Raw genomic sequence first — 57,671 nt, forward strand, 5'->3', positions numbered from 1 at the left:
TTTGCGGCAAGGTGAACAAGGATCTCGTTTCCCTGCTCGAAGGCAAGGGAATCGGTCTTGGCGGCATGGACGGCAATCTGTTTCAGGCCGTTCCGCTCGACCGGGATGAATACGGCTATGTCGGGGAAATCAAAGCCGTCAACAGTCAGATCGTCCGTGATCTCATTCACGGCGGCTACATCCCCGTCATTTCCTCGGTGGCTGCCGGTCTGAACGATCTCAACAGCTACAACATCAACGCGGACACCGCCGCCAGCTGTCTGGCCGGCGCACTCCATGCCAAAAAGCTGATTTTACTGACCGACATTTCCGGTCTGCTGGCGGATCCCAGCGATCCGGACAGCCTCATTCCGGCCCTGAAAGTTTCGCAGGTGCCGGCAATGCTGGCAACCGGCGCGGTTTCGGGCGGCATGATTCCGAAAGTGGACTGCTGCGTGGAAGCCGTACGGCAGGGGGTTCAGCGCGCCAGCATTATCGACGGCCGCATTCCCCATTCCATTTTGATTGAACTGCTGACCAACGAAGGCATCGGAACGATGTTCTCCCAGGAAGAGGTGTAAAGATGAGCGATACCCAGACCATCATCGAAACAGAATCGACCCATTTCATGAATACGTACGGCCGCTTTCCCATCGTGCTCGACCACGGCGAAGGCTGCCTTCTCTACGATCTTGACCAGAACGAGTACCTCGATCTGAATTCCGGCATCGGCGTCAACTGCCTCGGCCACAATCATCCCGCACTCGTAAAAGCCATTGCCAATCAGGCGGGAACCCTGATGCAGGCCAGCAACCTGTACTATACAAAGCCGCTCGTCGACGCCGGACAGAAGCTCGTTAAGCTTTCCGGCCTGAAGAAAGTCTTCTTCGCCAACAGCGGTGCGGAAGCCAATGAAGGCGTCATCAAGACCGCCCGCAAGTACAGCATCGATACATACGGCGATCCAAAGCGTGTACAGATCATTACGCTGAACAATTCCTTTCACGGACGCACGATCGCCACGCTCGAAGCGACCGGTCAGGATAAATTTCACCAGAACTTCTACCCGTTTACCGCCGGCTTCAAATACGTCGACGCCAACGATCTGGCGGCGATGGAAGACGCCATGGACGACACGGTATGCGCCGTGCTGATGGAACTCGTTCAGGGCGAAAGCGGCGTTCGCCCGCTCGATGCCGGCTACGTCAAAGCTGTCGAAGCGTTATGCAAGGAAAAAGATATCCTGCTGATCATTGATGAAATCCAGACCGGCGTCGGCCGTACGGGAACCTTCTTCTCGTATGAGCAGTATGGCATTCAGCCTGATCTTGTCTCGTGCGCCAAAGGCCTTGGCGGCGGCGTGCCGACCGGCGCGTTTCTTGCCGGCGAAAAAGCCGCCGATATTTTGCAGCCCGGCGATCATGGAACGACCTTTGGCGGAAACGCACTGGCCATGGCTGCAGCCAACGTGGTCCTCGACCAGGTCGGCGATTCCGCATTTTTAGCCGATGTGAAACGCAAGGGCGATAAATTCATGCAGGCCATTTCAGCGATCGATTCCGATCACATTCAGGACGTGCGCGGCATGGGACTGATGATCGGCATTGAAGTCGGACCCGAAGCCATTGCCGACGATCTTGCGAAACTTCGTGAAAAAGGCCTTCTCGCTTTAAAAGCCGGCGCAGGAACCATCCGCCTGCTGCCGCCGCTCATTATTTCGGATGAACAGATTGACCAAGCCGTCAACGTGATGAAAGAGGTACTCGCATGAACCATCTGTTAAAACTCCAGGACTTATCCGCTGAAGAAATCGTTCGGATCCTCGATCTGGCCGACCAGCTCAAATACGAAAAGAAACACGGCATTGAACATCCTTACTTAAAAGGAAAAGCCGTCGGACTCATTTTCCAGAAATCGTCCACAAGAACCCGCGTTTCCTTTGAAACCGGCGTCCATCAGCTCGGCGGACAGGCGCTGTTCCTGTCTTCCAACGACTTGCAGATCGGACGCGGCGAACCGGTACAGGATACAGCCCGCGTGCTTTCCCGCTATCTCGACGGTATCATGATTCGTACGTACGAGCAGAAAGAAGTCGAAGATCTGGCTGAATATGGATCCATCCCCATTATTAACGGTCTGACCGACTACTGCCATCCTTGCCAGGTGCTCGCCGATCTGATGACGATCCGCGAAAAGTTCGGCAAGTTTGAAGGCCTGAAAATGGCGTACATCGGCGACGGCAACAACATGGCCAACTCGCTGATCGTCGGCGGTCTGAAGATGGGCATGGACGTCGCGTGCGCTTCGCCTAAAGGCCATCAGCCCGATCCAGCCGTTCTGGAATTCGCGAAGGAATTCCCGGGCAAGTTTACGCTGACTGAAGATCCAAAAGAAGCCGTCAAGGACGCGGATGTCGTCTTTACCGACACCTGGGCGTCGATGGGCATGGAAGCCGAAAAGGAAGAGCGCATGAAGCTGTTCCAGGGCTATCAGGTCAACGACGAACTGCTCGAACTCGCCAAGAGTCCGGTTATGATCCAGCACTGCCTGCCGGCGTACCGCGGTCAGGAAATTACCGAAAAAGTTTTCGAAGAACACGCGGACGAAATCTTTGAAGAAGCCGAAAACCGTCTCCATGCGCAGAAAGCCGTCATGGTTCTGCTCATGAAAGACGAATAGGCTGCCGGCTTTCGAATCGGTACAAACCGCAGATTTCCTTTACAAACCGCGAAACGATACGCGATTTCAGCAGAACACCCATACTTGTACTGCCGCTGCGCGATCCATATCCACAGGCTTTCGCTTTTGCCGGATGAATCGACTCCATACTCCTTTCCAGACGCCTTTCTGGCCGCTTTGGTTTTAAAACGGATTTCCCGGCAAAACACAAAGTCAGGTACCCCAAAAGGTTTTCCGCATGTCTTTACCCTGGACATGCAGAAAACCTTTTTTCGCTGGATCCGTTTTCCCGAAGAACGAGGCAAAAACAGGGGAGGGACGCGAAAAAAAGGGACAGAATGCCCGCTTCAGGACTACGCTGAACGCGGGAGAATTTCGTGAAGACGTGAAACGCGAAACGCGCAAAGAAGAAAAATGAAGAAAAAAAGAGGAGGCGCAAAAAATGATGAAGGCAGAAAAGCATACAGACGAGATCCGAATGATTTTCTTTGATATTGACGGCACGCTGATCGACATGAATACGAAGGTGATCAGCCCCCGCACCGTTGAAGCGCTTTGCCTGCTCCAAAAGGAAGGCGTTCGTATCGCCATCTGTAGGGGCCGCTCGCCCATGCAGATTCCAAAGTTTGAAGGCGTAGAGTTTGATGCCCTGCTTTCTTTTAACGGCTCTTACGCGACCGATCGGGACGGTCAGGTCATCTGTTCCTCGCCGCTCGATCCCGATGATGTGGAAACAATTCTGGCCAATACGCAGGCTATTGGACGCCCCGCTGCGCTGGCGACAACCGAAGAAATTATGGCCAACGGCACCGACCAGGATCTGAGCGATTACTACGCCATCAGCAAAGCCCGTCTGATTCCCGATCCGGACTTTGACAAACACCGTAAAGGCAAGTGTGTCTATCAGATCATGACGGGCGGACGCAAGGACGAATACGACTCCATTATGAAAAACACGAAAAACGCCAGAGTGATGGCGTGGTGGGACCGGGCGATCGACATCATTCCGGCAAGCGGCGGAAAAGGCGTCGGCGTCCAGAAGGCGCTCGATCATTACGGTCTGACCAGAGAACAGGCGGCTGCCTTTGGCGACGGGGACAATGACCGGCTGATGCTGGAAGCCGTAGGACTTGGCGTCGCCATGGCTAACGGCTCTCCCTCGCTTAAAGTGATTGCGGAGGATATCTGTCCGAGCGTGGAAGAAGACGGCATTTACCAGTACTGCGTCGCACAGGGCTGGATCCATCCGGAAACCGGGGATGCCAAAGTCTGATCCGACCGGCTCTGTTTTCACTCTGCGTTATTAAGAACAGACGAAGAAAAACCAAAACGCATCCGGATTGTAAAAATCTGGATGCGTCGTTCTTTTCCGTGGTGAAGAAGAAACAGATCCCCTGAAGTAAGAAAAAAGTCAGATTTGGATCCGTCCTATACGTCGATTTCGCGATCCTGCAGGCTCTGGAGGGCGGCTTTCTCCTGGTCAAAACGAAGAACGCCTTCCAGGATGTATTCCATCAGATGCTGCTGGTCTTCGTCGAGCCGGCTGATCAGCAGCAGAAGCGTCTGACTGCGTCCGGATTTACCCGCGCCGGTCAGCAGAAAATCACAGGAGACGCCAAAAGCCTCGCTGAGTTTAATCAGCGTTTTCAGCGAAGGGGAAGAGAGCCCCCGCTCCAGATTGGAAATATACTGGGTATTGACGCCGATAATATCCCCCAGAGCTTCCTGGGTATAGCCTTTTTTCTTTCGACACTCGTAGATCCTTTTGCCAATTTCAATGCTGAGTTCATCTTTTTCTTTTTTCATAAAATCAACCCGTATAAACCGCGCCGAGCCGAACAGATGAAGGATCGCATAGCCGTCTCGATTAACTGGAAGCGCATGATGATTCCATTGTAATTAGCATAAGATGAATAAAACACAACCCAGAAGTGGATAAAAACTAGAACTATAAGAATTAGATTCTCCTTTAATGCGTTGCGTTTTCAACCTTTTTGGATGGTTCTGTGTCCGCTGGCAGGTTCCCGGACGGAACAGCAGTCCGGCTGCTGAAAAGCGTGAATTCAGAATTCAGAAAAAAGCCGGATTCTCTTCATTGAAAAACAAAGAGGATCCGGCTTTGTAATGCGGGGGATTTTCCTGGAAAAGGGGGCAAAAGCGATGGGGGAGAGAAGGTCGGTGTTTGAAATCGAAGCTTCGCTTCAGTCTTTGGCCGCAAAAATCGCCTTGCGAATTTCCAGAAGAAGGAGAACCAGGCTGACGCCCAGAACAATGTGGCCGATACCGGCAATGCCGGAAATGGCGGCGCTTGCGCCGTGTGAGAGCGGCGTGCTGAACACCTGGAGTGTGCCGCGCACCAGCATCATAATTTCGGTCAGAATCAGACCGAGGTTGTAGGCAAGAATGATGTGATCGGTCTTCTTTGTCGTAAAGGCGAAGTTCTTTTCCAGCAGGACGAGAAACAGGAACATCGCCATCCCTAACATAAAGAAATGGGGATGGACGACGGAAAGCATCGTCTTGCCGGTATAGCCGACAAACTTGGGCAGTTCGCGGAAATAGACACCGCCGACCATGGCCAGAAGCGCATAGACCAGAGCGGTATTCATGTACTTTTTCATGGATTGTTTCATACTCGCGTTTTCCTTTCTTCGCTTTACGCGTTTAAGCCGAGGCTTTCTGGGATTTCTTCATCGCGCTATAGCCGATCAGAACGGTCCAGACATACGCGCATGTCTTCGGGATCATTAACATGCCGATCGCTGGAACTTTCGAGGCGAACAGTACAACGGGAATGTAGAAGGCAAAACTCAGAACGATCGTCAGCCACATCCATTTAAACGCCTTGTCCTTGGCGGCTTTGGCACTGCGATAAAACAGAACGATCATGAGCAGACCGAGCAGCGCGAACGGGATGTTGCGGTAAATGCCCCAGGAGAGCGGCTCATGCGTGGATGTCCACGCGTTTTGGGGGAAGAGGCAGAGCGCAATCCGAATGATGGCCAGACACCAGACGATAATCGTCAGGTTCTGCGTATGTTTTGGGTGATAGCGCTCCTTCCAGACGGAATAAAGCAATACGTAAAAAATGGTCATCGTAATGGATGTGATGAGCTTTCCGATGCCCAGCGCGGCGGTGTAGTGATCCAGACCGGTGGTACAGAGAGCGACCATACGCGGAACGAGATGGAACGCGTCGCCGCATCCCAGAATAACGGCCATCCATCCAAAGAGACGGTATTGTTTCACACCCTTGCAATCGCGAATCATTAAAATGCCGAGGGTGATGACGGTAAACAGATAAACCACATCAAACAGGGTTTCCAGAATAGCCTGCATAGTAAGACTCCTTTCACGATCAGACTTTCCAGAACTAAATGTACGCTATGTAAGCGGCAGAGAAGATCGATGCGCCCAGATAATGTGAACAATGTTCACTTTTGACAAAAAAATTGTTCTGAGGCAGGAAGGCCTCAGAACAGAAGCCGGTCGGCGGCGGTCAGAATCAGGGAAGGATCGTAGTTTTCCTCAACAATGGAAGCCAGAAGCAGGGAAAACAGAATCTGCGCTGCCTGTTCCGACGAGAACGCAGGGTCGAATCGGTTTGCGGAAATAGAGGGGTCCTTTTCGATCGTCTGCGTGATCGTACGGACGATCTGCTTCCAGGTCCTTCGCATGAAGACGGAGCTTTCCTGCCGTTCGTTGCTGGCGATCAGGCGGGCGTGCATGGTCGCAAAGCCTGGATACGTATGAAAGACGTCTTCCATCTGCGCATACCATTGCTTCAGCAGGGCCTTCAAGTCGTTCTGTTTCAGAAAGCCTTCAGGTAAATGGAAAATTTCCTTCCATATGCTGATGACGGTGGCGCTGACCAGATCGCTTTTCGAAGGAAAGTAATGGTAAAGACAGCCGACCGAAACCTGGCAGGCGCTCGAAACGTTCCGAATGTTTAAATCGTTCCAGCCCTGTGTCGAAGCCATACGACGACACGTTTTCAGAATTTCTTCCTTGGACGTTGCAGCGGGTTTCATTGCACTCTCTCCTTTCCTTTTGCTTTTCGGATCTCGTTTCTGGTCTCTCTCGGATCTCATTCGCGGTCGTATCCCTGGCGTAAGCCAGTCAGGCGGGAGATCTCCAGTTACTGTGATTATAAAACAGGAAAAAAGCGAAACGCATCTCGATCGAGACACGCTTCGCTCTGGCTTTTTTCAATACACGAAAAGATACAGAAGCAGATCGAGCAGAACGGCCGCCAGTACGCTGACGATAACGGGCTTTTTACGATAGGCGCAGAGCACGGCGATCGCGCCGCCGCCCACCCCGATCAGAATGTGCTTTGGATCTGTCTCCAAAATTCCGGGAAAGATCAGCGAAGCCATGACCGTATACGGCAGCAGCTGCAAAAAGATTTTGCCTTTGGAAGAAAAATGAATTTTCGAGACGAGCAGAGCCGGCACGAGACGCGGAATCATCGTGGAGAGCGAAAGCAGAACGGTCAGCAGGAAGAAATTCATACGTCTTCCTCCTTTACAAAGAGCAGACCGATCAGCGCGCCGGCCAGCGAACCGATGACAATATTCCATCTGCCCTCAATATAGACGCTCGCCAGCCAGGAAAAGAGCGCCGCCGCAAGAACCGGAATCCAGAGACGGGCATGCTTTTGCAAGGAAGGCGTCAGCAGCGCCAGAAACATCGCCGGCATGGCGATGGCGAACGCCGCGGTTAAGACGGGCGGGAAAAAGGCGCAGAGTACGGCGCCCAGCGCGGTTCCGACCCACCAGGAAAACCAGGCGCCAAAGGCCAGACCGCCAAAAAAGGCCGGCGTGATTTTCGAATGATCCTGCGTTGTAAACATGGCGAACACTTCGTCGGTCACACCGAGCGAAAGCACACAGCGCAGCCACAGCGGCGCTGTTTTCAGATCTTCCATGACGACCATGCTCATGATGATATGGCGCAGATTCATGACGAAAACGGAAATGACAATCGTCCAGAGCCCCGCGTTCTGTGCCAGCATCGACGCCGTCGTCATCTGTCCCGCGCCCGTATAGACGAACAGGGACAGTGACAGCGTCTGCCAGAAATTCATGCCTGCCGTCTGCGCCATGCCCGCGTAGGCGATGGCAACTGGAATATACCCCAGCATAATCGGCACGCTGGCCAGAAAGCCCGCTCGAAACGCGCCTTTGGACTTCGCGGCCGATGCCGGCTGGTTCTGGCATGCAGATGTCCTCTGGAGCTGTTCAGCCTCTTTGGATTCCTTCATGAAACTATCCTTTCTTTCCAATCGATCGCCTTTTATCGAGCGCCGTCTGGGCTTGTCTTGATCTGGCGATCCGGTTTTCTTTCTTATTCATTTCGCTTATTCTTTCCGATGTCACGCCAGCTTGAAAACCGTATGAAAGCGCGGAAAAAAATGAAAAATTTGTGGAATAGAAAAAAGATATGACATGTTTCCCGACCTGCTCAATTGGGAGGCGTCATATCTTTTCCTTTGGAAGAATTTTGATTTGAGATTGTCTGGTTCTAAAGCCTTTTTAATTCAATCGGGCACTCTGACGCGCGTCTTCTTTGGCTTCTTCTACCCATTTGGCCAGCTCTTCATCGGTCGCCAGAACGTAATGCGTTCCGTCGATGTGCTGCTTCTTGCCTTTGGTGTAGTCGACGCCCATCGCGTCGGCATCGTAGGTGAGCGCCACGCGTTTCTTTTCGATGACCGGGTTTGGTTCCGGGTTGGCGGAAAGAAGGGAGCGGGTGTACGGATGAACTGGATGCGTGAAGATTTCATCCGTTGTACCGGTTTCGACCAGATGGCCCTTATGCATAACGCCGATGCGGTCGGAAATGTATTTGACCATGCTCAGGTCGTGGGCGATGAACAGGAACGCCGTGTTGGTTTCCTTCTGAATTTTTTTCATCAGGTTGACGACCTGCGCCTGAATGGATACATCGAGCGCGGAAATCGCTTCGTCGGCGATGATCAGCTTCGGGTCCATGATCAGCGCGCGGGCAATCCCGATACGCTGACGCTGTCCGCCGGAGAACTGGTGCGGATAGCGGTTAGCGTGTTCCTTGGACAGGCCGACGAGCTCGAGAATGTCGTAGACTTTCTGGTCGCGCTCTTCCTTCGTGTTGTACAGATGATGGATATCGAGGCCTTCCGCGATGATATCGAGAACTTTTTCACGCGGGTTGAGGCAGGCCATTGGGTCCTGGAAAATCATCTGCATGTTCGTATGGAGAAATTTCTCATCTTCATGCGACATCTTGCCGGATACGTCGCGGCCGCAGAACGTGATTTTTCCGGACGTCGGACGATACAGGCGAATGATCGAACGGCCGGTTGTGGATTTTCCGGAACCGGATTCGCCCACCAGACCGTACGTTTCGCCCTCATCGATCCAGAAGTCGATGCCGTCTACCGCCTTGACGGTAAAGGAACGGCTGACTTTGAAGTGCTGCTTGAGGTTTTCTACTTCAAGAATTCGATTGGCCATTATGCAGAAACCTCCTCTTCTTTACGTTCTGTTTCTTTGTTTTCAGCTACAGGTTCCTCTTTCGTTCCGAACGGTTTTTTCGGCGCGGTTACGGTATAGCCAGCAGCTTTGCGCATGCGCTCAAGACGTTCCCTGAGTTCAGGCGGCATCTGTACGTCCGGCGCCTTCGGGGCCAGAAGCCAGGTGGCGGCGGAGTGGGTATTGGTAATGCGGAACATCGGCGGATCGATTTCTTCGTCGATTTTGAGTGCGAAGCGGTTGCGCGGGGCGAATGCGTCGCCCTTGATTTCGTACAGCAGGTTGGGCGGCGTACCCGGAATGGTGTACAGCTCGTCGCCGGATGTATCCATATCCGGCATGGACGCCAGAAGGCCCCATGTGTACGGATGACGCGGATCGTAGAAGATCTCGTTGATCGTACCTTTTTCGACGATCTTGCCGGCGTACATGACGTTGACGTAGTCGGCAACTTTGGCGACAACGCCGAGGTCGTGGGTGATGTAAATAACGGACAGATCCTTCTTTTTCTGGATGTCCTTGATCAGCTCCAGAATCTTGGCCTGAATCGTAACGTCCAGCGCGGTCGTCGGTTCATCGCAGATCAGAACTTCCGGGTCACAGGAGAGCGCGATAGCGATAACCACACGCTGACGCATGCCGCCGGACAGCTGGTGCGGATAGTTTTTCATGCGCTTTTCCGGATCGTTGATGCCGACCAGACGCAGCAGTTCGACCGCACGGTCCCACGCCTGTTTTTTCGGCATATTGTAATGGTAGCGCATGGCTTCCATGACCTGCTTGCCGATGGTCATCGTCGGGTCGAGCGAAGTCAGCGGATCCTGGAACACCATCGCAATGCGGCGGCCGCGGATCTGCGACTGAATGAATTTCGGGGAAGACTGAACGATATCGACCGTTTTCTTTTCTTCCGGTCTGGGGTAGCCGTCCGGAATGCGGCCATTGTATTTGGTCTGAATTTCCGCGATTCTCTCAGGCGGGAATTCGTAGTACGTGTATTCAATCGATCCGTTCTGGATTTTTCCGTTGCCGGCCAGAATGCCCATGACGGCTTTGGTCGTAACACTCTTTCCGGAACCGGATTCGCCGACGATGGCGATCGTTTCGCCGCGGTGCAGATCGAGATTTACGCCGCGTACCGCGTTGACGGTACCGTTGTCGGTAGTAAAGGCGATATCGAGATCGCGGATTTTAAGAATGCGTTCTTTCTCTTTCATCTCTACATCTCCTTCATTTTCGGGTCGAAGGCATCGCGCAGACCGTCAGCCAGCAGGTTGAAGGAAAGCATCAGAATACCGAGGATAACAACAGGAATAATGACCATGTACGGCGTAACCAGAATGGATTTGAAGCCGTCGTTGATCAGCGAACCCAGCGAAGCCTGCGGGGCAGGAACGCCAAGACCGACCATGGCGAGGAACGCTTCGTAGAAGATCGCGTTAGGAATGGAGAACATCGCCATGATGATGATCTGGCCAAAGATGTTCGGCAGAATTTTTTTGAAAATAATGAAGAATCCGCTCGCGCCCAGCGTCTTGGAAGCCAGAATGAATTCTTCTTCCTTGATCTTAAGCACCTGCGCACGGGTGACACGGGCCATGCCGATCCACTCGGTCAGAATCAGGGCGACGATGATCGTATACAGACCCGGCTTCATGATGAGCAGAAGCAGCGTCAGAATAACGAGCGTCGGAATGGAGTTCACGATTTCCTGGAAGCGCTGCATGATCGAATCGACCAGACCGCCAAAGTAGCCGGAAATCATACCGTAAATAATGCCGATGAAGACGTTGACGAGAACCGCGGTTCCGGCAACGAACAGGGAAATGCGGCAGCCTTCCCAGCAGCGAACCCACAGGTCGCGGCCGAGAACGTCGGTACCAAAATAGTGGTAGACGTTGGCGTATTCGCCGACGTACTGTCGAATGCCGCCCTGGCCGTTGAACCAGCCGATCCATTCCAGACCCGGAATGCGCGGGGCCATGGACTGTTCCGCGGTATTTACGGCGTCAAAGCTGTAATGCGAAAGCATCGGGCAGGCAAACGAAAGAATAAGGAAAACAACAATGATGGCACCGCCGATGAGCGCGCCCTTGTTGGATTTAAAACGAACCCATACGTCGTGCATGAAGGAGGAACTTGGCGTGACCTCGTCATGATCCAGACGCGTCGGGATGTCGATCAGCTCGTAGTCCTGATCGAGAACGCGATAGCCCTCGAGAAATTCATCGAGCTGTTTCTGACTGGAAATTTCAGCACGCATCTTAAGCGTCCCCCTTTCCAAGGCGAATACGCGGGTCGATGATGCCGTACAGCACATCGATCAGCAGCATGACAAAGATGTATAAAGCGGAGTACAGGAAACTGATCGCCAGAATGACGTTATAGTCGCGCACTTCAATCGCCTTGACGAGAAGCGAGCCAAGACCTGGAATCGCGCAGATTTTTTCGATAACCATACTTCCGGTCATCAGGCCAACGATAATCGGACCGAGAACGGTGATTACCGGAATCAGACAGTTGCGGATTGCGTGCATCCAGATCAGACGGCGCTGCGAAATGCCTTTGGCCTGCGCGAGCAGAATGTATTCGCTGCCCAGCACTTCAATCATTTCCGAACGGGTAAAACGCGCGACGTTGGCGACAACGCCAAAGGACATGGCGACCATCGGAATGATCGAAGAAGCGACCGGCCGGGCGTTGTTGTAAATGACAGGCAGAACGGGCATCTGTACGCCGAAGAGGATCAGCAGCAGAAGACAGATGACAAAGGACGGGATGGAAACGCCGATAACAGACAGGATCGTCGCAAAGGTGTCCCAGAAATGGTTGCGGTTGAGCGCAGCCACGATCCCGAGAATCAGACCGAAAATCGTACCGATGACGCAGGCGCCGATACCCAGACCGAACGAAACGCCGATACGGGGTCCGACGAGTGCGGAAACCGGCATGTTGCGCTGAATCGCGTAGGAAATGCCAAAGTCGCCTTTAATCATGTTGGCAACGTAAATAAAGAACTGCTGCAGCACGGGCTTGTCGAGTCCGTAGGCTGCGTAAATCTGTGCTCTCTGCGCCTCGGTCAGTTTCTCATCGTTGAACGGCGTACCCGGCATCAGCTTAAGCATCAAGAAGAGTACGAAAACAATCACAAATAACGTAACGATGGAAATCAGAACCCGACGCAGGATATATCGGATTGTTGATTTGTCCATAATGAATCCTTCCTAAAAAACGGGCCCCTGGCCGGGACCCGTTCAAAACATGTCTTTGGCAGGAAAGCGGTTATTCCGTTTTGGCAAGGTTCTTATAAATATAAGGAACGCCGAAGGAATGGGCTTCAATGCCGGTAACTTTCTGGTTTACAAGGCTTGCACCACCGACCTGGAAGATACCAACAACTGGGGAATCTTCCATCAGCAGTTCTTCTGCCTTGTGGAGAAGTTCCCAGCGTTCTTCAGGAGTTGCTGCGTTGGCTGCATCCTGAATCATCGCATCGTATTCCGGGCTCGAGTAATCGCCGTAGTTGTAGGAATTGCCTGTAACCATCAGGTTAAGATACGTGGTCGGGTCGGCATAGTCCGGACCCCAGCGAGTCAGAACGATGTCAAAGTCGCGGGCTTTCTGGAGTTCAATGCGGTTTTCTTTTTCCTGGCTGACCATTTCGATCGTCAGACCCGGGAGTTTCTGAATTTCGGACTGAATGAATTCAGCAGCCGGTTTGGCGGGATCGGATGGCTCGTAGAGCAGACGCAGGCTGATGGAATCAACGCCGAGTTCTTCCTTGGCTTTGTTCCAGTATTCTTCTGCGGCTTTCAGACCGTCATCGCCGACTTCTTCGTAGAACTTCTTGGCACCATCGGTGTAGTCCTTGCCGTCAGGTCCAGCGGCGAAGGCTTCCGGAACGAAGCCGCCGATCGCAATGGAACCGTCCTTGAGGACGTTGTCGCAAAGGTCGGTACGGTCGATGACGGTAGCGATGGCTTTGCGCAGGTTTTCGTTTTTCAGGTATTCATTGTTGAGGTTGTACTGGAGGTACCAGAGGTAGCCTTCGAGGTACGTGGTGTAGCTTGGGGAATCCTTGTATTTGTCAACGAGCGTGGAGTTGAGCTTGGTGAAGTCGGTCTGTCCGTTTTCAAAGCTCAGTGCGGAAGTAGACGCTTCCGGAACGATGTTGACGTCGATTCCGGCAACTTTGACGTTTTCGGCATCCCAGTAGGATTCGTTCTTGTCAAAGGAGAGGGAAGAACCCTTGGTCCACTGCGTCAGCTTGTATGGACCGTTGGCCAGCAGGTTGTCCGCGGTCAGACCGTAATTGTCGCCCTGCGCTTCAAAGAATTCCTGGTTGATCGGGTAGAATACCGGGAATGTCATCAGCGAAAGGAAGTACGGGCACTTCGTGGAAAGCTTGACTTCAAAGGTCTTGTCGTCAACGGCCTTAATGCCGAGCTTCTTGTCGGTTTCGCCGTCATAGACAATGGCTTCTGCATTTTCTACGCAGGCACCGTCTGCAGTAAACAGGTAAGCGTATTCGGCTTTCGGGTTTGCTGCGGTGTAATTCCATGCAAATACAAAATCGTTGGCCGTAACCGGTGTTCCGTTATCCCAGTTTGCGTCGCGCAGATGGAACGTGTAGGTCAGACCGTCATCGGAAAGCTCATAAGATTCCGCAATGCCAGGAACGGCATTTCCGTCTTTGTCCATCGTTTCGAGGCCTTCAACGGAAGCAGCGATCATCTCAAAAGACATGCCGTCTGTTGCGTAGCTGCTGTCCAGGGAGATCGCATCATTTTCCTTGGCCAGAGTCACCCGCTCACCGGTAGCGGAAGTCTTTGTACCCGACGTCTCAGAAGCGGAAGTCTTTGTGCCCGACGTCTCAGAAGCGGATGGCGCTGGCTGAGAGGAGCAGGCAGCAAGGGAAAGACCCATTGCACCGGCGGTAAGAACTGTGAGAAATTTTTTCATTGTTCTCCTCCATAAAAATTTATTTCAATTATAGATAGATGAAAATAATTTCCAATCTCACGGAAACAACTTTCACAAATTTCCGCAAAAAATAGGCTGAAACCGCTTGCATCTGCTGAACTTTTTCTTTGTTTATATAGTCGGTGCGGTGCTTACAGCCTGTGAACAGACCGCCTGTAAAAAAAGCAGACCCATTCGTAAGGCAAGCTGTCTGCGTGAAAATAAAAGATCAGGACTTTAGAAAGTCCTATGCTGATCAAAGATGAAAAAACTATTCGGATCCGATACGCCTCCAAACGTGCCCGACAGGCGGATGGACGCATCCGCCTGCTGCCCGCAAGCCAAAAGATATATCCGGCGCAGAGTGTGGTGAAATGCTATTCTGAAACCGGAACGTACAGAAGATTGCCGGTGATAAAAATGCACCGCAGCTTGTGTACGAAAGGCAGATCGAAGCCGGAAAAGAGGCAAAGGCCCGGTTTCCCGCTTCGTTTCGCCGATCCGGATCAAAATCCGGATCGTAACTATACCGCCCATAATATATTGAAAGGAAAAACGTATATGTACATCGCGAATCCAGACCGTTATAAACAAATGGAATACCGCCGCTGCGGCAATTCCGGTCTTCTGCTTCCCACCCTCTCGCTGGGCCTATGGCAGAACTTTTCCGACCATTCTTCGTATGAAAACATGAAGAAGATGATCCTTACCGCCTTTGATCACGGCATTACCCATTTCGATCTGGCCAACAACTACGGACCCGAACCTGGTGCCGCTGAAAAGTATTTTGGCCGCATTCTCAAGGAAGAACTCATGCCCTATCGCGATGAGCTGATCATTTCGACAAAAGCCGGCTACGAAATGTGGGACGGCCCGTACGGAAACTGGGGTTCCCGCAAATACCTGCTGGCCAGTCTCGATCAGTCGCTGGCCCGCATGGGTCTCAACTACGTCGACATTTTCTACCATCACCGCATGGACCCGAATACCCCGCTTGAAGAAACGATGGGGGCCCTCGCCCAGGCTGTTCGCGCCGGCAAGGCGCTGTACGCTGGCTTGTCCAACTACGATGGCGAAACGCTCAAAAAGGCATGCGCCATTCTCGATGAGCTGAAAGTGCCCTACGTCATCAACCAGAACCGCTACTCGATTCTTGACCGCACCGTGGAAACCAACGGCGCGCTCGCAGCCAGCAACGAACTGAACAAAGGCATGATTACGTTCTCCCCGCTGGCGAAAGGTCAGCTGACCGACCGCTATCTCAACGGCATTCCCGCTGACAGCCGCATTCGTACCGACGGCCGCTTTCTGCATGAGTCCGATCTGCCCGAAGCCAAAGTCGAAAAGCTTCGCGAGCTCAACGAACTGGCGAAGAAAAAAGGCTGTGAGCTTTCCGCGCTCGCGCTGCGCTGGCTGCTCGACAAGGAAGGCGTTACGTCCGTTCTGATCGGCGCCAGCAAGCCCGAACAGATTCTCAAAAATCTCAAGGCGCTGGAAACGCCCTCGCTTACTCCAGAGGAAATGGAGCAGGTCGACAAAATTGCCGCCGAAATCCACGCGATTGAAAAACAGAATCAATCCAAATAAAGCCAGTTCCAGAGGATATCGCTCAGAATCCGAAAAAAAGTCAAAGTCTAAAAGCCGCCTGTATTTAGCAAGTTCCCAGAGAATTTCGAAAGCCCAGGCGGCTTTTGCGGGATGAGAAAACTTCGACTGGAGCGGAACGAATGCGTGCTTCATTCTTTTTAAAGCAGCTGTTTTTTACGCGGGTATACTTGCGAAATGAAAGGGGTCGAAGGAAAAAGAAATCGAGGCAGATGGACTGGATCCAGACGGTGAACAAAGTGGTAATTCCCGCTTCAAAACGTGGAGAAAGGAGCAGAAATTCCGTCCGTTTCTGCTGCGGATCCGCGGCGATCTTATGGATGCCCTTGAAATGCGAACTATCATGAGCGAGTTTTCGTCTGTTTTTTTTAAGAGGACTAAGGCGGATGCCGCCGGTGGGGTGTCTGGCCTTCTCCCGCCGCTTACCCCCTGCCAGGTTAAGGAGCAGAATGCGTTCGCCAGAAGTGCCGTCAGCGGGTTTAGAAAATCGGTAATTTTTGCCAAATCGCTAAGACGGCCGATGACGCAGACGTGAAGAACGGAAAAGTGCGAACAAACGATCGCTGCCTGACGTATTCGAAAATCGAGAATCGAGAATTGAAACGAAATTGTGCAGCAGATTAAGAACAGCGCGAAGGAATACCCGATCCGGCGGCGACTTTGAAATCGCACCGTGCCCGCATGAAACCGGCTCGCGTTGAGACAGGATCCCTTTGAGAAAGGATACAAAGGAGCGAAAGGACAGTCCAGGTTGCCTTGAAACGAAAATGAGGGTTTAATCCCTGCAAGCTTTTTGGAAAACTCGCCGAGATTAAACCCTTAAAAAATTTAGAACGTCTGAAAAAGAGCGGATCTGCTGGATTTTTCCAGTACAGATCCGCTCTTTGCACAGCTTCAGTTCAGCTGAAGGGTGCTGTATCCTCTGTCTGTTTCCTGAAGCTTTTACCTGGACTTATCCCTGCATTTTTTACGGGAATCTGCCATTTTCAGATTTGAAACGGAACAGAACATACGCATTTTCAGATGGAAGACGATTTCAGTTTTTCAGCTTCAGGGTTCAGACGCATTTCAAGCCAGAGCGTGTGGAGGTTTTTCACCGCATTATCAATGACGGTCTGCGAGTTCGAGGTGAGCGCATTTTTTGCGGTTTGCAGGGCCGTATTAAAGCGGGTGTGGATCTCGTTCGGATTGCGGTACTCGCTCAGATCAATCTCTCCAATATCCGAAAGCAGCATACGCAAAGCGGTTGTATCCACTGTCGGTTGAGCCGGTTTTTCTTCAAGAGCTGCTTTTGCTTCGGTATAGCTCGTGAGCAGGCTGTCGATCTGCGCCTTTGAGGCATAGTCCGGTCCCTGACCAGTAATGGAGGCAGCCATGCAGTCTTCCAGAGCTTTTCTGGCGGCCGTATAGGCGGAAGCTGTTTCATCGGTATAGCCGGAGAGGTCAAGAGCTTTGTTCGCATCCAGTGTTTTATAGGCATTCGATGCGCTTGTCGCCAAGGATACCGCATACGCAAGACGCTCGGCAGAATCATCTACTTCCGCCTGCGAACTGAAGGTATCTGCGGGATTGTCGAGTGCTGCTTTGCCTGCACTGGCTTTCTGCGTGAGATACGTCTTCCACTGCTGCGGCAGGAGGGTATCCTGTTTGGCAGCCAGTGCGAGTGCATCATCGTAAGCTTTTTGGAGGGCTTTCAGATCGAACGTTACGACAGGTTCTTCACTCAGAGTCAGCGTTTGTTTTGCGACAGTCTGGTCGGTATAGGTGCTTCCGTTCCAGGAATCCGTGGTCCGAATCGTAACAGAAGCCTGTACATTTCCGGAAAGATCCTGCAGATCAACAGAAATCGTGCCTAAAGACGATGCGTCTTTGCGGATCAGCTTCTTCGAGATTGTTGTTGAGCCTTTTGTAATGGTCAGTTCCGCTTCACCTACAGTCTTGCCAAGTTCTGTTTCGAGTGCGCTGAGGTTATAGCTGACGGTCTTGTGTTCGGTATCCAGAACCAGTTTCGTGTTCTTGATCGATTCAGAGGATGTAATAGGTTCGACCATATCCTGACGGGCAATCCGGGAATTGCTGTCGAAGATACCCATTTCCTGAATCACCTGTTTAGCCATGGCAATCTGACCAGGACCTACGGGGTGAATGCCGTCTTTTCCGCCGGAATGGTTGAACCAGAAGCCGGTGGAGGTAATCGATTTTTCATCGGATTTCTGTTTTTCATCAAACAGATCGAAGTGGTCGACCAGAATGCATCCCTGTTCTTCGGCAACTTCTTTTACCCACCTGTGGATATCGTCATTGCGTCCGATATGTCCGGCATGCGCCTGGTTGACAATTTTCGGCGGAACGCGCAGAACGACAACTTTACCGTCTGCTTTCCACTCTTTTACGGCATCCGAGAGATGTTGTTTGTAGTCCGTGTAGAGCCAGTGGTTTCCTTCTGATGGACCATAGGCTCCATCGTTGGTACCGAGCATGCAGATGACAACGTCCGCTTCCTCTTTCCAGCGATCGTAGCGCTCATCTTTGTGCGTAAAGTAAGAACCAAAATCAGCATTCGAAATAGCTCCGTTGATGACAACGTCATTTGGACGATTCAGATCGTCATGGACGTAGCGTTCGAAGACATCCGGAACGCCGGTAAAGCCGTCTGTATAAACACCATGAGTGATCGAGTCGCCAACAAACAGCCAGGTCGTCTGCTGCTCCCGGGTCGTATACTGCTTGACCAGTTTCTGCAGGTCGGTCAGCTGATCGTAATCTTTTGCATCCGTAACTGCAGATGTTCCGGTCGTACCGGTTTTCTTCTTGTAAACAACAGCGCCATCCGCATTGACGATCGTGAAATCAAATGCGGTCTCTGGGTTCAGACCATTGAAGACAACTGCCTTATTCGCAAACGCCTTTTTCGTTTTCTGACCATTCACTTCCAGAACGCCATAGTAGGTTCCGTCTGCCTGAATGGAAGCCTGCACGGAATTGGAAGTGACGGTGAAGACCGGCGTTTCTTCTTTAAGCGGAGCCAGCGGTGTGAAGGAATACTTGCTGAGCGTATTCAGATTGGCTGTTCCCATATCGCCGACACCGACAGCTGCACCAAGCTGGTTGCAGATCAGCAGATGACCTCTGGCGTTCAGGTTACCGTTTGCATCGAAGGATTTTTCATCCTCGCCGGCAGCCTTGAACAGGGCTTCGTGATCCACTACGACGATGGAATCGCCGTATGTTGAGAAGTCTGCTGCAATCACTGCATCGACAAGAGCTTTCAGATCTCTGGAAGCGTCCCCTTTTACAGGCGGAATCTGAAGCAGGGTGAAGCGTTTGGCTTCAATATTCTTTGTCAGGATCGATTTCAGACTGTCTTTGATCTGCTGGTCGCTCAGAGATTCGTTGCCATCGAGCATGAGCAGGACAGAACGCGGGCCATATTTATTGATCAGAGAATCGTACTGTTCATCGATAGTTTTGATCGTGTTGCCTGGAATGGAACGGTTGATGACATAGCGCTGGCGGTTGAAGTTGGCCAGGTCGTATCCGCCGTTGGCATTGTGGTCGAGACTGATGTTCAGATGGAACAGTTTGTAGTAGGTTTCGTTGTAGCCAAGGATATCGTTTCCAGCGGACGCCAGGCCGCCGCCGACAGCTACCCAGTGCTTATTTCCGGAGGTATCAAACAGCTGATTTTTCGTTAAAGGGGCTTCATCCGCTTTTGTCAGTTCGATGAGCTCTTCATTGGAGAGCGGTTCGTCCACAACGGCTGCATAGTCGATTTCACCATTGAAAAGTCCCGCAAAAGACGATGTGTCTGTGCCTGCTGCTTTGCGAACACCGCCGATCAGAACTTCATCTGCAGCGCCGCCAAGCCGGGTAAACAGACCTGCAAAAGACGAGTTATTTGGATAGCTGAAGACTTTTGATCCATCGAGTGTCACGCAGAAGGTATCGGCTTCGCCCAGGTGATCGGCATCTGCACTGGAGAAGGCGATCGTATGCCACTGTCCATCAGCAACCGATCCTAACTCAGCTTTAGCGCCTCCGGTTAAGTCAAAGCGTGCTTTCTTGCTTGCCTGCACGCGGCCTTCAATAGCGCCGACTGCGTTGTCTGCCGGCCATGCCGCCTGAGCGTAAACGCCGGCTTTATGAGCAAAGAACAGGTTGTATGGATTGGCAGTCGTATTGGATTTGAAACGAATGACGACTGCACCGCTTCCGATATTTCCAACACGGGTTTTCAGATCCTCATCTGCACCTTCAAGGAAGTTATAGGGCAGACGTGTTCCGTCAAAGACGGTTGGATTTGTTCCGGTGTCTTTTTTGAAGTCGTGATACAGGACGGAAGTTTCTTCCAGTCCGGTGCTGACGGTATGGGAGAATTCATCGGTTTTTCCATCGGTCGTCACTTCAATGCTGTACGTATGGGAACCGGATTGCTCAGGAACGTCCTTATATGGAGAAACAGCTGCTTCGGCAACAACCTTGCCATCACGGGTGATCTTTGCGTTTCCGCCGCCGTTCCAGGTAATCGTATTTTTGAAGACGCCGCCTTTGACTGTACATTCAACTTTTACGGGATCCGGTGTCGGATCAACCGTACTATCAGAGTCAATGTTTTCATTGGCTGCTGAAAGAGCTGCACATTCTGCTTCGGTCAGAAGTTCGGATGTGACAAGGACGTAGTCAATCTCGCCTTTCCAGGCTTTGCTTACATTTCCGCTGGCATCTTTGACGCCGCCGATTGCTACAGTATCCATCGGTGTGGTTTTGGTCAGAAAGCCATTAAAACTGGCGTTTTTAAATGTATTCGGGTTTGTCGCACCGGTTAGCCCGTCTGCTCCATCGTAGAAATAGGTCAGACGGTTATTCAGACAGTCAGCCGGGGCACGGTAAATGACCGTATGCGCATTGTCGCCGGCTGCAAGATCCCAGTTGCTGGCATTTGTTCCCATGCACTGGCATTTGTTGCTGTCTGTCAGTTCATAGCCGAATACTGCCTGGTTATTCTTATTGTTGCGATATCCGAAGAACCGGTCTGCGCTGCCGGACTTCATGCCAAGAAATGCGCCGCCCGCTGAGCTCAGATCGGAAGAATGTTTGGCTCTTGCGATCACGGTTCCTTCGGTCATGGCTGCAAGTTTAGCGGCTGCTGCTGCATCTACGGAAACAACATTCGTTCCGTCAAATACGGTACTGGTTCCTCCGGTTTTCGGATCGATCCAGCAAAGCGTGCTGCTTTCCGCAAGAGATTTCAGGCCCGTTTCTTTGCTGGTAAGCTCTGCCGTTTCCTGTTTCGTATCGTTGTCGATAATTTTATACGTAACTGTTTTGCCGAGACCTGCATTCACATCAATGAAGCTGCCGGCTGTCAGTGCTCCAGCATCGGCAAGATCAGAGAATGTGCCGTCTTCATTCTTTTTCTGAATCCGATAGGTATGGCCGGCTTCTGGTGTAAAGGAAATGCGGACTGTCGAGTAGCGCGTATGCAGAGCTTCATCAATCTGCAGCTGTTCTCCATCCGTTTTCTCGCTCAGATCCGGAATTTGATCGGCTTGGATATCTGCATTTGCCTGCGAAACCGCTGCACACTCCGACTGAGAGAGCAGTTCTGAAGTAATCAGAACGTAATTGATCGTTCCCTTCCACGGGAAAGCCGTGCTGCTTCCATTGGCGTCCGTTACGCCTCCAATGGAAATTGCATCCATCGGTGTGGTCTTTGTTAAGAAGCCATTAAATTTCTCGTCTTTGAAAATATTAGGATAAGAGGCGTTGATCAGACCGTCCGCGCCGTCATAGAAGTAGGTCAGACGATCGGCAACGCAATCCGCCGGCGCGCGGTAAACGACTGTGTGACCGTTCTCGCCTGCCTGCAGGCTCCAGTTATTCGTGTTGGAACCCAGACAGGTGATCTTGTTTGTATCGGTCAGTTCGTAGCCGAAAGCAAAAGGCAGTGAAGTAGCACTGCTGCTCCGGTAGCCGAAATACCGGTTGCTGGTTCCGGATTTGATTCCAAGGAATGCTCCGCTTTGCGTTGCGACTGCATCCGAGCTGAGCTGAACCTTGGCAATTACTGTACCCTCATTCAGGGCTGCCACTTTAGCAACCGTCTGTGCATCCATCTGCACCGTATTGGTTCCATCAAAAACCGTGGCCTGTCCATCCGACTTCGGGTCGGTCCATGCCAGAGTACTGACGGCGGCCAGAGCTTCAAGGCCTGTTTTTACGCTTGTAAATTCCGCCGTTTCCTGCGGCTGATCCGGATTGGTCACGTCGACGATCTTATACGTCGGTGCAGTACCTGTTCCGGCCTTTTCATCAATAAAGCTGCCCGTCGTCAGAGCGGATGCTCCGTCAAGATCTTCAAACGCGCCTGACGAATTTTTTTTCTGAATCTTGTACGTGTGAGAGGTCTCTGCAGTAAAGGTGATGCGTACGGAACTGTAGCGAGCAACTGTTTTCTCGTTCAAGTCAAGTACGACTGCATTTTCATCGGCCAGCGGGCTAGCCTGATCCTGTGCAAGAAGCTGCAGAGGCGCTCCGGTTACAGTCAGTGCTGCAGCCAGGAAGGCAGATGCAAACCGGTTTTTCAGTTTTTTCATGTTTTCTTCCTTTTCCTGTGTTGTTGAGTTTTCCGTTTCCTGCGTCTGAATCTGCAGAGTCGCTCCATGAAATCGCCCGAAAATTTGAAGCACTGCCTGCGGTTCTGACAGGTAAAACGGGAAGAATCAGCTTAATCTTAGGCATTTTTCCTGCGACGCTTTTTGTTTTGTTTTTTTGTATACACACTTTCCCAAAAAATAGAAAACGCTTACTGTAAGAAAAGCAGACCGGTTTTCCAGAATGAAAACCGTGGACAAAACGCGGCTTTCGTATACATAAAATCCAATCGGATCCGGATACTCAGACGGAATGGATTTTCCAGGCCATCGTCTCCCCTGCCGGGTACCGATTCTCCTTTCTGAATCAGGGGCTGCGCAAAACAGGGCTCTGAATCGCCATAGGCCTGTTTCGCTGTTCAAATACGAATCTTTATTTATTGCGGACCTGCATTTATGACCTGCATTTATGACCTGCATTTATGATCTGTATTTATATGGATCTGTACGGGAAGATCTGGCCCCATATTTGCTTCAATCCGGCTGCAAACGCCGCCTGCAAATCCAGTTCAACCAGGTTTTTAAAAGGGAGGACCATGCCTTTCCCATCGCAGACCCCGATGGATCGGCCAGTGAAAAACACAGCGAATTGCGGCTGCGGTTGCAGCTGCATCGGAAATCTTACGAGGATAAACTGGCGAAGCCGAAATAAGCGGGTTTGCACGTGTTCATTGAAGAAATATCGAACAATGGATTCGAAGATCCAAAAGCGAAAACAGAGAAATTCATAAACGGAGACACAGATCGTTCTGGGAAGATGCCGGAGAGGATCTGTGTATTTCTTCGGGTTGGGGACAATCGTTTTGTCTGTGCGTATTCCGGTTCTTGCCCGCATCTTTTGCCTCTGTTAGTATCGGATTGCACTCGCATCGACTGCCCGGTTAGGCAGCCAGCGTTCTGGCTTAAGGGGACAAAAAGAACAGGGCAGAACAGAGAGTCAAAAAGGCAAAATCAGGCCTTTTCAAATACTAAGGGGGACGGCTTTGTGGCAATCCGTACAGATATACTTACCTGGTCCAAAGGGGACTTAATGGAAACCTACTGGAAGGTTTTCTTTCACCGCCAGAATACGCAAAGCGGATGGATAAGGGATTTTTATACGTTTTTTCTGAATCGAAGTGCGCGAAAGCATGGCGGCTACATTGGCAAGGACACCTGGTTTGCTTCGCGGCCAAGACTTCCGCACGGTCTGCATGGCATTTATATTTCCCGCTACGCAAAGATCGGGGAAGAATGCTGGATTTATCAAAATGTAACGATCGGCGAAAGCAAGGGAAAAGCGCCGGTGATCGGGGATCACTGTCTGATCGGGGCCGGAGCGGTGCTGATCGGCGATATTTCGATCGGGGATCATGTAAAGATTCAGGCGGGCGCGGTCGTGAGCGAGGATGTTCCTTCCCATGCAACCGTCTTCGCGCCAAAGCCGACCATTCATATCTCCTCTTTGCATGAGTAGAGAACACGTATTCAAAACAAACGAAAAGTACAAAGAAGCAAAAATCGCAATCACGAAAATACAGAAACACAAAAAGGAAAGGGCAATTCAGGCCAGATTCTGCTTTTGAGCAATCGGATAGAGGATGCACCAAAAACACAGACAATCCCAAAGGTGAACATTAAAACCGGCGGGATTTTCTATAATGAAGGAAAGAAAGTCTGTCTCCTTTTGAGGCAGACCGTTCAAAATCAGGCTTTGCCTGAGAAAACAGAATAGAGTAAGGACAATATGATGAAGAAAATTCCAATTACGGATCTTGACGGCTTTCAAATCGGTCAGGCTCAGGATCGCCAGCAGGGAACTGGCGTAACCTGCATTTTATCCATGGAAGGCGCAACGGCAGCCGTGGATGTGCGCGGCGGCGGGCCGGCAACCCGTGAGACGGATCTGCTCGATCCCAAAAACATGGTGCAGAAGATCAACGCCGTCGTTCTTTCCGGCGGCAGCGCCTTTGGACTCGAAAGCTCTTCGGGTGTCATGCAGTATCTGAAAGAAAAAGGCGCAGGCTTTGGCATGAAGGGACTGGTTGTTCCCATTGTGTGTCAGGCCTCGCTGTTCGATCTGCCGTGCGGATCGCCGGATGCCTATCCCGATAAAGCCATGGGCTACGAAGCCGCAAAAAACAGTGAACACCCAGAATGGAAAAGCGGCTGCTTCGGAGCCGGAACGGGTGCGAGTGTCGGCAAGCTCATGGGGTTTGAAAACGCGATGAAATCGGGTATCGGTTCGTACGCCTGTCAGATCGGCGCGCTGAAAGTCGGTGCCATCGCAGCCGTTAATGCATGCGGGGATGTTTTTGAACCCGATTCGAAAAATCGTCTTGCGGGAATTTATCATCGCGCATCCGCTATGGAAATCAATACCGAAGATGCGGTACTGAATATGGTAACCCAGGCCATGGAAGGCATGAATACGACCATCTGTGCTGTGATCACCAACGCCGATCTCAACCAGGCGGAGATGACCAAACTCGCCGGCATGTGCCAGAACGCGCTGGCCCGGACCATTCGTCCTGTACATACGCCAAACGACGGCGATACCGTATTTACGATGACGACCAATCAGGTGCCGATGGACCTGACAGCGGTGTCTGTTGTGGCCATTAAAGCGCTCAGCGAAGCGATCGTCGACGCCATCAAGAGCGCTGAGCCGATGTTTGGCCTGGAAAGCTGGTCTTCGCTCGAAGAGAAAAAGGCGAAGGATAACGCGTAACTCCCGACTCTGTATGTATAGCTTCGCCAGCGCAGGCGGAGCGCAAAACGTGAATTCTTAAAACCAGAAGATAAGCAAAAGGCGGCAGACCTTCACAAAACGTGAAGACCTGCCGCCTTTTTCCATAGCGTTCCGTTTGAATTGGAAGACCAGTGCCGCCCGCTTTGAGACGGGTTCTTTCTGCGCTAAAGGCAATGCTCTTCCTGGAATAATCAGGATCAGGCAAAAATCAGAGTCATGAGTACGACGAACAGAAAGGGCAGAAGCAGACAGAAAATGATTTTCATCTGCCGCTTGCGGGTTTCATACAAGTAGGCGATGAACTCGCGAAGCATGGCGTTGAGCGTGAAATACCACTTGGTTTTCGAACCGTATCCCAGACAGGGAAGACCGATCGATTTTCCAAGCAGCAGGGCCCGGAACACGTGGTAGCGGGTTGTGACAATGGCTGTGTTGCCGCGCTTTTCCTCTTCCTGAAACAGCAGGCGGGAAAGCGTCAGGTTTTCCAGCGTGTTTCGGGAGCGTTCTTCGCTGACGGTATGCAGCGGATCCGCGCCATGTTCGAGGGCATAGATTTTCATCGCCGCACCTTCCGGAACGTCTTCGCCCGGTCCCTGACCGCCCGAAAGAATCAGCAGCGCGCCAGGATTTTTCTGCTGAAGAGCAATTCCCGCATCGATTCGAGCCGCCAGCAGCGGCGGTACGGTCGTTCCGAACAAGCCGGAGCCAAGAACGACGATCTGATCAAAACGATTCTTATTTCGAAAATGAATCAGGTTGATCCAGGAAGAGAGCACGTAAATCGCCAGCAGGAAGGAAAGGTATCCAACGACGACTGTGGCCATCGCGTAGAAAAAATCCAGAATGATATTGTTCGCAGCCTGCAGCAGTACAGGGAAAACAAAGAGGACCAGCAGGATGAAGATGGAAAAACCGATGGAAAGACAGTTGGTAAGTGAAAGTCCTTCCCGACGGATCAGGCGAATGCCTTCAACAAAAAGGATGCCCGCCAGCAGCAGCGGAAAGACCAGAAGGAAGAGGATGACCACAACGGCGATCAGGATGAGAAGAGTCACCAGCCAGGGCGCTTTCGCAGTCAGTTCCGCCGAATAGCGAAACACCAGCAAAGCCGCGCTGATTCCGCTCAGGCCGACAAACGTCAGCAGACTTATGCCGCTCCACACACTGCGCGGCTCAACGAGCAGGACGCAGACCAGAAAAATCAGGCCGATCAGAAAGGGAAGACATGCGATCAGTTCAAACAAAGCATCACCTCATTCTCTTGCCTGATTCCATTAAAACGTTCAGGCGCTTTCGTTCCACGAAATTGTATCGAAGAACCGCTTTGCGAAGAAGAAGGACAGTCTCATCTTTCAAACATGACAGGCCATGAAGTCAAATTGTGCGCTTGTAAACCAAAGTCCTGCTGGTCAGCTTCCCAGACGGCTGCGTATACAGAAGATGCGAAGTTTATAAAACCGGCGGATCCGACAAAAGCGCATTACGACTTTGGCGGCTGGTACGCCGATGAAGGCCTGAAGACGTCGTACAGCTTCAGCACAGCTGCAGCGGGCAACGTTACCCTTTACGCGAAGTGGACGGCCAAACGCTATACGCTGACCTTTGATTCCAATGGCGGCAGCAGCGTTGCAGCCCAGACGGTCGCTTACGCACCGGATGCGGTATTTACGGCTCCGGCCCTGGCTCCAACGAAAGCGGATCACCGCTTTGCGGGCTGGTTTACCGATGCAGCTCTGACTTCGGCTTATGACTTCAGCTCCAGAGTGACCGGCTCGATCAAGCTGTTTGCCAAGTGGCTCTATGTACAGGTGATCGATCAGGCGATTACGTATTCGAATGGCGTAAATGCGCATCTTGACGACTTCGGCAGCTCCGCACAGACCAAAAAGGCCTTTACCGATGCCCTGAGCGCGGCAAAGACGGTTCGGGATGGCGCGAAGGCGCAAAAAGAAATTGATGATGCCGCAAAAGCACTCAATGCGGCAGCACTCGATCTTCGACTGGAAGCCACAAGCGAAAACCTTGAAGCGCTCAAGAACTAAAAGACGTCGTTGAAAGCGCAGGCTTTCCAGGACGCCCCAAAGAAAAAGACAGCTTTAACCAGGAGGCAGCCGATCCGATCCGGCTGCCTTCTTTTTACGGGTATGTCAAAAGAGGGGCTCGAGCGCTATATGAAAAGAAAGCGCTTTGAGTACATGAGAAGAAAGAAAGCGGCAGAAATTTTATACTTGGATCCGTGGCGGATACGGAACAGCCGTTCGTCAAGGGATGGACGCTGTTCGGAAGGGAAATATTTCGCCTTTGAACTTAGAAAGGGAAAGGAGAAGATCCTGTTTCGAGAACGGGAACAGGACGCCAAAAGAAATGACGCAGAAACAGATCAAAATTCTTGGCTATGTGGGAAGCTTTCTTTCGATTCTCATGTATGTTTCCTACATTTCGCAGATCCTCAATAATGTGCATGGCGTAAAAGGCACCTGGATCCAGCCGCTTTGCGCCTGCATTAACTGTGTGATCTGGACGGTTTACGGTTTGATGATCAAGCCGAAACAATGGCCGCTCGTACTGGCCAACGTGCCGGGAATCTTTCTTGGCCTGATCACATTTCTTACCGCGCTCTAGAATCTGGCACTTTCCAGCGGAAAAACCAGAAATCTGCAGCGCAGGGCGAAAAAGCCCGCATGCATCCCTGCTGACGATGTGTGCGGGCTTTTTCTTTGTCCCAGACATCCCGTTTTTTCGATCAATATATGGTATCGAAACCATATCGGTGATTTCTGGTGAAAGCATCAATAAAAGGCGAAAAACAGCCAAAAATATGGAAATACTCTATTTTTTTTTATATTCGTGTGAAATCGGTTCCATATTTTTGTAAAACCGTTTACATGGAATCGATACCACAATAAACTTCAAGTATAAACAAGCCGGCAGACAGGCCGGCCAAAAGAGAAAATGGAGAAAGGGAAAAATGGATTACGCAAAGATCGCAGCGGACATTATTGAAAATGTCGGCGGCAAAGACAACATCATCTCAGCAATGCACTGCGCGACGCGCCTGCGTCTGCGCCTGAAGGACTACAGTAAAGTCGACGAGAAAAAGCTCGAAGACGTCGACCAGGTCAAAGGCATTTTCCTTGCCAACGACCAGCAGCAGGTCATTCTCGGAAGCGGAACCGTAAACCTGGTTACCGCGGAAGTTCTCAAACAGACCGGTCTGAACGGAGGGGCGGTCAGCGAAGAACCGAAGAGCAAGGAGGGCAGCTGGCTGACCCGTGCAGTCAAAGGTCTCTCCGATATCTTCGTTCCGATCATTCCGGCGATCGTCGCCGGCGGTCTTCTGATGGGAATCAACAACGTACTGACCGCCGTCGGCCTGTTCGCCCCGGGCAAGTCGCTCATCGACATGGCGCCGCAGTTCGCGGGCCTCGCCTCGTTCATTAACATGTGCGCAAGCGCACCGTTCACGTTCCTTCCTGTTCTGCTTGGCTTCTCCGCTGTGAAAAAGTTTGGCGGCAACCCGTATCTGGGGGCAGCGATCGGCATGGTCATGGTTCATCCGGACCTGCTCAATGCCTATAGCATCGCTTCGGTAGACACGCTTCCGTTCTGGAACATCCTGGGCCTGGAAGTGCAGTCGATCGGCTATCAGGGTACCGTTCTTCCCGTACTGGCCGTTTCCTGGATTCTGGCCACGATCGAAAAGTTCCTGCATAAGCACACCCCAAGCTGGCTCGACAACCTTTCCACACCGATGCTTTCGCTTCTCATTACCGCTCTGCTGACATTCACGATTGTCGGACCCGTTATGCGTACAGCCGGTGACTGGCTCGCTTACGGACTGAGCTGGCTCTATTCCACCCTCGGCTTTATCGGCGGCGCCATCTTCGGTCTGCTTTACGCGCCGATCACCATGACCGGCATGCATCATTCCTTTATCGCAATTGAAACCCAGCTGATCGCAGCCGCGGAAACTACAGGCGGCTCCTTCATCTTCCCGACCGCTTCGATGAGCAACGTTGCGCAGGGCGCAGCCGTTCTTGCGGTTCTGGTCATGACGAAAAACGAAAAGATGAAATCCCTCTGCACCGCTTCTGGTATTTCCGCACTGCTTGGCATTACTGAACCGGCCATGTTCGGTGTCACCCTGAAACTTCGCTATCCGTTCATCGCGGCCATCATCGGCTCCGCAGTCGGCTCTGCCTGGATTGCCGGTACGCATACGCTGGCCATTGCCTTAGGTACCGCGGGTATTCCGGGATTCATTTCGATCCGTCCGGAAAGCTGGCTGAACTTCTTTATCGGCATCGCCATTTCCATGGCTGTATCTTTCCTGCTTACGGTTTACTTCATGAAAAAACATCCAGAAGGCGAAACCGGAGAAAACAAAGGCGGCTTTTCCTTCAAAAAGAAAAAAGCGGCTTCCAAAACGATCGAAAGTCAGAATGAAAAAGAAAACGAAACCAGAACAATCGAAACCGCTGCTCCCGCAAAAGAAGCAGCACCTGCACAGATCAAAACCCAGGCAGCCAAGCACATCCTGTGCGCGCCGGTTTCCGGCAAAACCGCTCCGGTCAGCGACTGCAGCGATGCGGTCTTCGCATCCAGAGCCATGGGTGACGGCATTCTGATTGAACCGGAAAACGGACGCTTTTACGCGCCGGCTGACTGCGAAGTCGTCATGCTGTTTCCGACTAAGCATGCCATCGGTCTGAAAACCGATGACGGTGCAGAAATTCTGATTCACATCGGCATGGACACCGTTTCGCTGGATGGAAAGCCGTTTACCGCTCACGTGGAAAACGGTCAGAAACTGAAAGCCGGCGATCTCATGATCGAAGCCGATCTCGATGCGATCCGCGCCGCCGGGCTTTCCATTCAGACTCCGGTCATCTTCACAAACAAAGTCGCCTTTGAAGCCAGACCGTACGGTCAGGTTCAGGCTGGCGACGCCGTGATGGAAACGAAAAAAGGAGAATAAAAATCCGTGAACTACTCTGTACAGAACCGTTTTTCGCAGGCGATGACAGAGACAAAGCGATCCGAGGCCGCCAATAGCCCGGATCGCCTTTGCTTTCATATCATGCCTCCCGTCGGATGGCTCAACGACCCCAACGGGCTCTGCGAAAAAGACGGCATCAACCATATTTACTATCAGTTCGCCCCCGAAAGCGCGGCTGGAAACACCGCAAAAGGCTGGGGCCACTGCACCACGAAAGACTGGATTCACTACACAGAACAGCCGGTGCCGCTTTTTCCGGACAGCCTGCTCGATGAAGGCGGTGCCTACTCTGGAAGCGCGCTGGTTTGCGACGATGGAAAAATTCGCTGCTTTTATACTGGCAACCGAAAGCTGCCCGGCGAGCATGACTACATTTATGAAGGCCGTCAGCACTGGACGTGCATGACGGAATCCACAGACGGAACGCTTCTGGAAAACAAGCAGGTGCTGCTCAAAAACGAAGACTATCCCAAAAACATGAGCTGTCATGTGCGCGATCCGAAAGTCAGGAAAGACCAGGACGGCTACCGGATGATTCTTGGTGCCCGCACCCGTCAGGATCAGGGCATGGCTTTGCTCTATACGAGTAAAGACCTGAAAAACTGGACGCTTTCCGGAACGATCGAGGGGAAAGAAGACTACGGCTATATGTGGGAATGTCCGGATTTTCTGGAACTCGACAAAGCTGCGCTGCTGCTCACCTGTCTGCAGGGAGCGCCCCAAAAGGGATACGAATACGAAAACCTGTACCCTTCTGGATATTTCCAGCTTGAGAAAAACCCAGACAAAAAGGGAAGCTGGATCGCCGGCGAATTCCGGGCTCTGGATCATGGCTTTGATTTTTACGCCCCGCAGACGTTTGTCGATGAAAACGGCCGGCGCATTCTGATTGGCTGGATGGGTATTCCGGATGTGGAGTATACCAACCGGGAAGCAAAATCGAACTGGCAGCACGCGCTGACGCTGCCTAGAGAACTGACCTGGAAAGACGGTCAGATTTACCAGTACCCCATTGAAGAAATGTTCCAGCTCGCGCAAAACGAATCGTCCAGAAGCCTTGAACTCGAACCGGGAAAGGCGGCCAGACTGGATGATCGCGTCTGTCTGATCGAATTGGAAAACGATCAGAAAGACTGGTCCATTTCGCTGCGTCACGATCTGACGCTCTCGGGGCATAATGGTGTTGTCAGACTTGAACTCCATCAAAGCGGTCTTGGCCGCACGACACGCCATGCGTACTGTCCGGACGTGCGCCAAATCACGATCTTCTCCGATACGTCATCCGTGGAGATTTTCATCAATCATGGCCAGGTTGCTTTTACTACAAGACTTTACGATGCGCCCGAAGATCGCAGTCTGAAAGCGGACGTGCGCATGAAGGCCATAATTACTCCCCTTGCCTCGTTTGAAATCGCCAGAGCCTGAGGCTGCAGACGGCGAGCGTGTGCAGGATGGTCTGTCCTGAAGTAAACAAGAACAAGAAAAAGAACAAGAAAGAGAAAGAGAAACCAAACAGAGGAAACCGGTATGACTCAATCCGTAAAAACAATCGATGTGACAGCCCTGGGCGAAATTCTGATTGATTTCACCATGCAGGGTGTAAACAGCCAGAATATGAACGTCTTTGCCCAGTACCCCGGAGGAGCTCCAGGCAATGTCTGCGTGCAGGTCAGCCGTCTTGGCGGACAGGTCGCTTTCATGGGAAAAGTCGGTCTGGACATGCACGGCCGTCTGCTCAAAACGGTTCTGGATCAGGAGGGCATTTCCACACGAAACCTGATCGAAGATCAGGAGCATTTCACCACCCTCGCTTTCGTATCCGTAGACGAAAACGGCGAGCGGGAATTTTCCTTTGCCCGCAAACCGGGTGCGGATACGCAAATCTGTTTTGAAGAGCTCGATCTGAACGAGCTGCAGCAGGCGAAAATCTTTCATGTTGGCTCGCTTTCTCTGACCGCCGAACCTGCCTGCAGCACAACGCTTCAGGCAATCGACTTTGCGAAAAAATGCGGCGCCCTGATCAGCTACGATCCAAACTATCGCGCCAGTCTGTGGCCCGATGAAGAAACAGCGATTGAAAAAATGCGCAGCCTGATTTCTTCGGCGGATCTGATGAAGATTTCCGATGAGGAAACGGAGCTGCTTACCGGAAAGGCCGACCCGGAAGAAGCCGCCAGAGCGCTCGTCGAGCAGGGCGTAACGATTGCGGTCATCACCCTGGGCAAGGACGGCGCCCTGGCGGCGACAAAAGATTTCGTCGTACGCGCCGGCGGATTTAAAAGTCAGCTGGCCGATACCAACGGAGCCGGCGACTCGTTCTGGGGATCTTTCCTGGAGCAGATTGCCAGAAGTCCAATCGAACCGGGTCAGCTCGATTCGAAAACGCTTGGACAGATGCTGGAAAACGCCAACGCCTGCGCAGCCCTGACCGTTCAGAAGCCCGGCGCCATTCCCGCGATGCCTGCGGCAGCGGAAGTCAACGCCTTTCTGGAAGCCAGCGGACGCAAAGCAGCGTTCTGAGCGGTTCCCCTCGGATGGGCGGGTATAGATTGGCATCGATCGGTACAGAGCGGTATGGATGCACGAAGAGTTGCATTGACTGGCCTGCGTGAGGAAAATGAAACGCAAAGGTAAGGCAGAAACAGCCTGAATCGATCGCCGCCTTATGCGGCGAAACGAATAGAGAAGCAAGACAGGAAGCACCTGAAAAGGCAGCAGCTCCGGGAGGCAGGAATATGGAAAAACTGACGATGGCAGATATTGCCAAAGCGGCGGGGGTCGGGAAAAGTACCGTTTCGCGCTATTTCAACCACGGCTATGTCAGCGAGGACGCCCGTTCAAAAATTTCGGCGGTCGTTCGCAGGACCGGATTCGAGCCGAGCGTGGCTGCCCAGAATCTGCGCTCTAAGGAGTCGCATACGATCGGTATTATCGCGCCGACGATGACGAGTACCGTCACGGGGCGTCAGCTGACGGTCATTGATGAAACGCTGCGTGCAGAAGGCTACAGCTGCATTATCATGACCGCCCATCATCATCGCGAACGTGAAATTTCCGCTATCGAATACATGCGCTCGCTGAAACTGGATGGCGTCATTCTCATTGCCACGACCATCGATGAAAAGCTGGAAAGCCTGCAGAAATCGAGCAATGTTCCGTTTCTGGTCATGGGCCAGGAATTTGAAAGCGGCGTTTCGGTCGTTTACGACGATTACCGCGCAGGTCGGGATGCCGGCCGATACGCCCGAAAGATGGGCCATGACGATGTCGTCTACGTTGGCGTCTCCCCAAACGATCAGGCCGTTGGCGTTACCCGTAAACAGGGCGTACAGGATGGCCTGAAGCAGGAAGGGGACGAGATGAAAAGCTTTGCTTTTGTGGAAACGTCCTTTTCCTATGAAGAAGCCAAAGAAGCCTGCGATCGCATTCTCGATGAACACGTTCCGACGATGATGATCTGCGCGACCGATAAAATCTGTCTGGCCGCGTACAAATCGCTCAGTGAACGGGGACTTCACGTTCCGGAAGATGTTTCCCTGATCGGGTTTGGCGGCTATGAAGCCGGTCAGCTTCTTACGCCGGCGCTCACGTCCATTCGGTTTAAAAACGAAGAAGCCGGAGTGCTTGCCGCAAAGACGCTGATTTCCATGATTCGCAATGAGCCGGTCAGCCGCATGCAGACGATCGGCTACGAATGGAGTTATGGCGATTCGGTTCTCGATCGAACGAAAACGAACTGAAATCCAAAGAAAAGAAAAAATGAGAAAGGGCCGGCAGAAATGTGAATATGCATGTTCAGCCGGTCCTTTTTGTCGTATGTCAACGGTCTGGAGGAGGATGGCGGAATGCGGTTATTTCACAAAGCCGGCTTTACGCTTTAGTCCGTCATGCTTTTCAGATCATTGAGGCGATTTTCATAGCGAAGAATATCCGTTTTGTCCTCGGTTACGGCTTTCGTGAGCACGATACCAACGCAAAGAAGAAGCTTAAGCTTGCGCACAATCTCTGGCTTATCTTCTGGGTCATCCTCTGGAACGGGCGTTTCCATCAAAAACGGCTCAATTTGATCAAACAGAGCTTTCGCCTCTTTATACTGGCGATTGCTGTAATACATGCCTAACGTAAATTCGCTGGCTTTCACCATTTGGAGAATGTTGATGCTGCAGGGAAAGAGGTTGAGCTTATGGGCGGCCAGAAGCATAGAACGCCGGTAATACAGGAGGGCACGGGTTCGATCGTTCAAGTACCTGGCGATATGACCGAGCTGGGCGAAGGCCGCATACCAGTAGTCCCACTCGTCTTTTTTCAGAATGCCCCCGCTTTTCGTAAACTGCGTGCAGAGCGGATCGATTGTTTTGAATACCTTGAAGGCTGCTTCGTCCTGATGACAAGCCTGATATGCTGTTCCGCAGCGAAACAGAGCCAGCAGATAATAATGAAAAATCGTATTGTCGGATTTTCTGGCATAGACACTTTCGTAAAAATGGACTTTCAGACAGGCAAGCGGAATTTTCCATGTTTTGTCCGGCAGAGAATTGTGGATGGCTTCTGCATCTGCCATCCAGATTTCAAAGAGACGCGCCGCGGTACGCATCTCTTTGCCGTTTGGTGTGCAGCACAGAGCAAGGCAGATCAGAATTTCGCAGCTTTGCGATTCGAGTTCATACGAGGTGAGTGAAAAATCCTTCAGAGCGATGACCAGCGTATCCATCAGCTCGAGTGCGGAATACTCCTCCTCAGGGGCAGCCAGACGGGAAAACTGGGTGCTGAGTTTTTGAAACGAGGTGAGAAATGCCTGCGGATTTTGGAAATGCAGACAAATGGACGCAAATTCTTTTTCCAGTACACGCCAGGTGTTCCAGAACTCGGCGGCATCTTTGTCCTTAAGATCAAACGGTCCGCACGTCAGACTCTCCATCCATTTCAGTCCGTCTTCGCAGAACTGACGGGCTTTTTCATACTCCTCCAAAGCAGAACAGGCACGGGCGGCCAGAGAAAAGGAATCGGGCCAGCTGCACTGGCTGTTTAGCGGCAGACCAAGAGAAGACGCGGTTTTACCGTGTTTGATGGACTATAAGGCGTGGGCACAGGCCTGCGAATGATTTTCCTGCTGCAGATAAAGGCTTGCTATTTCATGATGAATCAAAGACAGTTTGTCTTCCTTCAGGGGATGGAGAGTTTCCGGATCAAAGCGCATCCAGATGTTCAGAGCTTCTTTCCAGGCAATAAGACTGTCTTCCGGACGGCTGAAATAATCGATTCGCGCAAGATCCATCCAGCTTTCTGCATAGTTTCTGTACGTGGTTTCATCCGGGTGGATCTGGATGGCCTGCGCATGCAGATCGATCAGGAGCTGAAACACAGACCGTCGAAGCGCTTCATTTTTGGAATCCCATACGGCATCTCGCAGCAGATTCGTCATGTCCAGCCAGTCTTCGAGCTGCGCGGGGAATAAATCCGTATGGGAGAGGTACTTCACGGCGCTTTGGCAGGCTTCCTCCATCGCCTGATCCGCTTTTTGGGGCGCACCGGCTTCCAGATAGCACAGCGCCAGATGGGCCAGAAGCGCCGTCGGATGGTGTCCCGGATAGTTTGCAATTTCCTGTTCAGAATGAATGCGGGTCAGACTGACCCCTGTTTCCAGACTTCGGCAGGCGGCGTCGCAGTCTTCGAGCTTTTTAAGAATCCGTCGGGCGGCATCCCACAGCACTTCCTCAAATTGAACTGGAATACCGCTTTCCAGAAGCGAAGCAGGAAGAGACTGCGCTCGACTGGCGCCAATATGATCCAGAGCCAGATCGATCCAGGAGAGCGCGGTGTACAGCTTTCCCCGCTCTTCATAAAACTGAGCGGCATTGTACATATCCACCGCATTTTTCGGGATTCGAAGCGGCTTCCTCTCTTCTTTGATCTGTCCGTTTTTTACGGAATACTTCGGCCCGGTTAGTTTCTGAAGATGATTTAAAGCCCTCTGATAGCAGTGATCGGCCGAAAGCCAGTCGTTATTTTGTTCGCTGATCTCTGCACGGCAGAACAGGCAGGCGATCATCTCCTTTCTGGCTTCCTGGGATTCCTTGAGCCGGACAAGAAGAGAATGCATAGCTGCATCCACGCATTTTATGGCTTCATCCGTCCGGTTCAGTTTACGGTACGCCTCGGCCATGGTTCTGCGAACAGCGGCCTGCAGAATATCCTGCTCCAGAGTAACTGCATCCGCTTCGAGAAAGCGCGAATACGTTTCGATGCAAAGACGGTACTGACCGGCCGCATATTCCTGGTCTGCCTGATTTAACAGCCTCTGATTTTCGATGGAACGCGCCTGCGTCTGAGAAAGAAAGCCGCTTTTGTCCGCCAGTTTCTCCATCTGCTTGCAAAGCTCGCTTTCTTTTCTGAAGTCCTGCTGTTCCTGGGCCAGCCGGACTTCCAGCTCCAGAATCTGGTATTTCCAGCCGCAGGCAAGATCGGTCAGTTCCCTGGGAACCTTTTTCATCCAGCTCCAGAACTGCGCAATCGTCTTTTTTGCATCCTCTGGACGGCTGTCGTTGATCTGAAGATTGGCAAGATAAAAAAAGCTGAAAAGAACGGTCGATAAAAGCGCCTCGTTGATCCCCTTCAGGGGACTGGCCATCTGAATCAGATCGTCCAGGACAAGCATCGCGCCTTCCTTCTGGCCGGCATGAAGGCAGCAGTTTGCCATGGACGCATAAAAAAGGATTTTGAACGGAGTACTGTCGTATGGGCTGAGATCGTACGGAATATCTTCCAGGAGAAGAAGAATCGGATGCAGCACGCTGGCACACGTCGTGTTGAGTTCTTCAAACCAGCCCAGACGGGTCAGCGTGTTCAGATAGCGGATTGTGATGTCAAGCAGACGCTCAATCGTTTCCGTGGAGGGCTGGTCTTTGAAGGATTGGATCGTCTTTGCAAAATAACGTTTTAAAAACTCAACGCCTTTGCGCGGATCGACCGGAACGCCGTCTCCGTACAGGTAAATATCGGAAAGAACGAGAAGCGCCTGGTCTACTCCCTTTTCGGCCGCCTGATTCAGAAGCGGAATGGCGCGAGCGGGATTGCGTTTCGTGTCGACGCCTCTCAGATAGGCAAGGCCCAGATAGAAAAGCTTCTGGGGATTCTGCGGTTCTTGGCTCTGTGTTTTCGGATTTTCGAAAAGGGACTGTAAAGATTCACGAAGATCATCCGACTGGAGGGAAAAAACCGGCGGAAAGCCGGCATACAGCAGCTTCAGGACATCTGTATTCGCTGGTTCCATCTGGACAGGAATGATTTTTTTGCGGTACTGGACGGCAGCCGGATATTCATATTCGCTTATATAATTTTTTTCTTCGAGTTTTGGCGTTACGAGCAGCGTGATCAGCTCGCTTCGTTTCATCTGATCGAAAATCTGCTGGCTGAAATCTTCTCCCGGCATCAGAAAGTCGTCGTACCAGACCCCGACATCCCATGTGCATTCCAGAGACTGAACGAAATCCAGAAAATCCTGCGCATAAGCCCAGTCTTTCTTACGGTAGCTGACAAAAATATACGAATGAAACGAGCTTCTTATTTTCTCGATCAGCGGGGGTTCCAGAATCACGGACTGAAGATATGACCGCATACGGCTTTCAAAATTCTGTCGTTTCAGAAAATCCGGCTGAAAATCCAGATACTGAAGATCTCCGAACAGCTGGGAATAGGCAGACAGATCGATACTGTCCAGAAGGATGGGAAGAAGAAGAACTTTACTTTCGCGCAGCGCCCAGATCAGTTTAAGCGTATTTTCCTGTTCAGAGCGAAGCAGTCGGGAAGAAACCGCAATGACGGCCAGCGTGAATTCCTGCAGCAGGCGCAGATCCTCTTCACTCCAGAGGGCATTTTCTGGATCCGGCGCAAGAATCAGGCAGTTGACCTGGTCGCGGATGGTTTGAATAATCTGTGAATCTGTCGAACGATCCCCTGAGGGGATAAACAGAACTTTGCTGAGTCCGCTTTCCTGAACGGTATTTTCTGGATAATATTTGAATTTCATGCCGTCTCCTTTCCATGTCTTTCGTCCGTGGGATTTCGTCCGTGCATTTCTTCTGCGTGCATGCGCAGGCAGAATCGGATGCAGAATACTTTTTTACTTTTCTTCTTTATTTATACCTATCGTATCCAGCGATTTATACCTATCGTATCCAGCGGCTTTCTTTGCGGGGTGTGTATTTCCCAAAACGGCCAAATCGGACATTCGAACGTATAAAAAGTCCGCCGGACGGTCTTTGACCATCGGGCGGACTTTAAACATCTTTCTAAGGAAGAAAAGATGAATTCCCATTAAAGAAACGGGAGTATTGGAATATGGATCAGGCTTTCTTTTTCGACGGGGCGAACGAATGATGAAGGCGCCACAGGAAAAGCAGACCGCGCGCGTCGAGTTCCACGCCCATCGCAACCCAGGCACCGGCCAGTCCAAAGGAGCGGGAAAGCCAGGCGGCCAGCGGAATACGGATGCACCAGATGGAGAGGAAGTTGAGGCAGGCAGGCCAGATCGTATCGCCTTTTCCGCGCAAAATGCCGGAGCAGACGATGGAAGCGCCATAAAGCGGTTCCGCAAACGCTTCGAGCCGAAGCATGGAAGTTCCGAGTTCAATGACGGCTGGATCCGGGGTGAGAATGTTCATCAGCCACGGGGCAAAGACGAACATGACGACGCCCGAAAGAGCCATCATGCCCATGCCGATGCGTACGATGCGCCAGCTGATTTCCCGGGCCAGATCGTGCCGGTTGGCGCCGGTACACTGCCCGATGATGGCGGTTGCGGCGGATCCGCAGCCGTAGCCGGGCATGTAACAGAGACTTTCCGCGGTGATCGCAAAGCTGTTGGCCGCAATGGAAACCGAACCGAGAGAAGAGACGATGCGGGTAAACATGACATAGGAAGAGCCGGAAATCAGCTGTTCCAGACTGATTGGAACGCCGATGCGTACGGCTTTGGAAAGGGAATGACGGGTAAAGTGAATCCGGCATTTCCCTTTGAGAAATTCGTTTTTAAACAGGACGCGCCACGTGAGAAACAGGGACGCGCACGCCATGGCGGCGCCGGTTCCTAAAGCGGATCCGGCTACGCCCAGATTCATCGCGAAGATGAACAGGTAGTTGAACAGGACGTCGAGCATGCACATGACAATTTGCGTCATGCCCGGCAGCCGGGTATCGCCGGCCGCCTGCAAGGTCGCGATCGCCCAGGTGTTTAACAGAGAAAACGGCAGACACAGACAGAAAATGCCGAGATAGGCGCTCGCATCCGCCAGAATGGCGTCTTCGCCGCCCAGCCAGACGGGAACCATTCCTGAAAGGCCAAAGCCGATGCTGCCGATCAGAAACGCCACGCCTAAAATGACGAGCAGACCCTGCCGGCTGCAGTTGCGGGCTTCTTCATTGTTTCTTGCGCCGATCGCCTGCGCGGTCTGCACCGAAAAGCCGTAGACGGAGCCGGAACAGATGCCGTTGATCAGCCAGGTGCTCGAAGAGACCAGACCGATGGACGCGCCGGCCTGTACCCCGAGATGGCCGACCATCGAGGCGTCGATCATCTGCATGATGGTGACGGAAACCTGCGCCAGAATGGCAGGCCAGGAAAGCGATAAAATGAGTTTTCGCTGCATGGAGGCGTTGAGCGGTTTGTCCGCGCGCAGTGCGGATAATAATTGAGAGGAGTCTGTCATATCCGCTATTATCCATCGAATTGTTCCGGAATGCCTGACCAAAGAAAACGTTCTGCCAAGTCTGTTCGAGAAATTTACTATCCTTTCCATTTTCTCCTCGGGTTCTGCTTTTTCCTTTTGATGAGATATGGCTTTTTATCCGCGGGAGAAACGAACCGGCAGATCCGCAAACGCGCCGTTTCAAAGCGGACTCGAATGTGGCTTTTCAGATTCGCCATCCTGAATTGGAATTTGTCATCCGGAAAAAGGAAAAAGAAAGGAGGATGTCATGATTGTTTCCGCAAGCTGCCGAACCGATATTCCCGCGTTTTACACGCCCTGGCTGCTCAACCGCCTGGAGGAGGGCTTTGTGGACGTGCGCAATCCGTTTTATCCCAAACGGGTTTCGCGCATTTACTTTGAAGACGCGGATGCCTGGATGTTCTGTACGAAAAATCCGCTGCCGCTTATTCCGTATCTGGACCGGTTCAAGCAGCCGATCTTAATGGATGTGACGATTACGCCGTATAAAAAGGATCTGGAACCGGCGGTACCCGATAAAACGAAAATTATTGAAGCGGTCCGCTTCATGGGCGAAAAGCTGGGAAAGGATCATGTGTCGGTTCGCTACGATCCGATTTTGCTGAATCCAACGTATACGGTGGACTATCACATTCGGGCTTTTGAGCGGCTCTGTTCTCTGCTCGAAGGCGCGGTGGAGACGATTTCCATTTCCTTTCTCGACGACTACAAAAACGTCCGCCGTCATGCCGGCGAACTGAATGCGCACGAACCGAGTGAAGCCGAATTAAAAGCTATTGGCGAAGCGTTCGCAAAATGCGCTGCGGATCATGGCATTCCCGTTTTCACCTGCAACGAAAAGCAGATTCTAGCCCCGTTCGGCGTGCCTTCCGGCGCCTGCTTTCCTATGGAACTCGCGCTGGCCTGGACCGGCCGCAAGTTTCGAAAGTGGAAAGCGCGCGACTGCGGCTGCGTCGAAATGGCGGATCTTGGCGTCTACAACACGTGTGCGCACCTTTGCCGCTACTGCTATGCCAACTTTGATGAAAAGCAGATCGCCCAAAACCGGCGTCTTCATGATCCCAGTTCGACGATGCTGGTGGGACATCTGGAAGCCGACGATGAAATCATTCGCCGCAAACGATAAACTGCACGTAAAATTAAACCAGATCGAATCCAAATCGGATTTTCGAAATCCGATTCCGGTCGATCCTTAGCCAGACCGGCGGAAAGGAGAGAAGCATGTCATCCAGCCCACTTTTTGAACAGGCACTCGACGAACTCGAACGTCTTCAGAAACTGTTAGAAGACCATCATCTGCCTTCTCAGATTGCCGCCGACCTGCAGCTTGAGATTGACCAGAGAACAAAACGCCGCAAGGATGCAGCTGCTGTTTCTTCCAGAACGCCGGAGCGTACGCGGCGAGCCGCCGCTCCGGAACCGCCTCAAACGCATCCGACGCGGCCAGTTTCCCCAAAACCACAATCGGAAGAAGCGTTTTTCGCCCAGCGTGAACCGCAGCCGCCGGTCCACAATGAACAGGCTGTTGAGCACAAACGGGCTGCTTTTCAGCCCCGGGCGGAATTTTCAAAGCCGTCCGATTCGCAGACACAGTCGGAGACGGCTGCTTCCAGATCCGATGAGCCGGTCGAATCGCCCGTAAAACGAGGAAAACCTTCCGTTTCTTCCCCTTCCGCTTCACCGAAAAATCCGCTGGCGTATGCGGATCTGCTTGGCATCGCGTTTCCTTCCAATGGAGAAACGTATTTTGTCCGTTCCCAGAAAGGCTTCTTTTATCAGCCCTGTCCGATCCGTCTGCGGCCGGGCTGCCCGTACTTTCAGAAAAACGCCAAGCCGGAATGCAAAACCTGTACCGTTCGGCCCGCTATTTCGCTTGGACGAAGAGAAGTGCTCAATCATCTTCACGGACAAAGTGAAATCGGGCTTTCGCCGTTAAGCCAGGATGGTCACATTGCCTACGCCTGTATCACGATCGAAAGCGGCCAGGGGCAGAAGGCTGCGCTTGAAGTTCAGAGGGCAGCTAAAGCGATTGGACTCGATGTTCTTTGCGAAGAACGCAAGGAAGACGGTGTTTTGTCGTGGCGCATCTGGTTTTTACTCGCGATGCCGGTGGACGCCTCCCGGGTTTCCCGCTTTTTGCGCGCGTTTCTGATCAACGGGTTTGCCAAAGGTGAGCTCAGGGATCTGCGCTTTCTCGATCAGACGTTCCCGCGTATTTTTGTCAAGGAACAGCCCAAGGAGCGGGGAATGGCGTTGCCGCTTCCGCTGTTTGGCTGGCTCGATGAAGCGCTGCGAAAACAGGGAAGAGACGCCGATCGGTATTCCATTCTGATCGATGAAAAAGGCGAAGAAATTGCCGATCCGTTTGCGCAGATACAGTCGATTACCCGTGTGGAACCGGCCCAGATGGAGGCGCAGATTCGCGAATGCACCTCGCGCAAGCGGGAAGAACTGTTTGCGGGCGATCCGAAAAGCGAGCCGGACACGATGGAGTCCATGCGCCTGATCGCCGCGGACGACGATCCGTTTGTATTTGCGCCTTTGCAGGAATCCGGCGTGATCGAAGTGATCGAAAAAGGACGGATCTGGGTGTGCGCGGATGCGCTGCCCGCTTCTGTACAAAATCAGATTCTGGCGATGGGCAGCTACTGGAATCCGGCGTATCGCTCGCAGAAAAACAAGTTTGCGACCGGACCGCGCATCGTTTCGCTGGCTAGACGCGAAGCGCATGGACCGCAATCCGGTTCACAAAATGCCGATTCTGAAAATACTGAAAACAAAAACAATACGGGACTGGGCACGCGCTGGATTTCGCTGCCCCGTCATTTAAAAGCGCCGCTTCTTTATCGGCTTTCTCAGGCTGGAGCGACAGTGGATCTGCAGGACTGGGAAAGCGAAGGGCAGTCGGTTCCGATGGAATTTAACGGCGAACTTCGTCCGGAACAGGTGTCGCTGGCTTCCGCTCTGTATCAGAAAGGGAGCGGCATTCTGGAAGCGGCAACGGGGACCGGAAAAACGGTCATCGGCGCAGCGCTGATCGCGCAGATTTCGAGAAGCACGCTGATTCTGGTCAATTCCAAGGAAATCTTGCAGGGCTGGGTCAGTTCGCTGAACCGCTTCCTGCATTTTTCCAGTCCGGAATGGGAAAACTGGAAGGCGCCTTCGAAAAACTATCCAGGAAAAATCGGGGTGCTGCAGGGCGCTACGCGTTCGCTTTCTGGGCGCGTGGATGTGGCCATGGTGCCTTCGCTGGTCCAGAAGGAAAATCTCGAAGAACTGCTTTCCGGCTATGGCGTCGTCTTTGTGGATGAATGCCATCATGCCGGCTCGCCGTCCTATCAGAAAGTACTCGACGCGCTGCAGGCCAAACGCGTATACGGTCTGAGCGCGACGCCAAAGCGGACTGACGGCCTTTCGACAAGCATGTTCTGGCAACTGGGTGAAATCGCGGCTTCGTTCAGTTCGAAAGATCAGATGGCCAGTCAGACGTTCCACCGTCTGATCTGTCCGCGCTTGACACCCTTTGCGGGAAGCGACGCGGAAAACAATGACTTTACCCGTCTGGTGCAGGAAGCGGCTTCGCATCCGCTGCGCAATGAAATGATCGTGCAGGATATCCGCGAAGCGCTCGATAACGGGCGAACCGTTCTGGTGCTGACGCGCTTTATTGAACATGCCCATACGCTCGCTCGTCTGCTGGCCCCCGGAGACGATACCGAACTGTTCGTCTACGCGGGTGATCCCAAACGCAAGCAGGAAAATACAAGACGCCTGCGCGAACTCGAAGATCCCAAAGTACGAAAAGATAAGAAAGTCGTGCTGATCGGCACGTATGCGAGCATCAGTGAAGGCTTTGACTTTCCGCTGCTCGATACACTCATGCTTGCGCTGCCGATTCGTTCGCAGATCACCATTTCACAGTCGATCGGTCGAATTCACCGCCAGACGCGAAACAAGCAGATTGCCATCGTCTACGACTATGCCGACGTGCAGAACCGCATGCTGGAAAGCATGTATCAGGCAAGACTGAAAGAGTACGTCAATCAGGGCTATCAGATCGGCGAAGTACTCGATGAGCGAAAAGGCACGTCTTCGGGAAAGGTGTACCGGACAGAAGACTACATTTCAGCCTGTGTGCGCGATATCCGCCAGGCGAAAAAACGGGTGGCGCTCTGTATGCGCGCCTTTGAGGATGAGCAGCTGCAGACGCTGATCGATGTGGCCGGTCAGAAAGCGCTCGAAGGCGTTCGCTTTGATCTTTTTGTCGAAAACGCCTCCGATGAACAGGTACGCCGCATGCGCAATGCGGGTTTCCATGTTCATTTTCACGACCGCATCGTCGCGTGCTGTCTGATCGTGGATCAGGAAATTGTCTGGTACGGCAACGTGTTTTCTTCGCAGGCGGCCTCTTCCGGCATTGTGCGGATGGTGTCGAGAAAGGATGCCAACGAGCTGCTCGAAGCCAGACGCCGCGAAGAAATCCGGCAGCTCAGTCTCCAGCATGCTCAGGCTTCCCAGTCCTGAGCGTAAAAAGCAGGCGCTCCAAATACGAAAACGCAACAGAAGGGAAGTACGAAAGGCACGTTTGCCGGTCGATTTTGACGGCGTGACCTTTGTCTTCCCTTCTTTTTCTTGAGCGTACCCGCTTGGTATAATGAAAGCGTCCTGTCCAGAGTCCGAGCACGCAGGCAAGCAAAGAGAAAACCGTGTTCATAAGAGCCCTGGACAGATTAAGTGGAGGAAATAAAACTAATGGTTATTGATCTTGACGATATTGTGGATGCCATTCAGGGCGGAAGCAATTCGGTTGAGTATTATCTCAATACCCGTACGGGAGAAATCATCATGCGTGATGATCGTCTTTCCGTAAGAGAGCTCAACGACATCGATGATGAACTCGACAAAGTCTACGATTCCATTTTGCTGATCCCGACATCCCGCGATGCGGGCGACATCCGCATGATGCGTGAATTTACGTGGACACTCCCGGACGGTCAGGCCAAGGACGCGCTGACGACCGCTTTAGGCAACCGCAAAGGCATTTTCCAGCGTTTTCGCAACGCGCTGAACAGTTTCAACCTGCTCAACGACTGGTATGAATACGAAGACGACCGCTACATGGAATTTGCACGCAACTGGTGCCGCGACAACGAAGTCGCTTTTGAAGAAGTCCCGAAAATTGTCTATCGCCGTGCGGTGCGCAGCGATGTGAAAACGATGGTTGAACTGCGCAAGAAAGAACTCGGTCTTGCGCCGGAGGACGATTCGTTCGATTTCGAACTCGACCGCTACTTTGCAGCGCAGATGCGAAACGGCGCGTTGTATGAAATTTTCGCCTGGTGGAAAAACCGTATCGTCGCGTGCGGCGCCATCGCCTGGGTCTTCACGCCGCCAACACCCGAACTGCCCGATGGCCGCAATGGCTATCTGTGCAACTTCTGGTGCGATGAAGAAGTAAAGGGAAACGGCTACGAAAAGGAAATTCTTTCCCGTCTGCTCGAAGAGGCAAAACGCCGCAAGCTGCCGGTTGTCCGCTCCTATGGACTGGATGCAGAACTCGTTGAATCCTTTGGCTTTAAGCCCGAAGACGATGTTCGCAAAGCCGTTCTGAAACTGAAATAGAAACGAGATTTTTAACGATCCATAAAAATAAAACGCCGCAGGCGGAAACTGCTGTTTCCGCCTGCGGCGTTTATCGTTTCAAAAATTTCGATTCGATCTTCGAGCCGGATTTTTCAGGCCCGGTTTTGCATAGGAATCTTCGGTCTGGGATTATTCGTGAGAGTTGCAGCATCCGCCTTCGTGGTCATGATCGTCGCCGTGGCAGCATCCGCCTTCGTGGTCATGATCGTCGCCGTGGCAGCATCCGCCTTCGTGGTCATGATCGTCGCCGTGGCAGCATCCGCCTTCGTGGTCATGATCGTCGCCGTGGCAGCATCCGCCTTCATGGTCGTGATCGTCACCGTGGCAGCATCCGCCTTCGTGGTCGTGATGGCCGCCGCATCCGCATCCGCCGCCTTCGGCTGGCGCGAATACCATCAGTTCGCCGTTCTGCAGATCGACAAAAGCGTCATCGCAGTATTTGGCGGTATCTTCATCCATCAGCACTTTGATGCCGTTGATTTCCACCGGCTTGTCGCCTTCTTCGTAGCGAACCATCTGGAAAACGGGTGCTGCGGAGCAGCAGGTCTGATGAAGGGTAGCCATCAGTCCGTCTGCATGGTTTTCTTCCAGCATGGGTTTCAGCACGTTAGCGGCTGCATCTGTAATTGTTAACATATGTTTCTGCCTCCATTTCTCCTCTATTTTAAAAGAGTTTCGGTTCAGGCGCTCGGTTTAGCCCTGTCTGTTTGAAATGTTTATAAGTCATAAAACAGAATGAGTGTCAAGAAATATTATTATGGGAATGTGGAATATTCTTACGAAATAAGGGGAAATACAGGCAAATGGGGTTCAGAAGGGGGTCTGGACGGTTAAGATGAAGGTGCGAGGTAATCTATATGAAACTGATCACCCTCAGACAGCTTGAAGCACAGGCGCGCACCGGGGACGGAAAAGCCTGTCTGGCCTTGTACCAGGAGTATTCCAACAACACCCGGGATGAAAAAACCGCCAGAAAGTGGCTGGATCTCGCTCTCGATTACGATGAGCCGAGAGCCCAGTTTCTCGAAGGCGTGTATTCGATGAAAGTCGGCGAAATTGCGCACGGCGTACAGTTTTTGAAGCTGGCCGCTTTTAACCGCAATACCGACGCCATGAATGTCCTGGCGATGTACTACCTGGGAAACATTCACGGAATCAGCCATACGGTCATTGATCTGGAGCTCGGGCTTGATTATCTCTATCAGGCCGCGAACGGCGGATGTCCGGATGCACAGATTGTTCTGGGAAAATGTTTTTATCTCGGAAAATGGGTAAGCCGCAACAAGTATCTTGCCCGCTACTGGATGGAAAAAGCCGCAAAGGCCAAAAGCCGGCTGGCCGCACGCATGCTCGAAGACATGCAGGCCGTCAGTGGCGCGCTCAACTGAAAAAGCAGTGAATACCGTCTGAACCCCCGAAAAGCGAGACTTGATTTTTAAGTCGGCTTTTCGGCTTTTGTTTTGGGAAAAAGGCGCCGACATAAGGGGATTGAATGTTGTTGAGAGCGCGTTCAGAACGATGGTTCCATACAATCCGCAGACGAAGGTGCAGACGAGAAAAAGGGACGGTTCGGACGACTCTTTTCTGGTGCTATACTTCAAACCATGAACGAAAATGAATCGCGCCGTCTTTTTCTGGACGGTATGAAAACTTCGATTCCCATTGCACTTGGCTACTTCGCCGTCAGCTGCGCCTACGGCATGGCAGCCATTATACAGGGCATGACTGTAACCGAGGCGGCGATCACTTCGCTGATCAATCTGACGAGCGCCGGACAGTTTGCGGGAACGACGCTGATCTGCGCGGGCGCCAGCCTTTTTGAGCTCATTCTCACCGAGCTGATCATTAACGCGCGCTACTTTCTGATGGCGATTTCGCTGGCGCAAAAATGCGGCGGATCGGTGCCTCTTGGCAAGCGTCTGCTCATGGCGTACGGGATTACCGATGAAATTTACGCGGCGGCCGTTTCCAAAAAAGGAAAGCTGTCCTTTGTCTGGTTCATGGGGCTGGTCGTCTTGCCGGTCATTGGCTGGACCGCGGGAACGATTGCCGGCGGACTGGCGAGCAGTCTGCTCCCTCAAAATCTGGTCAACGCGCTGGGACTGGCCATGTATGGCATGTTTATCGCCATTTTTGTACCGGCGGCCCGCAGGGAAAAAGCCGTGGCGATCTGTGTCCTGCTTTCCATTGCGCTCAGCTGTCTGTTTGCCTGGACGCCAGGTCTGAAAGAACTGTCCAACGGCTATGTGATCGTAATTGTGACCGTTCTGGCTTCCGCATTCTGTGCCTGGAAATTTCCAAGGAAGGAGGACGAACCGCAATGAGAACGGCCGAGATGTATACCGGCATCGCGGTCATGGCACTGGTGACGTATGTCATTCGCATGATTCCGATGGCCCTGTTTTCCAGGCCGATTCGATCGCGCTTCTTTCAGTCCTTTCTCTACTACGTACCGTACGCCGTCCTTTCGGCGATGACCTTTCCCGGCGTTTTTGCGGGTTCGCTTTCGACTGCCGTCTGCTCGATCGGTGTACTGGCCGCAGTCATCAGCGCCTGGTTTGGCGGCAGCCTGCTTCAGGTGGCCTGCGCCGCAGCGGGCGCAGCCTGGATTGCGGGACTCGTTCCCGGTCTTTAATAATTCAGCTGGAGAGATCCAGACTGCCGGATCTGGATGGAATCGCCTGCAGAAATGGATGCTGAAAAGCGATCGAAATTGAGACAGAAAAGGCGAAGGCTTACGCGGCTTCTTCCCTGTGGGAAGAGGCATCTGGCGTAAGGTCCTTCGCCTTTATGTGTTTTGTTCTGGGCTGTTCTGGAGAATATTTTGAAGTTCTTACTGGTTTTGCGCCCGGTTCATGGTGCGCTTCTGCGTCTCGGGAAGGAAATGGACCATGATGAAGCGGTCATACAGCCAGTAAAACAGCATCGCGAACAGAACGCCGGCAATCGTCAGTCCAATGCGCAGAATGACCGCGTCTTTCAGACCGTACAGTCCGGCCGCCAGCGACAGGGCACCAAAGCAGTTGAGCATCGTCTTGTGCCGGTATTCTGAACACAGGCCCAGACACAGACCGCCGACCGGACCGAGCAGCGGATACAGCTGGGGCGGAAGAATTTTATAGACGACATAAAACAGCAGGGAACCGGCGATGACGCCAAGAATCCGGTCGCGCTTCTTTTCGTGAATGCGGTTTTCAATCTGCGCATCCGAAAGCAGGGAGCCGCACGCAAAGCCGGCCCACATGTAGCGCGGAACGACAAAGAGCGAAAAGATTGTCAGAAGCAGGCTGACACCCAGCGTCAGACGCAGCTGCCACTGGCACTTGTAGTTGTACAAAGTGAATTCATGAAAGACCATGCCAAGCGTCCGGTCCGGATTGGCGTTTCGATGATTGCGCCACAGCACGATTGCACAAAGGACATAGCCCACAACCGTCATTTCCAGACGGCCGATCAGATCTTGTCCATACACCGGATTGCCGCAAAGAAAAATGTAGGCAAAGGAATACAGGCCGCCGTTTCCAAGCGACGGATTTTCGCACGTCAGGGCGATGATCAGAAGCAGGGCGCAAAAATGAATGACAAACGTCAGCAGAGGACTGGGGCGGAGCGAAGCGAGAATCGGCGCGCCAAAAAGCAGGGCGAACGCGACAAACATCGCAAACAGGGAATCCTTGATCCGGTAGCCGAAGCCGACAAACCGGCTCGCCAGTAAAATGCAGAAAATGGAGACCGCCATGGAACTGTTGGCCGAACCGAAGAGTGCCGTCATAAGACCGATAAAGGCGATCGCAAAGACAACGATCAGAAGCGAACGGACAAACATAGCCAGACGCCATCGGCGCTTCTCTTCGGGCGCGTCCGTTTTCGCGATCATGGCGCGGATCGCGGCCGGATTATATTGAATCATCTGATAAAAGGTCATGGAAGCCTCCTTTTCTCAAAAGGGCATCGAGAACGTTCCAGAAGGCAGCCATTGAATACACGTTGAATACAAAGGTATGGAATCGGTATGAAAAGAATGTACATTCTCGATACGTTCATCGTTCCGTTTCATTGTAAAACCACGGTAATAAAAATCGAAAAGGGATACCCGAACGAGAATGGACGGCGTAAAAGGGGGCGAGTGGAAACGGGTCAAATCGGGCTTGGTCATTCCAATCGACAGCCCTCCCCGTATAATGGAGGAAACAAAAGGAGCTTTTATTTATGGTAAAAAAAGACCACCTAGCATATTTGAAAGTACTGATCAGCACGTGTCTGATGGTCGGTGCGAGCATCGGTCTGTGCTTTTATTCCGCCGGTGCGTTTTACAGCCCGCTTTCCGGCGGCCTGGGCATTTCCCTGGGTCAGGCTTCGGCCTCGACGACCTGGATGCTCGTATTCATGGCGCTCAGCGCCCTGGCCGTCCCGTTTCTGCTGCGCAAGCTGCGGCTTCTGGACCTGCTTTTGATCGGTACCGCGCTTTGTGCCGGATCGGTTCTGATGATTGCCTTTTCCGTGAACGTGGCCTGGGTTTACATTTTCAGCGCCATTACCGGAATCGGCGCCGCGCTGATCGGCATGGTTCCGGCAAGTACGATCGTCCAGAACTGGTTTGTGAAGCATCGCGCCGGAGCGACATCGATCGCGCTGGCGGGATCGGCACTCGTGGCGGCGCTGTTTTCTTCCGTGTTCAGCTTTTCCATTTCCATGTTTGGCTGGCGCATGGGCTTCGTTCTGGAAGCTGTCCTCATTCTGGTGCTTATGCTTCCGGCGCTGCTCTGGAAAATTGATCTGACGCCGGCGCAGGCGGGCATGCAGCCGTATGGACATGAACAAGGCATTCCCGCAGAACCGGATGCGCGCAAGCTGTCCAACTCGGTTTTGTGGACATTCGCGCTGATCGCGATTCTGTCCGCCATTCTGATCGGTCTGCCGATGCACTTCTCTTCGCTGGCCGCCTCCATTGGCCGCACCACTTTGCTGGGGGCATCGATGCTGACGTATGCGATGCTTGGAAACCTCGTTTTCAAGCTGGTCGGCGGCTGGCTGTCCAACCGTCTGCAGCCGGTATGGACGATCGCCATTCTCGATCTCTGCTCGCTGATCGCTTCGATCGGCATTCTGATCTGCATTCTCAGCGGCGCAAGCGACGCCCTGTCCTGGCTGGCGTTCTTCCTTGGAAGCGTCTTTGCGTTAAGTGAACTTTCTCTGCCGCTGCTCGTTTCCGCCAATGCGGCACGCCGTCACTTCTCCGCGTTTTACGCCGTGCTCAACTGCCTTTCGACGATGACGACGGCTCTGTCGATCATGGTGATCGGCTACATGTATGACGGCCTGCACAGCTACGTATGGATGTACGTTCTGGCCATTGCAGCGGAAGTCCTGATTCTCTTCCTGCTCTGGCTGCTCATCCGCAGCGCGAAAAACGACGATCTGGTCACCAATGCGACAACCCGCTCGCTCGTTCTGAAGCTGCGTGACTGGGAAAACAAATACCGCAGCGAACGTTCCCGCAAAGCGCAGGAACGCCGCCGCAAGGAAGAAGAACAGAAAGCGTATGACGAAGAAATGAAGCGTCAGGATACGCCATCCGCCATGCGCGCGCATGTCGTGGCTTCTTCCATTGTCGTACCGTCCGAAAAGGAAACGGAAAAAGAAAACGCCCTCGAAGCCGAGCACGAAGCGAAAGAAGCTGCTGAAGTGAACCCGTTTGAAGAACCGGCCGACGCCAAAGAAAACGAACCGGTCGATGCCGAATACGTGGAACACGAAGGCGCAGCGCCGGACGAACATTCGCATACGGAAGACGAGGAAAAATCCAAACCGTCCGCCAAACCGGCAGACGAAAACGCTTCGGATCCCGCTACAGAGGAAAACGCAGCGCCTGCTGACGCTTCCAGATCCGAAGACGAAAAGAAAGACTAAGATTTCTCCGTTTTTAGTGGGGTAAGCGAAGACGAAGCGACTTTTCGTTCTTCTTTACCAAGCAAAACGTTTTAGAAAAAACAACAACGCCCTGGCTTGCCGCAAAGCCAGGGCGTTTTCAATTTCTGCAGTTCGGGTTACGCGAGGTAAACCCCTTCGGCAGAGGAAAAGCGATCCGCTTCCGGGATACGTTTGCCCGGACATGCGGATCGCTTTGTTATTTTGCGTATTATTTCTCGCCCTCTTCGGGAAGAGGAACGGTGACGATGCAGCTTTCATAGGCGTTGATGACCGCAGTCTGATCGATCACATAGCGGCGGGGATAGTCGCCGTAATTGAGATGGATGTGGCCGTGAAAGAAAAACTGCGGATGGTAGCGTTCGATCAGCCGGCCAAAGCCTTCAAAGCCGGTATGACACGGATCCTTGCCGTCGTAATGGCCGGCAGCCGGGGCGTGGGTGACGAGAATATCAAATCCGCCATGTTTCCAGAAGAGCGGCCAGAGCTTGCGGATACGCCGGTCCATTTCCTTATTGGAATACTGATGCGGGCCGCCGTTGTAAAACATCGATCCGCCAAGGCCTAAAATGCGCAGGCCTTTCCAGACAAAGATTTTCTCGTCAATATCCACGCAGCCTAAAGGCGGATGGGAGGCGTAGCCGAGATCGTGGTTGCCTGGCACGTAAAGAACATAGCCGTCAAAGCGGTCGGCGATGAATTCAAGGTAGCTGGCGGGCAGATCACCGCAGGAAATGATCAGATCGATTCCCTCAAACGTTTTCGGCGTCCACAGGCGGAAATACTGGGGAACGACTTCATCGGAAAGCAGAAGAATCTTGGCGGATTTCATGAGCGATCCGGGCTTTCCTGAAGGGAGCTCTTCCTGGCGTCGTTCGAACGATCCGGATTCTGGACATCCTCTCTGTTTTCAGCCGCTTCCGGATGGGCCTGCGCCTTGCTTTCAGAACTGTCGGCTTCCTCCAGATCCAGGCCGTGCAGGGTGACGAGCTTTTCGGCTTCGGGCATCAGATTGTCTTCATCGGGCAGATAGCCGATAACGCCGTCCACAAACCAGTCCATATGCGCGATTTCTTCCATGCTTAGCGACTGGAGGCGATCGCGCTCGGAGGGCACGCAGGCGAGATCTTCAAAGACGAAGAAGCGCTGATCGGCAATATCGTCGCGGATCTGGCTGATCAGTCTTCGCGTCTGCAGAGGCAGATGATCGGAAAACTGAATGTCCATCAGGCCGTTGGAAAGGCCGAGCCAGTAGTTGATGGACGGGGTGTTGTGATGAATCTCGTCGCTGCGGTACGTGCGGTTGAGAATGGAATAAATGATGCGGGTGTAAAAGACGTCCCACTTCTGAGCGACTGAAGAAATTTTGCAGAACTGGCCGCTGCGCACGTCGAACAGGCCAAACTGACGGCCGGAGCGGCTGCGCAGATCGAAATCCTGACCGCCGATGAAGATCAGGTCGATATCCATCGGAAATTCCCGGTTGGTCGCCGAATGGGTGGTGGACCAGTCGAGATACACTTTTGCATCGCTGCGCACCGCTCTGGCTCCGAGCGCGAAGGCGTTGATGTCGGCGATGGCGCCGAAAATCGGGTAGTCGGCAATGTAGCCCAGACGGCCGTATGTGGAAAGGGCGCCGGCGGCCATTCCTTGCAAGTACTGGATTTCATAGCCGCGGGTGTAGTACGACCGAACGGCTGTGTTTTCCGGATTGAGCGAGCAGTTCAGGAACTTGATCTGGGGATAGCGGGCCGCAAACGCGTTGGTTTCCGGAAGTTCAATCGGATGGCTCGTAAAGACGACGTTCGCACCCCAGCTGACCGCTTCGCTCAGCGCGTCTTCGATTTCATAAGCCGTATTGACGTCGTTCCATATGCGGATGATGACTTTGTCGCCCAGCGTTCGCGCCATTTTTTCAAAGGCTTCTTCGTGGGCTCTGGCCCAGACGCTGTTTTGCGGATCGCCGGGCTGAATGAGCGCGGCTTTGACCGGCTCGCTTAAAAAGGAAAGAATCGGCTTTCGCTCCGATACATCGCTGGCGGTGAGCAGGGCGGCTTTCAGGCCGTGCGGATATAACTCGATGGCGGGAAGCAGTACGTCAAATTCCTTTTCCATTTCCGCGTGCGTCTGAACGCGGGAGACGTCGCTTCCAAATACTTCGAGAAAGAGCAGGAAGGCATCCGAGGCGGTCGCTTTGGTCCGCTCAGGAGCCCGTTGAACAAAAATACCTTCAAACTGCGCGTACAGGGCAAGCAGATCGTCCCGGCGCTGAGCGGAAAGCGGGTGGGACTCGCTGACATCGAGCAGCTTGAGCAGCTTTCGATAGTTGCGCTTGCGGCTCATGAGCAGCGTGGAAATCCCGGTCAGTTTTCGAAACTGAAGATACGCCTCATACAGGTCGCCGTCTTCCATCCCTTTGGGATCGAGAATCAGCTCGGTAATGCGCGCCCGGATCAGCGGATTGCCCAGGGCTTTTGTGACGGAAACGCGCTTGTTGCCTTCTTCGACAAAAAAGCGGCCGTACACTTCGTAAACCGTAATGGGATCGCGAAGGCCTTCTTCCATGGCGCTCGTATACAGATTCATCCACTTCGCCGCAAATTCGCTGTTTTCTGCCAGAAGCGGCATGAAATTAAACGCGAACGCTTCGGTACGGCTGGCATGGACGGTACCGACGATATGGCTGACCTGAATTTCGTGCTCGTGCAGTACCTGGCGCGAGACGACCTGGAAATTTTTGAGATACGGATCGAGTACGGGCAGCGTCGGATCCAGACCGGCTTCTTCGCGCCGGGCGGTTTCGGCCAGCGCAGACTTGCGGGTGCGGGCATAGGCTTCGGATGCAGCGGACATAAAATCACCTCGTTTAAATCGTACCGTGTTTTTTCCGGCCGCCCGAAGCGGACGCCTGAGCGAAACTTCTGCCGGTCGATATCCCTTCCAGAACAGGCGGGTCCCGATTATGGACTTTAGGACTAGGAATCTGACCAAAGGGGACAGACAAGCATCCACTCTGGACGCCTTGTTCATATTCCAGGGCAAACCTTCTAAAATAAGGGGTGCAAAGAAGGATAGAAGCCGGCGGCTGCACATGACGAGATCAGCCCAACGCTTCCTGTCCGACCATTTTTAGTACCGGAAACTGCCGGTCCATTTTCCGCGCACGCTTTGACCATCAAAAAAGCCAGACAATCGCATCGCGTTTCATTTTTTATTCATCCAAATCCAATAGGCTGAAAGGGTCAAAACCAGAACAATTTCGCGCGGCCTGCCCGATACGGGAACACTTGAAAATCTAAAAAGAAAAGAGGTTGGAAACCATGAATCTTTCACGAGAGGAAATGGATCTGCTTGGGAAGCTGATCGGCCGTAAGGCGGAGCGCATCATCATGCCGACGCCGAAGGATTCGCTGACCAAGCCGGTTGAAATCGTGCTGGTTCTGTCACGCAACCGGGGAGTCCTGATTGACTCCTGCTACCGAACACAAAGGGCTGTGGAAACGCCGGAGGGCTATCCGCAGATGAGGGTGAGAATGATTAATAAAATTCCAGAGTATGTGAACGGCGACACCATCGAACTGTCTGAGTTTGGCGGGGAAATTATCGCTTCGATTGAGGTGACCAGTGAAAACGTGCTGACCTCGACGGAGCAGGCCACGTATACGAAGGCAGTTCACATCGAATTTACCGGACAGCGCGAAGTGACGATTACGCGGGAAACTTACCGGACTCCTTCGCTGGACGTTTACGAAGAGCGCCGCGAGCCGGCATTCAATTATGAACCGAACGCGAGCATCACAACGACTGTCCACAGTTTCTGATAAAAATCAATAAGAAGAAATAAAATAGCGGGTTTTAGTCAGTTTATAAAGGGCTTTCAATCTAAAAAGGTAAAATAAACTACCAGAAAGTTGAAAGCGCTTATAATAAAACATTGACTTAAAACCCGCATTTTCTTATACTTTCAGTGTACTTTGGGTCTGCGTTGGGGGACGCGGTGCAGGGTACGGTGTTTATAAGGGCGAGACGTGACCATAATTGCTTTTGTTCGATCGATGTGTTCTATAATTTTCAACTCTAATACCTTCTGATGTTCCAAACCATACATACCGTCCTTGTAAAACAGGCTGTTCTCTGCCTGCATAAAAAAAGTGAACGTGGAGCCTTCGGGCTCCATTTTTTTTATACATCGATAAAAGCGAGCCATTCCAGGTATCTTCAGAAACTCTGAGTTTCGAAAACGATGACGCAGGAAAGAAGCCTTTGGACAGGAATTCCGTTTTCCGGACAGACGGCTCTAAGAGCCCGTCACCACAAGACGCCGAAAAATGGAAAGACATCATCCAGTCCGCCGCATAAAAAGAAAACCAGAGATCGCTCGTTTAAAACGGAACGGTTTTCCTCTGGTCTGAAATCTGAAAACTATTCATTCGTTTCTGCCGCAGCGGCTGAACAGGCAGCTACTCGCTGACTTTCCCGTCGACGACATCCCACAGATCGGATATATCTCCATTCTCATGGAAAAACAGAGGCTGAACGCTGGGCGCATCGATAGCTGGATAAACGACCGTGCCGTCTTCGGCAATACCGTAGCTTTTTGCAACCTGAGATTCTGCCTTTAAAAAGGCTTCATCGTTTTTGAACGTGGTTTCATTAACGCCAAGGGTTACATAGAGGGTGGACGGAGTGTATTCGTACAGCATGGTCATAAGCAGTCCATCGTTTGCTTTTGCGCCATACGCGGTTGTTCCGTTATCGGAGCTTAAATTGGCCAGGTACGTCTCATACCGGTTGAAAGTATCCTGCGTCAGCTCATCCATGGAAGGATATCCTCCGTAAGCGGAAACCAGCGATCCCATAATCTTTCCGCCCAGCTCCGTGGTTTCAGAACTGTCATCGATTCCGTTTCTTGAGCGGATATGGATGTCGAGGGAACGGTAAGCATCATCCGAAAATTCGACAACGAGATTTTTGTTTAAAACATAGCAGGTTTCATCTCCCAGAGCGGACTTCATGACTCTGACTTTTCCATCGGCGCTGGTGATGTATTCGGAAAACTCCGTGTTCAAAATGTCTTCGATATCCCGATTTGCGTATTCAAATCGATACAAACCGTCCTTGTTGAAATGCCCGTATACGGTTTTTTCTTTCTTCCCTTGAGCGGTCGCCGGCGCATTGGATGATTCACTCCCGCTCGGTTTAGCGCATCCTGTCAGGGTGAGAGAACTCATCCCGATGGAAACGGCAGTGAACAGGAAGAGCAGCTTGGATTTTTTCATTTTCTTTTTTTGCAGCGGCAAGTATGGAAATCCAGATGTACGATTCACGCTTTGCGCGGATACTCCTCAGTATGGATCTGCATGATCGCATCCCATCATAGGGAGTATCCCTTCGATTTCCGGGGATTCTCGCTCTGCTTTTCTCCTTTTTTATTCAATTGTTTTTATTTCGTGGATTGGGGATCGCTGTAACCAGACATCTGGAGTTCCAGTCTCTTTTTTCATCTTCTGAAGGTTCAGAGGATGCGGAGTGTTTCTGAATACGGATTTTTCCGTTCTGTTAAGAAGCCTTTTTCCCTTCACCGGCATTTTTTACAGCAGCATCCTGCGCGCTCTCGAGTTTATTTTGTTCACAGCTGCGGTTATATTTATCGATCCCGGTTTTTATCAGTGTATACCAGGTGTCCGACCTGCCAAAGAAACGTACTGTTTTTTAAAACCAGACATCTGATCTGGATCAAAATGGTCACAAAATCCGATCCAGACCAGGATCTTCCCAAAACGGGAAACGCAAAACCCCCGAAGCGCTCTGTATGGACGCTTCGGGGGTATGAAGTTTTGAATGGGATCTATCCGTTTCAAGCCTGAGCTGGAAACGGGAAAGAAAATTGGATCGTCTTATTCCACTTTCATCATGCGGTAGCCGACGCCGATGTGGGTCTGGATGAAATGCGGACCCCCGGATCCGGATTTGGAATCGAGCTTCTTGCGCAGGGTGGCCATGAAGACGCGCAGGGAGGCGATTTCGTTATCGGAATTCGAACCCCAGATCTGCTGCGTGATGTAGTTGTGGGTCAGAACGCGGCCGACGTTTTTGGAAAGCAGCGTCAGGAGCTTGAATTCGATCGGGGTCAGGTGCACTTCGTTGCCGTTGATCGTGACCTGATTGGATGCGTAGTCAATGCGAAGCGGACCGTTGGTGAATACCGAGGTCGATACGGAAGACTGCGGCTGGTTGGAAAGATGGCGTTCA

At 52.3% G+C, this 57,671-nt stretch carries 44 protein-coding genes (2 of these 44 cut by a window edge); 22 read left to right on the forward strand and 22 right to left on the reverse strand.

Features of this window, described 5'->3' with window-relative positions; genetic code table 11:
* The 4 genes from argB to Afil_RS00460 form a co-directional block, all read left to right on the forward strand.
* Nucleotides 1–560, forward strand: partial view of an acetylglutamate kinase gene (gene argB / locus Afil_RS00445; protein WP_230266557.1) — the 3' portion only. The gene continues 298 nt to the left of window position 1, outside the view; only the last 560 of its 858 coding nucleotides appear in the window; the start codon falls outside the window, past its left edge; it ends in the stop codon at nucleotides 558–560.
* A gap of 2 nt (nucleotides 561–562) precedes the next feature.
* Nucleotides 563–1,750, forward strand: coding sequence for an aspartate aminotransferase family protein (locus Afil_RS00450; protein WP_230266558.1), 1,188 nt, complete (start codon nucleotides 563–565; stop codon nucleotides 1,748–1,750).
* Nucleotides 1,747–2,658, forward strand: a complete 912-nt coding sequence (argF, locus tag Afil_RS00455) for an ornithine carbamoyltransferase (RefSeq protein ID WP_230266559.1) — start codon at nucleotides 1,747–1,749, stop codon at nucleotides 2,656–2,658. Before Afil_RS00450 ends, argF begins: the two co-directional genes overlap by 4 nt.
* 442 nt (nucleotides 2,659–3,100) lie before the next feature.
* Entirely contained in the window at nucleotides 3,101–3,931 is an 831-nt protein-coding gene (locus tag Afil_RS00460; protein WP_230266560.1) for an HAD family hydrolase, read from the forward strand.
* A gap of 155 nt (nucleotides 3,932–4,086) precedes the next feature.
* Here Afil_RS00460 and Afil_RS00465 read toward each other — a convergent pair whose 3' ends face one another.
* From Afil_RS00465 to Afil_RS00515, 11 genes are all read right to left on the reverse strand, one after another.
* Nucleotides 4,087–4,464: a helix-turn-helix domain-containing protein gene (locus Afil_RS00465; RefSeq protein WP_230266561.1), complete on the reverse strand. Its 378-nt coding sequence runs from the start codon at nucleotides 4,462–4,464 to the stop codon at nucleotides 4,087–4,089.
* A gap of 395 nt (nucleotides 4,465–4,859) precedes the next feature.
* On the reverse strand, nucleotides 4,860–5,291 hold the full coding sequence (locus Afil_RS00470; protein WP_230266562.1) for a DUF2871 domain-containing protein: 432 nt from the start codon (nucleotides 5,289–5,291) through the stop codon (nucleotides 4,860–4,862).
* A 31-nt stretch (nucleotides 5,292–5,322) separates the two neighbouring features.
* Nucleotides 5,323–5,997, reverse strand: a complete 675-nt coding sequence (locus Afil_RS00475; protein ID WP_230266563.1) for a hypothetical protein — start codon at nucleotides 5,995–5,997, stop codon at nucleotides 5,323–5,325.
* A 134-nt stretch (nucleotides 5,998–6,131) separates the two neighbouring features.
* Nucleotides 6,132–6,689 carry a TetR/AcrR family transcriptional regulator gene (locus Afil_RS00480; protein WP_230266564.1) on the reverse strand — a complete coding sequence of 186 codons (558 nt, stop codon included), beginning with the start codon at nucleotides 6,687–6,689 and terminating at the stop codon, nucleotides 6,132–6,134.
* Between the two features lie 177 nt (nucleotides 6,690–6,866).
* Nucleotides 6,867–7,172 carry an AzlD domain-containing protein gene (locus Afil_RS00485; RefSeq protein ID WP_230266565.1) on the reverse strand — a complete coding sequence of 102 codons (306 nt, stop codon included), beginning with the start codon at nucleotides 7,170–7,172 and terminating at the stop codon, nucleotides 6,867–6,869.
* Nucleotides 7,169–7,924 carry an AzlC family ABC transporter permease gene (locus tag Afil_RS00490; RefSeq protein ID WP_230266566.1) on the reverse strand — a complete coding sequence of 252 codons (756 nt, stop codon included), beginning with the start codon at nucleotides 7,922–7,924 and terminating at the stop codon, nucleotides 7,169–7,171. The genes Afil_RS00485 and Afil_RS00490 overlap by 4 nt, the downstream gene beginning before the upstream one ends.
* A 271-nt stretch (nucleotides 7,925–8,195) precedes the next feature.
* Complete coding sequence (locus Afil_RS00495) at nucleotides 8,196–9,155, reverse strand: ABC transporter ATP-binding protein (protein ID WP_230266567.1); 960 nt, start codon at nucleotides 9,153–9,155, stop codon at nucleotides 8,196–8,198.
* Entirely contained in the window at nucleotides 9,155–10,390 is a 1,236-nt protein-coding gene (locus Afil_RS00500; protein WP_304504421.1) for an ABC transporter ATP-binding protein, read from the reverse strand. Before Afil_RS00500 ends, Afil_RS00495 begins: the two co-directional genes overlap by 1 nt.
* A 2-nt stretch (nucleotides 10,391–10,392) precedes the next feature.
* Nucleotides 10,393–11,436 carry an ABC transporter permease gene (locus Afil_RS00505; protein WP_230266568.1) on the reverse strand — a complete coding sequence of 348 codons (1,044 nt, stop codon included), beginning with the start codon at nucleotides 11,434–11,436 and terminating at the stop codon, nucleotides 10,393–10,395.
* A 1-nt stretch (nucleotide 11,437) separates the two neighbouring features.
* A complete protein-coding gene (locus Afil_RS00510; protein WP_230266569.1) occupies nucleotides 11,438–12,385 on the reverse strand; it encodes an ABC transporter permease in 948 nt (315 codons plus the stop codon).
* Between the two features lie 70 nt (nucleotides 12,386–12,455).
* Nucleotides 12,456–14,135: a peptide ABC transporter substrate-binding protein gene (locus tag Afil_RS00515; RefSeq protein WP_230266570.1), complete on the reverse strand. Its 1,680-nt coding sequence runs from the start codon at nucleotides 14,133–14,135 to the stop codon at nucleotides 12,456–12,458.
* A 561-nt stretch (nucleotides 14,136–14,696) separates the two neighbouring features.
* On the opposite strand from Afil_RS00515, the gene Afil_RS00520 reads away from it, so the two are divergent.
* Nucleotides 14,697–15,722 carry an aldo/keto reductase gene (locus Afil_RS00520; RefSeq protein ID WP_230266571.1) on the forward strand — a complete coding sequence of 342 codons (1,026 nt, stop codon included), beginning with the start codon at nucleotides 14,697–14,699 and terminating at the stop codon, nucleotides 15,720–15,722.
* A 1,037-nt stretch (nucleotides 15,723–16,759) separates the two neighbouring features.
* Here Afil_RS00520 and Afil_RS00525 read toward each other — a convergent pair.
* Nucleotides 16,760–22,336, reverse strand: coding sequence for an SGNH/GDSL hydrolase family protein (locus tag Afil_RS00525; RefSeq protein ID WP_230266572.1), 5,577 nt, complete (start codon nucleotides 22,334–22,336; stop codon nucleotides 16,760–16,762).
* 466 nt (nucleotides 22,337–22,802) lie between these two features.
* Between Afil_RS00525 and Afil_RS00530 the strand changes: the two genes are divergently transcribed.
* The 3 genes from Afil_RS00530 to Afil_RS00540 all read left to right on the forward strand — a co-directional run bounded on the left by Afil_RS00530 (nucleotide 22,803) and on the right by Afil_RS00540 (nucleotide 25,103).
* A complete protein-coding gene (locus Afil_RS00530; RefSeq protein ID WP_230266573.1) occupies nucleotides 22,803–23,045 on the forward strand; it encodes a hypothetical protein in 243 nt (80 codons plus the stop codon).
* A gap of 378 nt (nucleotides 23,046–23,423) precedes the next feature.
* Nucleotides 23,424–23,849 carry a serine acetyltransferase gene (locus Afil_RS00535; protein ID WP_230266574.1) on the forward strand — a complete coding sequence of 142 codons (426 nt, stop codon included), beginning with the start codon at nucleotides 23,424–23,426 and terminating at the stop codon, nucleotides 23,847–23,849.
* A 270-nt stretch (nucleotides 23,850–24,119) separates the two neighbouring features.
* Nucleotides 24,120–25,103: a P1 family peptidase gene (locus Afil_RS00540; protein WP_439647317.1), complete on the forward strand. Its 984-nt coding sequence runs from the start codon at nucleotides 24,120–24,122 to the stop codon at nucleotides 25,101–25,103.
* Nucleotides 25,104–25,321: 218 nt separating this feature from the next.
* Here Afil_RS00540 and Afil_RS00545 read toward each other — a convergent pair whose 3' ends face one another.
* On the reverse strand, nucleotides 25,322–26,368 hold the full coding sequence (locus tag Afil_RS00545) for a YdcF family protein (protein WP_230266575.1): 1,047 nt from the start codon (nucleotides 26,366–26,368) through the stop codon (nucleotides 25,322–25,324).
* 114 nt (nucleotides 26,369–26,482) lie between these two features.
* Between Afil_RS00545 and Afil_RS00550 the strand changes: the two genes are divergently transcribed.
* From Afil_RS00550 to Afil_RS00575, 6 genes are all read left to right on the forward strand, one after another.
* Complete coding sequence (locus Afil_RS00550) at nucleotides 26,483–27,166, forward strand: InlB B-repeat-containing protein (protein WP_230266576.1); 684 nt, start codon at nucleotides 26,483–26,485, stop codon at nucleotides 27,164–27,166.
* Nucleotides 27,167–27,488: 322 nt separating this feature from the next.
* A complete protein-coding gene (locus Afil_RS00555; protein WP_230266577.1) occupies nucleotides 27,489–27,746 on the forward strand; it encodes a SemiSWEET family transporter in 258 nt (85 codons plus the stop codon).
* A gap of 346 nt (nucleotides 27,747–28,092) precedes the next feature.
* Complete coding sequence (locus tag Afil_RS00560; protein ID WP_230266578.1) at nucleotides 28,093–30,102, forward strand: sucrose-specific PTS transporter subunit IIBC; 2,010 nt, start codon at nucleotides 28,093–28,095, stop codon at nucleotides 30,100–30,102.
* Between the two features lie 6 nt (nucleotides 30,103–30,108).
* Nucleotides 30,109–31,548 carry a glycoside hydrolase family 32 protein gene (locus Afil_RS00565; protein ID WP_230266579.1) on the forward strand — a complete coding sequence of 480 codons (1,440 nt, stop codon included), beginning with the start codon at nucleotides 30,109–30,111 and terminating at the stop codon, nucleotides 31,546–31,548.
* A 102-nt stretch (nucleotides 31,549–31,650) separates the two neighbouring features.
* A complete protein-coding gene (locus tag Afil_RS00570) occupies nucleotides 31,651–32,643 on the forward strand; it encodes a carbohydrate kinase family protein (RefSeq protein ID WP_230266580.1) in 993 nt (330 codons plus the stop codon).
* Between the two features lie 215 nt (nucleotides 32,644–32,858).
* Nucleotides 32,859–33,863 (forward strand): LacI family DNA-binding transcriptional regulator, encoded by a 1,005-nt coding sequence (locus Afil_RS00575; protein ID WP_230266581.1) that lies wholly within the window; start codon nucleotides 32,859–32,861, stop codon nucleotides 33,861–33,863.
* 137 nt (nucleotides 33,864–34,000) lie between these two features.
* On the opposite strand, the gene Afil_RS00580 is transcribed toward Afil_RS00575, so the two are convergent.
* The 3 genes from Afil_RS00580 to Afil_RS00590 form a co-directional block, all read right to left on the reverse strand.
* Complete coding sequence (locus Afil_RS00580) at nucleotides 34,001–35,092, reverse strand: hypothetical protein (protein WP_230266582.1); 1,092 nt, start codon at nucleotides 35,090–35,092, stop codon at nucleotides 34,001–34,003.
* A gap of 102 nt (nucleotides 35,093–35,194) precedes the next feature.
* Nucleotides 35,195–38,149, reverse strand: coding sequence for a TIR domain-containing protein (locus Afil_RS00585; RefSeq protein WP_230266583.1), 2,955 nt, complete (start codon nucleotides 38,147–38,149; stop codon nucleotides 35,195–35,197).
* Between the two features lie 316 nt (nucleotides 38,150–38,465).
* On the reverse strand, nucleotides 38,466–39,827 hold the full coding sequence (locus tag Afil_RS00590; RefSeq protein ID WP_230266584.1) for an MATE family efflux transporter: 1,362 nt from the start codon (nucleotides 39,825–39,827) through the stop codon (nucleotides 38,466–38,468).
* Nucleotides 39,828–40,095: 268 nt separating this feature from the next.
* Here Afil_RS00590 and Afil_RS00595 point away from each other — a divergent pair, with 268 nt between their 5' ends.
* From Afil_RS00595 to Afil_RS00605, 3 genes are all read left to right on the forward strand, one after another.
* Entirely contained in the window at nucleotides 40,096–40,974 is an 879-nt protein-coding gene (locus Afil_RS00595) for a DUF1848 domain-containing protein (protein WP_230266585.1), read from the forward strand.
* 95 nt (nucleotides 40,975–41,069) lie between these two features.
* Nucleotides 41,070–44,372, forward strand: a complete 3,303-nt coding sequence (locus tag Afil_RS00600; protein ID WP_230266586.1) for a DEAD/DEAH box helicase — start codon at nucleotides 41,070–41,072, stop codon at nucleotides 44,370–44,372.
* A gap of 228 nt (nucleotides 44,373–44,600) precedes the next feature.
* Nucleotides 44,601–45,470, forward strand: a complete 870-nt coding sequence (locus Afil_RS00605; RefSeq protein ID WP_230266587.1) for a UPF0158 family protein — start codon at nucleotides 44,601–44,603, stop codon at nucleotides 45,468–45,470.
* Nucleotides 45,471–45,620: 150 nt separating this feature from the next.
* Here Afil_RS00605 and Afil_RS00610 read toward each other — a convergent pair whose 3' ends face one another.
* Complete coding sequence (locus tag Afil_RS00610; protein ID WP_230266588.1) at nucleotides 45,621–46,127, reverse strand: iron-sulfur cluster assembly accessory protein; 507 nt, start codon at nucleotides 46,125–46,127, stop codon at nucleotides 45,621–45,623.
* Nucleotides 46,128–46,348: 221 nt separating this feature from the next.
* Here Afil_RS00610 and Afil_RS00615 point away from each other — a divergent pair, with 221 nt between their 5' ends.
* From Afil_RS00615 to Afil_RS00625, 3 genes are all read left to right on the forward strand, one after another.
* Nucleotides 46,349–46,879 carry a tetratricopeptide repeat protein gene (locus Afil_RS00615; RefSeq protein ID WP_230266589.1) on the forward strand — a complete coding sequence of 177 codons (531 nt, stop codon included), beginning with the start codon at nucleotides 46,349–46,351 and terminating at the stop codon, nucleotides 46,877–46,879.
* Nucleotides 46,880–47,134: 255 nt separating this feature from the next.
* Nucleotides 47,135–47,815 carry an AzlC family ABC transporter permease gene (locus Afil_RS00620; protein ID WP_230266590.1) on the forward strand — a complete coding sequence of 227 codons (681 nt, stop codon included), beginning with the start codon at nucleotides 47,135–47,137 and terminating at the stop codon, nucleotides 47,813–47,815.
* Nucleotides 47,812–48,126 carry an AzlD domain-containing protein gene (locus Afil_RS00625; protein ID WP_230266591.1) on the forward strand — a complete coding sequence of 105 codons (315 nt, stop codon included), beginning with the start codon at nucleotides 47,812–47,814 and terminating at the stop codon, nucleotides 48,124–48,126. The genes Afil_RS00620 and Afil_RS00625 overlap by 4 nt, the downstream gene beginning before the upstream one ends.
* A gap of 198 nt (nucleotides 48,127–48,324) precedes the next feature.
* Here the strand turns inward: Afil_RS00625 and Afil_RS00630 are convergent, their stop codons facing one another.
* Nucleotides 48,325–49,416, reverse strand: coding sequence for an FUSC family protein (locus Afil_RS00630; RefSeq protein ID WP_230266592.1), 1,092 nt, complete (start codon nucleotides 49,414–49,416; stop codon nucleotides 48,325–48,327).
* Between the two features lie 284 nt (nucleotides 49,417–49,700).
* Between Afil_RS00630 and Afil_RS00635 the strand changes: the two genes are divergently transcribed.
* The gene (locus tag Afil_RS00635) at nucleotides 49,701–51,401 is read left to right on the forward strand and encodes an MFS transporter (RefSeq protein ID WP_230266593.1); all 1,701 of its coding nucleotides are present in this window, start codon (nucleotides 49,701–49,703) and stop codon (nucleotides 51,399–51,401) included.
* A 229-nt stretch (nucleotides 51,402–51,630) separates the two neighbouring features.
* On the opposite strand, the gene Afil_RS00640 is transcribed toward Afil_RS00635, so the two are convergent.
* The gene (locus tag Afil_RS00640) at nucleotides 51,631–52,251 is read right to left on the reverse strand and encodes a metallophosphoesterase family protein (protein ID WP_230266594.1); all 621 of its coding nucleotides are present in this window, start codon (nucleotides 52,249–52,251) and stop codon (nucleotides 51,631–51,633) included.
* Nucleotides 52,248–54,272 carry a BMP family ABC transporter substrate-binding protein gene (locus Afil_RS00645; protein WP_230266595.1) on the reverse strand — a complete coding sequence of 675 codons (2,025 nt, stop codon included), beginning with the start codon at nucleotides 54,270–54,272 and terminating at the stop codon, nucleotides 52,248–52,250. Before Afil_RS00645 ends, Afil_RS00640 begins: the two co-directional genes overlap by 4 nt.
* Before the next feature lie 467 nt (nucleotides 54,273–54,739).
* Between Afil_RS00645 and Afil_RS00650 the strand changes: the two genes are divergently transcribed.
* Nucleotides 54,740–55,240, forward strand: a complete 501-nt coding sequence (locus Afil_RS00650; protein ID WP_230266596.1) for a hypothetical protein — start codon at nucleotides 54,740–54,742, stop codon at nucleotides 55,238–55,240.
* Nucleotides 55,241–55,879: 639 nt separating this feature from the next.
* Here Afil_RS00650 and Afil_RS00655 read toward each other — a convergent pair.
* Nucleotides 55,880–56,698 carry a hypothetical protein gene (locus Afil_RS00655; RefSeq protein WP_230266597.1) on the reverse strand — a complete coding sequence of 273 codons (819 nt, stop codon included), beginning with the start codon at nucleotides 56,696–56,698 and terminating at the stop codon, nucleotides 55,880–55,882.
* 618 nt (nucleotides 56,699–57,316) lie between these two features.
* Nucleotides 57,317–57,671: the 3' portion of a response regulator gene (locus Afil_RS00660; RefSeq protein WP_230266598.1), read on the reverse strand. Its footprint extends 350 nt past the window's final position; the window shows 355 of its 705 coding nt (coding positions 351–705); its start codon lies off the right edge, out of view; the stop codon is at nucleotides 57,317–57,319.

Source organism: Allobaculum fili (genome assembly GCF_020969955.1).
GTDB classification, from domain to species: Bacteria; Bacillota_I; Bacilli_A; order Erysipelotrichales; family Erysipelotrichaceae; genus Allobaculum; species Allobaculum fili.

What these genes read in the sequence shown, in the direction of transcription:
- Afil_RS00480 (WP_230266564.1), bottom strand. Translation starts at nt 6,689, where the DNA reads ATGAAACCCGCTGCAACGTCCAAGGAAGAAATTCTGAAAACGTGTCGT.
- Afil_RS00530 (WP_230266573.1), top strand. Translation starts at nt 22,803, where the DNA reads ATGACCTGCATTTATGATCTGTATTTATATGGATCTGTACGGGAAGAT.
- Afil_RS00615 (WP_230266589.1), top strand. Translation starts at nt 46,349, where the DNA reads ATGAAACTGATCACCCTCAGACAGCTTGAAGCACAGGCGCGCACCGGG.
- argF (WP_230266559.1), top strand. Translation starts at nt 1,747, where the DNA reads ATGAACCATCTGTTAAAACTCCAGGACTTATCCGCTGAAGAAATCGTT.
- Afil_RS00460 (WP_230266560.1), top strand. Translation starts at nt 3,101, where the DNA reads ATGATGAAGGCAGAAAAGCATACAGACGAGATCCGAATGATTTTCTTT.
- Afil_RS00550 (WP_230266576.1), top strand. Translation starts at nt 26,483, where the DNA reads ATGACAGGCCATGAAGTCAAATTGTGCGCTTGTAAACCAAAGTCCTGC.
- Afil_RS00655 (WP_230266597.1), bottom strand. Translation starts at nt 56,698, where the DNA reads ATGAAAAAATCCAAGCTGCTCTTCCTGTTCACTGCCGTTTCCATCGGG.
- Afil_RS00520 (WP_230266571.1), top strand. Translation starts at nt 14,697, where the DNA reads ATGTACATCGCGAATCCAGACCGTTATAAACAAATGGAATACCGCCGC.
- Afil_RS00490 (WP_230266566.1), bottom strand. Translation starts at nt 7,924, where the DNA reads ATGAAGGAATCCAAAGAGGCTGAACAGCTCCAGAGGACATCTGCATGC.
- Afil_RS00470 (WP_230266562.1), bottom strand. Translation starts at nt 5,291, where the DNA reads ATGAAACAATCCATGAAAAAGTACATGAATACCGCTCTGGTCTATGCG.
- Afil_RS00600 (WP_230266586.1), top strand. Translation starts at nt 41,070, where the DNA reads ATGTCATCCAGCCCACTTTTTGAACAGGCACTCGACGAACTCGAACGT.
- Afil_RS00620 (WP_230266590.1), top strand. Translation starts at nt 47,135, where the DNA reads ATGAAAACTTCGATTCCCATTGCACTTGGCTACTTCGCCGTCAGCTGC.
- Afil_RS00610 (WP_230266588.1), bottom strand. Translation starts at nt 46,127, where the DNA reads ATGTTAACAATTACAGATGCAGCCGCTAACGTGCTGAAACCCATGCTG.
- Afil_RS00625 (WP_230266591.1), top strand. Translation starts at nt 47,812, where the DNA reads ATGAGAACGGCCGAGATGTATACCGGCATCGCGGTCATGGCACTGGTG.
- Afil_RS00590 (WP_230266584.1), bottom strand. Translation starts at nt 39,827, where the DNA reads ATGACAGACTCCTCTCAATTATTATCCGCACTGCGCGCGGACAAACCG.
- Afil_RS00605 (WP_230266587.1), top strand. Translation starts at nt 44,601, where the DNA reads ATGGTTATTGATCTTGACGATATTGTGGATGCCATTCAGGGCGGAAGC.
- Afil_RS00505 (WP_230266568.1), bottom strand. Translation starts at nt 11,436, where the DNA reads ATGCGTGCTGAAATTTCCAGTCAGAAACAGCTCGATGAATTTCTCGAG.
- Afil_RS00500 (WP_304504421.1), bottom strand. Translation starts at nt 10,390, where the DNA reads ATGAAAGAGAAAGAACGCATTCTTAAAATCCGCGATCTCGATATCGCC.
- Afil_RS00650 (WP_230266596.1), top strand. Translation starts at nt 54,740, where the DNA reads ATGAATCTTTCACGAGAGGAAATGGATCTGCTTGGGAAGCTGATCGGC.
- Afil_RS00495 (WP_230266567.1), bottom strand. Translation starts at nt 9,155, where the DNA reads ATGGCCAATCGAATTCTTGAAGTAGAAAACCTCAAGCAGCACTTCAAA.
- Afil_RS00630 (WP_230266592.1), bottom strand. Translation starts at nt 49,416, where the DNA reads ATGACCTTTTATCAGATGATTCAATATAATCCGGCCGCGATCCGCGCC.
- Afil_RS00515 (WP_230266570.1), bottom strand. Translation starts at nt 14,135, where the DNA reads ATGAAAAAATTTCTCACAGTTCTTACCGCCGGTGCAATGGGTCTTTCC.
- Afil_RS00560 (WP_230266578.1), top strand. Translation starts at nt 28,093, where the DNA reads ATGGATTACGCAAAGATCGCAGCGGACATTATTGAAAATGTCGGCGGC.
- Afil_RS00475 (WP_230266563.1), bottom strand. Translation starts at nt 5,997, where the DNA reads ATGCAGGCTATTCTGGAAACCCTGTTTGATGTGGTTTATCTGTTTACC.
- Afil_RS00570 (WP_230266580.1), top strand. Translation starts at nt 31,651, where the DNA reads ATGACTCAATCCGTAAAAACAATCGATGTGACAGCCCTGGGCGAAATT.
- Afil_RS00640 (WP_230266594.1), bottom strand. Translation starts at nt 52,251, where the DNA reads ATGAAATCCGCCAAGATTCTTCTGCTTTCCGATGAAGTCGTTCCCCAG.
- Afil_RS00555 (WP_230266577.1), top strand. Translation starts at nt 27,489, where the DNA reads ATGACGCAGAAACAGATCAAAATTCTTGGCTATGTGGGAAGCTTTCTT.
- Afil_RS00595 (WP_230266585.1), top strand. Translation starts at nt 40,096, where the DNA reads ATGATTGTTTCCGCAAGCTGCCGAACCGATATTCCCGCGTTTTACACG.
- Afil_RS00525 (WP_230266572.1), bottom strand. Translation starts at nt 22,336, where the DNA reads ATGAAAAAACTGAAAAACCGGTTTGCATCTGCCTTCCTGGCTGCAGCA.
- Afil_RS00465 (WP_230266561.1), bottom strand. Translation starts at nt 4,464, where the DNA reads ATGAAAAAAGAAAAAGATGAACTCAGCATTGAAATTGGCAAAAGGATC.
- Afil_RS00450 (WP_230266558.1), top strand. Translation starts at nt 563, where the DNA reads ATGAGCGATACCCAGACCATCATCGAAACAGAATCGACCCATTTCATG.
- Afil_RS00485 (WP_230266565.1), bottom strand. Translation starts at nt 7,172, where the DNA reads ATGAATTTCTTCCTGCTGACCGTTCTGCTTTCGCTCTCCACGATGATT.
- Afil_RS00585 (WP_230266583.1), bottom strand. Translation starts at nt 38,149, where the DNA reads ATGAAATTCAAATATTATCCAGAAAATACCGTTCAGGAAAGCGGACTC.
- Afil_RS00535 (WP_230266574.1), top strand. Translation starts at nt 23,424, where the DNA reads ATGGAAACCTACTGGAAGGTTTTCTTTCACCGCCAGAATACGCAAAGC.
- Afil_RS00635 (WP_230266593.1), top strand. Translation starts at nt 49,701, where the DNA reads ATGGTAAAAAAAGACCACCTAGCATATTTGAAAGTACTGATCAGCACG.
- Afil_RS00540 (WP_439647317.1), top strand. Translation starts at nt 24,120, where the DNA reads ATGATGAAGAAAATTCCAATTACGGATCTTGACGGCTTTCAAATCGGT.
- Afil_RS00645 (WP_230266595.1), bottom strand. Translation starts at nt 54,272, where the DNA reads ATGTCCGCTGCATCCGAAGCCTATGCCCGCACCCGCAAGTCTGCGCTG.
- Afil_RS00575 (WP_230266581.1), top strand. Translation starts at nt 32,859, where the DNA reads ATGGAAAAACTGACGATGGCAGATATTGCCAAAGCGGCGGGGGTCGGG.
- Afil_RS00510 (WP_230266569.1), bottom strand. Translation starts at nt 12,385, where the DNA reads ATGGACAAATCAACAATCCGATATATCCTGCGTCGGGTTCTGATTTCC.